This window comes from Paenibacillus sp. 01T431 (assembly GCF_056398625.1).
The window spans coordinates 1-57,671 of sequence record NZ_JBFTPT010000018.1 but is presented as its reverse complement, the minus strand read 5'-3'; the positions used below and the strand labels follow the sequence as shown (position 1 = coordinate 57,671).

Below are 57,671 nucleotides of genomic sequence, written 5' to 3'. Positions count from 1 at the left end.
ACGGAACGCTTATGAGTCTCACTTTTTTGCTCGCCATAAAATCCGTCCTCCCCGTCTTGTTAAGATTCGCTTCCCCAATGCTTCCCAAAGTGAACATCCCCTTCCTTAACCTGTCTCCGTCCGCAAATTCATCCCTTATTCGGATTGAAGCACAAGCGCAATCCTTTCTATCGCCCAATCGATCTCTTCTTTCGTTATAATGAGCGGCGGCGCGAACCGAATGGTCGTGTCATGTGTTTCTTTGCACAATAGCCCTTTCGCCATCAGACGTTCACAGTATGGCCTAGCTGCTGTATCAAGCTCCAAACCGATAAACAAGCCCTTACCGCGAATTTCCACAATATGCGGTGAACTAATTTCAGCTAATTGTTCTCGAAAATATTTCCCCAGTTCATCCGAACGCTCTGCCAGCTTCTCCTCCTCAATGACATCAATTGCTGCTGCAGAGACGGCACAAGCCAGCGGGTTGCCGCCAAACGTAGATCCATGCGATCCAGGCTCAAACACGTTTAAAATCGTATCGTTTGCGGCGATTGCCGAAATGGGCATTACCCCGCCGCCCAGCGCTTTGCCCATAATATAAACATCTGGCGTTACATTTTCCCAATCACACGCAAAGCGTCTGCCTGTACGTCCAAAACCGGTTTGAATTTCATCCGCCACGAACAGCACATTATTTTGTTTGCACAATGCATAGGCTCCCGACAAATATCCTTCCGGCGGAATAATGATGCCCGCCTCCCCTTGAATCGGCTCAACGAGAAAGGCAGCTGTATTTGGTGTAATCGCCTGTTCAAGAGCAGCCAAATCACCGTAAGGAACTAACTTGAAGCCTGGCGTAAATGGTCCAAAATCCTTTTTGTATTCCTCCGTTGAAGAGAAGGAAGTGACCGTTATCGTCCGACCATGAAAATTGCCCATACAAACGATAATTTCCGCTTGGTCGTGCTCCACACCTTTCTCACGATATGCCCAGCGACGAACCGCCTTAATGGCGGTTTCCACTGCTTCTGCCCCCGTGTTCATTGCCAAAATTTTATTTTTACCCGTGTAATTAACGAGCTTTTCATAAAACTCACCCAGCTTATCATTGTGAAAAGCTCGCGAAGTGAGCGTTACTTTATCCGCTTGATCTTTAAGTGCATGAATAATCTTTGGATGCCTATGACCATGATTAAGAGCGCTGTACGCACTGAGCATATCCATATACCGATTGCCTTCAGGGTCGTTCACCCAGACACCTTCAGCCTCCGAAATAACGATAGGCAGCGGATGGTAATTGTGTGCGCCGTATCGATCCGACTGCTCCATGACAACCGCTGTAGATTTGGTAGATGTCATATCGATGAAATCACTCCCTGCAAATTTGTATACAATATTCAATTACTGTTATAAAAAAACCTGGATTGATTATTAACCACCAGGAATTTACAAACTAAACGACCTTGCTGCTATAAAACCTTTGCCAAAAAATCTTGCGTTCGCGGGTGCTGAGGATTTTGGAATACCTTCAGCGGCACTCCCTCTTCAACAATGCAGCCGCCATCCATAAACAGCAGCCTATCGCCAACCTCGCGGGCAAAACCCATTTCATGCGTTACAATAACCATCGTCATTCCGTTTTGAGCAAGCTTCCGCATGACTTCAAGCACCTCGCCAACCATCTCAGGATCGAGTGCTGACGTTGGTTCATCAAACAGCATTACGCTAGGCTGCATGGCAAGCGCTCTCGCTATCGCAACACGCTGCTTTTGTCCGCCTGAGAGACGATCTGGATAGGCATCTTTCTTGTCTTCGAGCCCCACTAAGCGCAGCAGCTCCACAGCTTCTACATTTGCCTGCTCTTTGCTCAGCTTCTTTAGCTTACGCGGAGCAAGGGTTAAATTTTCCAAGACGGTCATATGCGGAAATAAATTAAAATGCTGAAACACCATGCCCATTTCTTGACGAATCCGATTTAACTCCGACTGTTTATTTATAATTTCACAATCATTCAGCTGAATATGACCAGCCGACGGCTCCTCCAATCGATTCAAACAACGAAGAAAGGTGCTTTTCCCTGATCCGCTTGGTCCGATAACAACAACAACCTCGCCTTTGCGAATTACCGTGTCTATCCCCTTCAATATTTCGTTTTTTCCATAAGATTTGCGCAGCCCTTTTACGACTATCATCAGCTTCTCAACTTCCTCTCTAGCACAGCAAGCAGCCTGGATAATGTAAACGTCATGATAAAATATAATGCACAAGCGACTAACAGCGGCTCCATCGGCGAGAAGGTGACGCTCTGAACCGTCCGAGCATTGTACATTAGCTCCGCAATACTAATGACGGATATAAGCGAGGAGTCTTTAATAATAATAATGAATTCATTGCCAATGGCCGGCAGCATATTGCGAAAGGCTTGCGGCAGCACGATGTACCGAAGCGCCATACCTCTGCTCAGCCCCAAGGATCGAGCCGCCTCCGTCTGTCCCTTGTCGATCGCTTCGATTCCCGCTCGAAATACCTCAGCCATATAGGCAGAACTATTAATTGTAAGCGCCACCACTCCGGAAATGAAAGGCGGCAGATTTATACCAAATCCAGTCAGTCCATAATGGATAATAAAGATTTGTACGAGCATTGGGGTTCCTCGAATGATCTCAATATAGGTAGAGGCCAAAAACTTAACCGGCCAGAAGCGCGAGATTCGTATTAATGCAACGGCAACCCCAAGCACTGTGCCGAGCGCCACGCCGAAGAAAGACAGCTCCAGCGTGACCAAGGCTCCTCTCAAAAAAAATTGCCAATACTCTGTCAGGAAACCGAAGTTTAAATCCATATTCAACTACTCCGTCCGCTCTTTATTCTCCAACCAGCTCATTGGCCTCAACGACATAACGATCAATTTCACCGCTTTCCTTCAAACGAGCAATCGTTCCATCAATTTTATTAAGCAAATCTTGATTGCCCTTTTTAACAGCTATGGACACACCCGCTTCTTCCACAGGCTGTTCAATTTTCACGTCCGATACCGCGATATCTGTTTGCGCTACTGCATATTGATCCGCAACTGGTTTTTCAAGAATAATGGCATCTACACGACCGCTCTTCAGCTCCAAAATCAGTTCAGGAATTTTAGCCAAAGCCGTTAGCTTCGCATCGGCGATTTCCTGTGCAATGCCTTCTTGAATCGAGCCTTTTTGAATACCGATTTTTTTACCTTTTAAATCATCCAATGACTTGAATTGCTCAGCTTGATCCTTTTTCACCAAAACGCCTTGGCTAGTCAGGTAATAAATTTCAGAGAAATCAACGTTCTTTTTACGTTCTTCCGTAGGCGTCAGACCTGAAATAACCATATCCACTTTTCCTGTATCAAGTGCGAGCAGCAAGCCATCAAAGTCCATATCTTGAATTTTGAGCTCAGCATTCATATCTTTCGCAATCTCTCTAGCAATTTCGATATCAAAACCAACGATCGTATCTTTACCGTCTATCATCTTATGGAACTCAAAGGGTGCATAATCGGCACTTGTACCAAGGGTAAGCGTTGTTTTCTCTACTGCTGGAGGATCTGTTGCCGCGTTATTGTTCGTTGCAGCTGGCGTATTTTCCTTATTGTTTTGACCACATGCCGAAAGGACGACCATAACCGAAATAAGCAGCAATGATAATTTCTTTTTCATTTCCATCTCTCCCAATTCATTATCTGATTTAGTCTAAAATCCCCCGAATTGAATACGGAGTTAAATCTGTATACAATATACATATATGATGGTAGTAATTATAACATCGGTTTCAACTATCTACAATGTTTTTTTATGATTCTATTAAAAATTGTTATTTCTATGTGAGTTATTGTGACACCTTTCGACATATTCATACGCTTGTCTAATATCTGGATCAGATGATAAAATAGTGAAATCATCTACTGTACGAATGCATGTTCATTCAACTAAGCCATTTCTCTAACCCATATAAAAGTTATACAGCAAACAACTTCACCTCATTAAAGTAAGTTAGAACAGGGGAACCTACATGCAATCACCTAAATACCAATCGTTAAAAGACCATGTTTACGAGTATATCGCTCAAAAAATCCAAGATGGCACATTACTTCCGAATCAAAAAGTTAATGAAGCTGAAATTTGCAAAAAACTAGATATAAGCCGTACGCCTACCAGAGAAGCATTATTTCAACTATCCTCCGACAATCTCCTAGATTATTTACCTAGACGCGGCTTCACTGTCAAAGCCTTCGATTCCAAGAAAAAACTCGATTTTTCCCGAATTATTGGAGTGTTGGATGCACTCGCTGCTACCTTATGTATTGATTTACTTCAGCAGCCTGACTTCACCGAAATGGAAAGGCTTGTCGACAAAATTGATCTTGATATTAGCAAGCTGTATTTTTCCGATTATCATATGGACCAATACAACTTCCATGATATTTATATAAAAAAATGCGATAATCCTGTATTAATTGAAACGTTGAATTCATTAAAAAACAGCTTTATTCGTCAATCCTATGCAAGTGAAGACAAACCAAAGCTCGCAAACGTGCTAAAGCAAGTAAATGCGGAGCATCGGAAAATTCTTAACTTATTTCGCGAGAAGGATAAAGAAGCCTTGGAAGCTACACTTAAGCATCACTGGCGCATTATTGATACCGAGATGCTCTAATGACATACCAAAAAAAGGCTGCCAGCTTGAAGCTGGCAGCCTTCGTTTATGTACTTTCGAACCTATCACCTAGCGATTAATAGTTTATTAAACTCTAGCAATGGGAGCGGCTTATGATAGTAATAACCCTGCGCTTTGTCACAGCCAAGCTGCTTTAGCTGTTCATATTGATCCAATGTTTCTACGCCCTCAGCAACCACCTGCTTCTGCAGGTCATGCCCCATCGACACAATCGTCTTCACGATGGATAAGCCACCTTGATAGGCATCCATATCAGTAATAAAGGAGCGGTCAATTTTGATAATAGCAATCGGCAGCTGCCTTAGCACACTTAATGAGGAATAACCTGTACCAAAATCATCAATGGCGATATGTATACCTAAAGCAACAAGCTCATCGAGCATCTTTCTAGCTACATTTAAATTATTAACCACCATGCTCTCCGTAATCTCCAAGCATAACCGATCAGGCTCAAGGCCACTGCTGCGCAAAATCTCCTGAACCTTGTTTACGAAATCCGGCTGCATGAATTGTCTCGACGAAACGTTCACCGACAGCATAAAATCATTCCAGCCTTGCTCCTGCCACAGTTTACCCTGCTGACAAGCTTCCGCAATAACCCATTGTCCGATTTCATTAATTAATCCCGTTTGCTCTGCCAGCGTGATAAATTCTCCTGGGTGCACCATGCCAAGCTCTACCGATTGCCAGCGAATAAGCGCCTCCGCCCCTATCAGCTGTCCGCTTGCCAAATTAATCTGCGGCTGATAATGGAGAACAAATTCCTTGCGTTTCAGTGCTTTGCGAAGATGCTTCTCCAGCTTGACGTCCCGCTGTACTAGAGCAATCATCTCATTCGTATACAAACGATATTGATTGCCTCCGCTATGTTTCGCATTGTACATGGCAATGTCTGCCCTCTTGATAAGCCCATCAGAGCTGTCATCATCAAATGGATGGACACTAATTCCAATGCTGCCGCCTAAGTAAAAATCTTGCCCTTGAAGCGTAATCGGCAGTTGAAAGGCTAAATGAATGTTTTCGGCAAGCGATACGATCTCATCATATTCTTCCGCTTCTTTAATTAAAATAATAAATTCATCTCCGCCCAGGCGGGCCAGCAAATGCCGATGGTCCACATTTTGGCGCAGGCGCTGAGCAACGTCAATTAAAGCCTGATCACCAAACTGATGTCCAAGCGTATCGTTTATCAGCTTAAAGCGATCCAAATCGATAAGCATGACTCCGAGCAGCGCTTTTGATGATTTCACAGCATTCAACGAAGCTTCCAGCTCTCGATTAAAATGATAGCGGTTAGGCAGCTTAGTCAATGTATCGTGATGTGCCAAAAAATGTATGAGACGCGACTCTTCCTGCTGCTGCGTAATATCCCGAATGACCATTAACAAAAACCAATCCTTACCCTCAGCCATCATTTCCGTATCAGCCAAAATCGCACGTTTCTGGCCTTTTCGATTCACTATGGTCAGCTCACGGTTTCTCCATGCATCCTTCGGAAAGGAAGCAGCAAAGGCTTCCTCCATGTCTTTGCGTTCGTTCATAACGATGAATTCAGATAAGGAGCGATTTTCCAGCTCCTCTTCCTTCTCAAATCCAAGTATACGAAGCGCACCTGGATTTACTTCCTTCATGATCATATTTTTGTCGATCATAATGATGGCGGTTGGGGAAAAATGATAAAGCAGCTCATATTTTTTGGATGTAGAAGGCAAGAAATCATTTTTCATATAGACACGAAGTGAAATACTCCATATTATAGTTGTCAAAAAAATGACTGAATCTGAAATATAGACATAGGGCGAGAAAGCAGTATATACAATTAAGACCCCGATCGTTGCCAACTGGTAAAATAGATTGGCTTTAAAAAGCACCATAAATCGTTTCCGATCAACGTTATTATTCGCTTTATAATGGGCTATTAGACAAATAGCTATATTAAGCAATGAATACATGACCAAAAAACCATAAATAACAGTCATGGCCGGAGCAGCTTCGATTTGCTTCCAAAAACCTTCTATACGAACCCCTTCAAGCAAATATTCTCTTCCTCTTATGGCTAGAAGCAGAAAATACATTATAAATGGTATAAAAGCTATGCCTATGGTGCTCCAGCGAGAAAGCCGATGATAACTGTTTGTTGCCGTAAGATGAAGCAAAACGCTCATGCTTACAGCGGCTATAGAAGCTGGGTAAACCATATAAGCAGAAATATTCAGCGCATACTCGGCAGATAACAGCTGCTCGAGGTATTGAAAAAAAATCATACTCGCCAGCAAACAAATGGTAAGAAAGGCAAGACGATTCTCAATATGCTTAGCGTTTCGTCTTATAATAACTAAAGCGGTGTCAATCATATACATGACGGGAAAGATAAAGAAGAGAAGAAGCATTATGGATTGATAGTCACTCATATGATGAAGCCACCTCGCTGAACATTATTCAAAAATACAATTCACATTTTTATCCAAGCAATAGTACCATTATAAAACTTAAATATCGGCAGGACAACGAGAAAAAGACGGTTAAACAGAGAGCTTCCCTGTCTAACCGTCTTTCGTTTCATAAGAGCATCATGGCTCACGCACAGGCTGCTCTTTGTTATTTCTATTTTCTGCCCTTAGCCGCGCTTCCACCTTTAAATGCGGTACTGCCTTTAGTCATGTTAGCGCTTTTAGCATTAGGCGTATTTTTATCGTCCGTTTTACCTTTTTCACCTTCAGCGCCTTTAGCACCTTGGTTTCTGCCAAATACCTTTTTCGCTAACTTCTTCTTTTCCCCTGCTTGCCAGCGATTCCAGCCTTTTTTGTCCGTTCCTCTGCCGGTTCCGCCTTTACCCTTTGTACTACTCATATTATCACTCCATCATGTCTTCTATGCCGAGTTAAACCTCATAAAATGCAGCTAAAGCATCTATCAGAATCTTGTTCCTCGTTATCATTACTTATCAGTATACCATTAATCCTGCACTTGGATTCTTATGATGGCTTTTAAATTTTAAATTTCGTTATGCTCTTCGTTTGTTATTCTTAATAAACATGAACCTTATCGCTCATGATTTTCCGAAGAATATTTTTATGGCGCTCAGCTCTAAGGACCAAAGCCTTTAACGCAGCTAACGCTTCACCAGCTTGTTCGAGGTAATACTCGTCGCCAAAAAGCGTGTATAATCTCATATAATCATTATATTCATCCAGCCATTCATTGAAGTAAGAAGAGATCATTCCCATCACTCCCTTAATTCGATTATAGAGCAAGAACATTAAGATTTTATGAAAAAAATAGGAGGAAAAGCATAAAATCATTCTAGCTGTTTCTGTTCTTATCGTTTATAGTATATTTTAAAGTTTTCTGAATATTCCCAAAAATGTTTACGCACTATTAACAAATGCTGCACCAATCTATTTATCCTTCTCTATACTATTAAATAGGAAATAACAGAAAAGTTAAATAGAAACTTCAGTTATAATTGTTTCTTATTTTATGGAAGAAAAAAACAGCTGCTTATTGACCAGAGAATGGAATCCTTTGTATTATGAATTTGCCGACAAATAGAAAGCGCTCACAGCTATCCCGCTGCAAGACATGTTTTATCTTATGAAGACTAGTATTTGAACTCATTGGAGGTCTAAAAAATGACATTAATCGATCAAAACGCAATTGTTCTATTTCAAGGCGACAGCATCACGGATGCTGGCCGCAACCGAAATGACTGGGCAAATCTAGGATCGGGTTATGCAAATCTCGTAACGTCTTTGTTTACGAGTAAATATCCTGAGAAACAAGCTACGTTTCTGAACCGCGGGATATCGGGTGACCGTGTCATTGATTTGGAGCGGAGATGGGAAGTGGATTGCCTTGATTTGAAACCAAGCCTGTTGTCTGTTTATGTAGGCATTAATGATACTTGGCGCCGCTATGACAATAATGATCCACTTAGCACGGAGGAATACTATACCACTTACCGCCGCTTGCTGAGCAGAGCAAAGGAGCAGTTGAACGCTAAGCTTGTTCTAGTCGAACCTTTTGTGCTTCCAGTAAATGATAGCCAGAAGCAATGGCGTGAAGATCTTGATCCAAAAATTCAAGCTGTCCGCGAGCTCGCTGGAGAATTTAAAGCCATTTATGTTCCGCTTGATGGTTTGTTCGCACAGGCTGCAACGCAGACAGGACCGGCTTATTGGGCTCCCGACGGTGTTCACCCGTCTCCTGCTGGTGCCGCACTCATTGCTGAAGCATGGCTTCAAGCGGTAAAAGCATAAGCGATTTAGAAGGCTTCTGCTTAGAGGCAGCGATACTGATAAAAAAAGGAGTAGGCGAATACGCAGCCTACTCCTTTCTTTTAGTAATTATTCATCAGCAGGGTAACGAAGACCCCACTGCTTCCTGATCGTATCCAGCGTCTCCATGATTGCTAGCGTCTCATCCAGCGGAATGATTGAACTTTCGAGCCTTCCCTCACGGAGCGCATTCATCGCTTCCTCAGCTTCAAATGAATAACCCTCTGCTTCACGGTCGTCCTCGATCGACTCTGCAGCACCCTGTTTCGGGTGCAAATATGCTGATTTACCGAACAAGAAGTTTGGCACATGAATATGCCCCTTCGTTCCATAAATATAAGCATCATTAACCATTTCAAGCTGTACCGCTCCATTCAGCGATGCAGTACGTCCATCTTCATATTCAAACAACAATGAAAACTGCTCGTCTACTCCCGTCTCGCCAAGACGAGCACTGCTCGTAATTTTGGATGGCGCCCCGCCGAAAATTAATGATGCGAAGGAAACGGGATAAATACCAGCATCCAGCAGCGCACCTCCGCCAAGCGCAGGATCAAGCAAACGGCTTTCCGGCGCCCAGCCGATATCAAAGCCAAAGTCAGCTTTAAGCATTCGCACTTCTCCGATTTTACCATCCGCAATCCATTCCATAACCTTAAGGATTGGCGGTAAAAACCGTGTCCACATCGCTTCCATAAGAAATACTCGTTTTTCTCTGGCTAATGTTATGATTTCTCTTGCTTCCGCCGCATTCATTGTGAATGGCTTCTCGCAAATGACAGCTTTGCCAGCACGCAATAGGGCGAGCACATTTTCTTTATGGATGGGATGCAGCGTGCCCACATAAACAATATCGATCTCGGAATCTTGCGTCAGCTCTTCAATGCTGCCATAAGCGCGTGGGATATTATACTCTTTGGCAAAACGCTCTGCCTTCTCTAGGTTTCTACCACCAACTGCGACTAGCTCTGCGCCCTTTGCAAATGCTAAATCTTTAACAAACTTTGAGGAAATCCAGCCCGGACCCAAGATGCCCCATTTCATTGTTTGTACCGACATATCCTTATTCACTCCTCTGAATAAAAAATGTACATTTGTTGATAGCTCCCTATTATCGGTCGCTTCCACCGCACCATTTCAAAGCCTGTTTTATCGTTGCTTGATACTCTTCCATCTGCAGCACGGATAAGAGATGCCCTGGTGTAAGCACGCAAACTCTTCCTTCACCTTGCTCCCTTATCCAGCCTGCTGGCTGCGTGCCGTGCTCTGACTCCGAAGTCATCAACACTTGAATGCGATCGTCGATAACCTCCATAAAATAATGCTCGTCATGAACCGTAAAGTCCTGTGCATGCGCCTTGTCCCATGGCGTTTCGTCCTTATAAACGATCGTAACGGAACATGCGGCTGGATGATGCTGGAATACCCCGCCTACTAGCTCAAAGAAAACAGGCTCATCACGATAGCCCACCGTTCCTGCATGCAGCACCAGCAATCCTTTTCCTTGCTCGACATAGCTCTGGAATTGCAGCTGAATCTCCTCAGTGAGCCAAGGCGTTGTATCTGTTGCCGACACTTGGTTCGACTTGGCAAGCACAACCACATCCTGCTGATCCATCCATGCGCGCGACCATTCTGATGCATGCTGGGTATAATCGAGCTGAAAACCTTGCTTGCCGAGCGGCTCCAAGCCTTCCTTGATCAGCTTGCCCGAGTGCCAATAATCGTCGCAAATGATGCCGATTTTCATCTCTATCATCCTCTCGCTTCTATATTAGCATTACTCCTATAGAAATTGTTTTAAATTGTTAAAGCTAATAGCCAAGCTCTCAAACGGATCACGTCTGCATACATCCTGCTCGACTACATACCACTCTACTCCAATCTCTCTGCATGCTTCAATAATCGCTTTGAAATTTAAGTTTCCTTCGCCAATTTCGGCGAATACTTGCTTATAATCAACGATTTCCAAATCTTTGAGATGAACAACACCCATACGGCCTTTAACCTGATGAATCGCATCTACCGGATTTACACCGCCAACATGTACCCAATAGGTGTCGAGCTCGAATCCAACTGCAGCCGGGTCACTTTCTTGCTGCAAAATATCCATCCCTGTTCTGCCTGCAAACTTCTGGTACTCAAACTGATGATTATGATAAATAAACTGCAAGTCATGCTCCTGCAGCTTTCTTCCAATTTCTGTCGCTTGCTTCGCAAAGGTGGAATAGCCCTCCCCGCTAGTGCGGTATTCATCCGGAATAGAGCCTAACCCAACATACTTACAGTTCCACAGCTTATGCATTTGCACGGTATTGTCAAAGTCATTGACCATAGAATCAAGACTTACATGCGTTGCACAAATACGAAGCCCTTCGGCATCTGCTAATTGCTTCACTCTTTCTGGAGCAATAGGGCCTATTCCCGATACTTGAACCGCTTCATAACCGATTTCCCTTACCTTGCGCAGCGTCTGCTCCAAATCCGCTTCATTCTGGCAATAGTCACGCAACGTGTACAACTGTACTGCAATATTTGATAAGTTCATTTCTTCGCCGCCTTTATCATAAATTTGGGTTAGCTTACATGGTTATAGATTCATTGTAGCATTATTAATGAAAGCGCTACTTTACTGAGGTTAACCAAGCATACCCCGCCAATTGATTATAATTGACCAAAAGGACGCTTTTCTCTTAAAGGTGTTGAAAAAAGCGCAACAGGAGCCCCGCACTTTCGTGCTTGGAAACCCCTATTGCGCTTCGCAAACTATCTATTCGTTAACCTTCGATCAGCTTCTTGTATGCATCCATTTGGCGCTGCAATTCTGCAAGCACCTTGTCGTAACCAGCTGTTTTCAGCTTGCTGCGGAATTGCTCTACGGCTTGAGCCGGGTCTCCTGCTTTACCATACGTAATCGCAGGCCCCATCTCGCCCGAAACCTGTGTAATCGCCGTTAATTCAGCTTCTACCGGCGTTTTATCAAATACAAATTGGCCATAAGGGTAAGGTTTTTTGATTTTGTCATATTCCGCGTACAATGTTTCTTCGAGCTGATCCCAAGTTGTTACGCTCGGAATTTCGAATTTGTCGACACGTCCACCCCAGAAATCCGAATAAAAGGAATCCTTAGCCTCGTTATAAGCTGCTGGCTGTTGGCGTTTGCCGTCTTTCACTTCGTATTGAACGCCTTCCAAACCGTAGTTGATCAAATGATAAATTTGCTCGTCATTGCGAATTAAATCATAAGCCATTAGAGCGCGCTCAGGGTTTTTGCTGTGCGCTCCAAGCGATGTTCCTCCGTGCGTGATGGAGAGCTCCGTCAAGTTATTGCCGCCTGTACGAGCAAATGGGAACATTTGCAGCTCAGAGCCTGGTTGATCCTTATCCATATTAACGCGCAGCCCGCCAAACGTTTGTGTATGATGCTGATCCAGTCCCGACAATCCAGCGCGCAGCGCGGAGCGATTGTCGTTTTTGTTGTTCAGCACATCCTCGCGCCAGTAGCCTTTATCTGCCCATTCCTTCATTAACGTTGCGAAATTAAGGAATGTGTCTTCGAATACAGGGCTCACTACCGTATATTTCTCTTCAAATGATTTGGTCGTGTACACTGGCAAATAGCCCGTTGAAATTGGAAGCTCTAATTGATCCGTATAGGACGCTGCATACCCGCCAAATGTGCTTGTTGCTGCAACAGCATCCCAAGGAATAACGCCTTCTTTGTTATCTTTAATATATTGAAGGTATTTGCCAATGCCTTCCCAGTCTTTAATTGGATCCGTTATGCCTGCTTCCTTCGCCCAATCTCCACGGTAGAAGAAGCCATGGTTAACCCACTGTGTGTAATCATTTTCTGGAATCAAAACGATATTTCCTTTATATTTGCTCTCCGACCAGTCCTCTTCAGGAATTGAATTCCAGGTTTGCGGCGCATATTGCGGCAATAAATCATTCAAATTCATAAAAGCACCACGCTGTGCATTGCCCCATGTATCAAGCCAGTCCGTACCAATCGTAATCAAATCCACCGCTTCGCCGGATGCCAGCAGCAAATTGTATTTCGTCTGCCAATCTGCCCACTCGACCCATTTCCACTCCAGCTCCGCGTTGATTTTTTCCTTCATCAGTTTATTAACCTCAGCCAGCACCTTCTCGAACTGGCCGTTTTTCGGCTTATCGCCAAGTACGACATAGCTGATTTTTACGAATTTGGACGTATCAGCTGCTTTATTGCCATCATCCGTGTTCGTGCTCCCCTTATTGCCGTTTTCCGTGTTCGTACTCCCTTTATTGCCGCTTTCCTTTTTATCTCCGTTGCTGCCGGAACAGGCCGCAAGGCTGATGATCATCATTACAGCGATTAGCAGAGCGGAAATCTTCTTGAAGTTCGACATCTCACTTCTCCCCTTTGTTTTCATGATTCGGGCTTCGCCCTTTATGTGAAGAGACCCTTGCAGGCCTGCGGCACATCAGCCTTTTACAGCACCTACTGTAATTCCCTTAATGAAATACCTTTGCACGAATGGGTAGAACAAAATGACAGGGCCAGTCGCAACCACCGCGGTAGCCATCTTCATCGATTCCAGAGGCATATCACGAAGCTGCACATTGGATGCAGCGGACGAATTGCGGATAAAGTCAGCGCTGGTTACGACATTGTACAAAAACAGTTGAAGCGGCCTATACTTCATATCCGCCGAAAGGAACAGCATCGAGTTGTACCACTCATTCCAGTAGCCAAGAGCGATAAACAGCCCGATAGTTGCTAACGCCGGCGTAGTCATTGGCAAAATCAGCTTTAGAAAAATGGTAAAGTCGCCTGCTCCATCGATCTTTGCTGATTCGGTAATGGCATGCGGGATCGAGCGAACGAAGCTTTTCATCATGATGATGAGAAATGGACTGAGCAGTCCTGGAAGAAGGATAGCAAGATAATTGTCCTTCAGCGTCAAATATTGCGTCATCAGCAAGTAAAAGGGCACAAGGCCGCCGGAGAACAGCGTCGTGAAATAAATGAAAAACGAAATGCCATTTCGATAGCCAAAGTCAGGGCGCTGAAGCGCATAGCCCGTCATCGCCACGAGGAAGAGACCAAAGACCGTTCCAACAATGGTGATTCCCATCGTGACAAGGTAAGAGCCAATAATGAGATCGGGGTTTTCGAACACGATTTTGTAGGCAAAGGTGCTAAAATCGCGCGGCCACAAGTTGAAGCCGTACTTCTTAATCGTGCCTTCTGCTGTCAGTGAGGTGCCAAGCACGAGCAAGAAGGGCAATAAACAGCATATCGAAAAACATGTAATGAAAAGATAACCAAAACCTTTGACGATGATGCCACTTATGTCTGTCCGAATGCTGCGTGATTCATCCCTATTTTCCATATGTGACACCTCCTAAAATAACGAGTTTTCAGGCGAGGCCTTCTTCACAAGCCAGTTGGCTGTTAAGACGACTACAAAACCGAACAAGGATTGATATAAGCTTACTGCGCTGCCAAGTGAGAAGTTGAAGTTTGTCATCAGGGCACGGAATACGTAAGTCTCGATAATATCCGTTGTTGGATATAAGGCTGTGTTGTTTGCGCCTACTAAGTTGAAAAACAAACCGAAGTTGCCTTTAAGAATGCCGCCGAGCGAGAACAGCATCAAGATGATGAAGGTTGGCTTTAGCCAAGGAAGCACGATGTAAATGATGCGTTGGAAGGCGTTGGCGCCGTCAATTTCGGATGCTTCGATAATTTCGTTGTCCAGCCCCATGATGGCTGCAAAATAAATGATCGAACCGTATCCAGTGGACTGCCATAGGTAGGTGAGTACGATGATAAACGGCCATATTTTCGGATCAGAATAGGTTTTGACAGGCTCCATGCCTAACGATTCCAGCAAGCTGTTCAATAAGCCGTAGTCATAGCTCAAGATGTTGTAGGCGATAAGCCCGATTAGAACGGCAGATATAAAGTGAGGTAAAAACATAAGCGTTTGCGTGATCTTCTTGAACCATTTGCGCCGAATCTCATTCAGTAGAATAGCTACAAAAATTTGCATGACATTTCCCAGCACGATGAATACCAAATTGTAAGCTACCGTATTAAATGAGAGCCGCCATAGATCACCATTCATGACGAGAAAGCGAAAGTTGTCAAATGCAACAAACGGGCTTTTGAAGATGCCATCGGAGTAGTTGTAGTTAATAAAAGCTAGATACAAGCCGGGCATCGGCAAGTAAGCAAATATAAGAAAGAAAGCGATGGCCGGCAAACACATGATTAATAACGTTTTGTTGTTCCAAAATCGTCTAAGCTTGCCGCTGCTCATTCGCTTCTGCTTCCTTTGGGGAGCCCGCTCGACTATGGTCGTTTCCATCCTTCTTCCCCCTTGTCGTCATTGCTAGACGGATATGAATTGAATTGCTTCCAAACGCCCTTGCTTCTCTTGATCAACCGCTTCCAGCAGTATCGTTAAGCTTCCTTCTCCGCCCTCATACCAAGCTCCCGGCAAGTAAAAGGAATCCGGGCTTCCGCCTGACATGACAGGCCTGCTCGTTTGGCTTGGCAGCCATAGTCGTCCAACGATTCTTCCTTCCAGAAACACTGTCATTTTAAGGCTAGTGCCGGAAACCTTCGCCCTCCACCCTTTGCCTGCTTCTGAATTCACGGTAGTCGCATACAGCCATGCGGTTTCTCCTGGCTCCAATGAGATGGGGAATTCGGTTGTTCCGCTTTGCGACCGCAAGTTTTCCGCATGCTCCCGAAGCGCTTCCTCCTCTGCCGCATAAACTGCAAAGTTGTCGGCCTCTTGGCCTTCATACAAGTAAACCTGCCCGGATGGTAAACCAAGCACTCTCTCAACGAATACAGTAAGCTCTACGGATTGCCCTGCCGTCACATGCTCAGAGATATTAAAGTATGGATCAAACGGATGCACCTCGCCTATTTCCTTTCCGTTTACAAAGAGCCGAGCAAGCGATTGAATGCCTTGGAAATGCAGCGTCCACGAGTCTGCCGCTTCCGATGCACGGAATGTTTTTCGGTAATATTCGAAAGCCGGATGATCAGGAGACATCCAGCCGCCAAAGTTAACGATCGGCCACATGCTGCTATCAGGCGACTCGATCAGCTCCTTGTGCAAAATCCGATCCTTAGCCCGGTAAACACTCCAGTTACGGCTAAGGTCTCTAACCTCTGTAATGGCTGACAGTCCTTTAATCCCCTTCATCGCATGCAATCGAAGCCCGGGAAGCCTTGCATCGTCAAAGTTCGAATGTCCCCATATCTCCACTCTGGCAAGCAGCTTTCCATCTTGTAGGCCATTGCTTAAATGAAGATAAGAACTGCCTCCGCCAGCCACTGCCGTTCCCGCGTATTCTCCTCCCGCATACAGCGACACAACATCACTGCCTGAGCGAATGAGAATACCTTTTACCGCTTTGTCTTCAGGCAGTCGGACCGTCGCTTCATACCAAGCATACCCGCGGTAAATTTCATGCTGTTCTAAGTAATCTGCTTTTCTTGAAGCGGATGGGCCTCTCTTATCCTTTTTATTCATAGGTGATGCCGCATCAAAATGATTTAGGCGCCACTCAGCAGCTGCCATTTCAGTGCGATCCGAGTAATGGAGCGGCTTGCCATGATTAATGATGTCATCAGCATCGTTCAACCCTTCTGAATAAAGCGCTTTCATTCTGTCGGTAATAAATAGCTTCAACGTATGCCCATCCGAATTAATAATCGAACAGATGCTATCTTCTTTACCTTCAAAGGCGATCCTAACCTTGCCTCCCTCTATCGTTTCCACAGTTGCATTCAGAGCTTTCATATCCACCGGCGCTGCATCTAGCAGCAATACAATTTCACCATAACCTTCTGTATGAAAAGCGAGACTTGCACCTGTATCATTTGTTTCTGCCATATATAGCTCCGCTGTCGAGCTCTCTAGTATTCCTTCTACTCCCCAATGCTGTAGAGGTACTTGAGAAGGCAGCGCCAGCGACCTGCCCGATTTGAGCTTAAAGCTGCTCGCAGCTTTTGTATTCGTATCATTCTCCATCACGATGGCTAGTTCTTTATCCTGATCATCTAAATTCGTAACAAATAGGAGTTTTCCGCCGCCCTTTAACTGCAGGGCATAGGGGCCAACAACTCTATCGCTTTGTCCAATCAGCTTCCAATCCGTGCTTAAGCCTTGGCTTGCAGCCTCAGCGAGCGGAGTACCGTAAGCTGCAATCATCCGTCCAAGCAGCCTGCCCTCATACGCTTCCTCGCGGATATGCCCTTCAGGAGAAATCATGCCGCCAAAATCATAATCAGACGTCATAAACGCTAGCGGCTTGCCCCAGTTGTTCGTCGCATTCGTGAAGCCAAAATCCGTTCCCGATACCTGCAAATACGGACCAAGCAGCTTGGCGCCGCAGGAGAGCAATCTACGCAGGAGGTAATGCGCCCGGTTCGTCTCCGTTACGAGCAGCGGATAACCTAGTTTAGCTAAGGTTCCACTGTAGTGAAGCACCTTGTCTTCAAATTCAGCCTCTCGATTATCCGGATAGAAATTACAGGTCGGCACCACATCCTCTGCGAGTCCCGATGCTTGCAGCAAGCCGCCCTGACCGGCACAAGCGAACAGCGGCACGGTTATTCCGTGTTTAAGCACCATATCGCGCAGTGCACTAATATATCCTTTGGGGTCATGACAATCATAGAAATCGAGCTCATTATCCAGTTGAACACCGATTACCGTTCCGCCCTCACCTGCTTGGTTCTGCTTTAGCAAAGGCAGGATGTGATCAAACCATTTGGAAACATAGCCGAGGAATTCAGCATCGTTATCGCGAAGCTTCAGTCCCTTCGTAAGCAGATAAGCCGGAAGTGCTCCACCATCCCACTCCGAGCAAATGTAGGGGCCAGGTCTTGCGACGACGTATAGTCCTACTTCGGCAGCCGTTGTCAGGAATGAGGCAATGTCACGCTCTCCGCTAAAATCCCATTCTCCTTCAGCTGTTTCATGATAGTTCCATGGAAAATACACATCGATGCTGTTATACCCAAATGCCTTCAGCTGCTCCATCCTCTCCTTCCAAAGCGCGCTTGGAATACGGAAGTAAAACAGCGAGGCACACAGCAAAATATGAGGGGTTTCCTGAATCTTCACGGCATCCGCATCAAATCGCACGGCTGCTTTCGCTCCAATGTCCATGACCATGTCAAAACCTCCAACGAATTAGACTAAAAACCCGAAATGTGTAACCCGTTTCATGTAACCCGTTACATTTTTAGATAAAAATAAATACACGTCATGACCGGGATAAACAGAACGCAATTCTGTACGGTTCGCTGATGTGTATTTATGTGTTAGCTTCTGGAAAGAAGCGATCTCGCTGTAAATGTAACGGGTTACATTATTGTAGGTGACACCTTATTATCTTTTCACATTTTGATTGTATTCAACATTGTAAGCGTTGTCAATAATTATTTGAAAACGCAATTTTAAGCATTATTTTGCTTTGAAGGTGGAGCTGTAGACTCTCTTACAACGAGCTCCGGCCTTAATTTGGTGCTCTTATTCACTTTGTTTTTCGTAATCATTAGGTGGAGCAGCTCCGCTGCGTTCCGGCCTACCTCATAACATTTTAGAGAAATCGTCGTTAATTCCGGAATGCTGTTCGAGGCATAAGGAATATCGTCAAACCCAATCAGCGATAGGTCCTGCGGCACGCGAAGCCCTGCTTTGTGAGCAACTTTCATAACGCCGATAGCTACTAAATCGTTCGCGCAAAATATAGCGGTTGGACGCTCGGGCAGCTCCAGCAGTTGATGCATTAGCTTCTTACCCGCTTCGACGGAAAAACCGCCATCGCGTATCCATTCCTTGCGAGTTTGGACTCCGTTTTTCTCCATCGTTTTCACAAAACCGCGAGTACGCTGAATCGTATTGGACATATTTTTGTACCCGCCAACAAATGCAATATCCGTGTGCCCTAAGTCAATCAAATGCTGTGTCGCAAGCTCTGCGCCCTCCAGCTCATCGGCATATACACGAGTCATCCCTTCACCGGGGAGATTGCCGTTAATGAGCAGCAGCGGCACGCGTTTACTAGCTTCAACCACTTCGCTTACAAGATCTTTGCTTGGCTTAGCAAGGTTAATTCGTCCGCCTATCATCACAATGCCGTCTACTTGCTTCTCCATCAGAATACTCAAATATTGCGACTCCCGCACATATTGCTCTGCTGAATCTCCGTTCGTTGATACCGTATCGCATAGAAAAAAAGTGTAGCCTTTGCTGCGCGCTTCTTGATCCAAGCCTGACAAAACCTCTGGAAAAAAAGGATTCGTAATATCTGGCAAAATAACGCCTATCATTCCCGTTTCCTTCTTAAACAGGCTTCTTGCAATGGCATTCGGCTGAAACTGATGTTTCGCAATTAACTCCATAACTCTCTCTCTGGTTGACTTTTTTACCGGAGCCGTATTATTAATGACGCGCGACACAGTGGCTACTGAGACGTTCGCTTCCCTAGCAATATCATATACAGTAACCGGCTTGATAGCAGCTCACTCCTCAGTCCAAAGTTCTATTCTTCAGTAGAATAACAGACTTTTGTTTAAATAGAAACGAACATTTCCTATTATTTACAACGAAAGCCAAGAGGAACTAGAGCGCTTTCCCCTAGACTCCGCCTGGCTTGTGCTGCCTATTTATTCACTTTTCTCCGAGTTAAGCTCGAAAGGCTGTCTTCGTTTTCACCATCTCATGTCTCCGCTTTATCCATACGCTCACGCCAGCTGCTGCCATAATCATCCCCGTGGCGACAAATATCCAGTGGATGCCTAAGGCTAGGCCTAACAAACCTCCGATGAGTGGACCTAGCATCGCACCGAACTGATTCGCGCTTGTCGTTAACCCAAATGATCTGCCTCTGAACTGCTCATCTGTGCTTTGGACAACCAGCGTATTGACGATAGGCGCTATGCCAGCCATAAATAAACCGAATATGAATTGCACGATAGCGAAAAGCCATAATTGTTGTACAAAAAACTGCATGCTAATGATCGATCCCGCGCAGAACAGGCATATGACGAGAATCCGGTAGAAGCCCTTCTTCTCACCAAGCCTTCCCCAAACTGGCGATGCCAAAATGCCTGCTATTCCGATAAGCGAGAGCACAAAACCAGCTGACAGCTCCGCTCCTTGCAGCCCCCCTTGCAGCTTGGCAATATGAAGGGTAATTAGCGGCTGTATCATATTAATCGATAGCTGAACGATAACGAGCAGCAGCAGCATACTCATGAGTGCACGATTGCGAAAAGCCATCCGATAAGTGATTGGCTTTTCTTTTTTCGTTCCGGCCCCTGCCCCTTCAGATGTGTCCGCTTTCCCTTCCCTCACCCATACAATAACCGCCACTGTCGCAGCTAAAATAATAAACGCAGCGACAACAAAGGATCTGCGAAGTCCAAATGCTTCAGCCAACAGCCCGCCGAATAATGGTCCGAGAATACCGCCAGTCATCGTACCCGCTTGCATCATGCCAAGGCTCCAGCCAAGCTTCTCCTTCGGTGCAACTGATGCTACGATCGACATCGATGCTGGAACAAATCCACCCACAAAGCCATGCAGCATTCTCACGCCGACGAGCTGCCATGGCGTTTGCACAAAAGCGATCAGCGCATAAATAATAGCTAAGCTGAGTCCTGCTCGGATAACCATTTTCCGCTTCCCATACTTGTCTGCAAGCATCCCCCATAAGGGAGCCATCACTGCTCCGACGAGGAAAGCTGAGGAATGCACAATTCCAGCCCATAGGTTGACGGAGCTTTCCGGCACCCCCAAATCGAACAGAAATAGCGGCAGGAACGGTACGGACATCGTATAGCTTGAGCTGCAAAAAAGAACGCCGAACCATAAAATCCACATGGTACGCTTCCATGGTTCCATACTCGGCAACCTCCAGTCTGCCTTGCTTTGCAATTTCCGTGTCATTTACACTATTAACCACTATACGCCTCCTTTACCATTTGTTCAAAAACCACTATAAGGTGCAAAAACAAGAAAACCCGAGACAAACCACGTCAAATGATGGTTAACGAGGTTATTTGCGCTTAGAGGGGCAGTCTGGAAAATGGCATCTAAATACCTAGAGGGCAGCCTCTCTATAATCAGCTGCCGCCATTTCATCCCCAAATAACAGAAGGGGCTGTCCCAAAAGTTAGAACCTATGCGTGCTTACAGCTCCATTTCCACCTCGAACAAACGCTGCCGCAACTCTGTAAGCACATATTTGTTCTTACAGATAACAAACCTAGCCTTTTCTCTCGCTGTAAGAACCTATACGTGCTTACTGCTCAATTTCCCACCTAAAGCAGACGCTGCCGTAACTCTGTAAGCGCATATTTGTTCTTACAGACAACAAACCTATCCTTTTCTCTCGCTTTAAGAACCTATACGTGCTTACAGCTCTATTTCCACCTCGAACAGACGCTGCCGCAACTCTGTAAGCGCATATTTGTTCTTACAGACAACAAACCTAGCCTTTTCTCTCGCTGTAAGAACCTATGCGTGCTTACTGCTCCATTTCCACCTCGAACAAACGCTGCCGCAACTCTGTAAGCACATATTTGTTCTTACAGACAACAAACCTAGACTTTTCTCTCGCTGTAAGAACCAATGTGTGCTTACTGCTCCATTTCCACCTCGAACAAACGCTGCCGCAACTCTGTAAGCGCATATTTGTTCTTACAGACAACAAACCTAGCCTTTTCTCTCGCTGTAATAACCTATGCGTGCTTACAGCGAGATTTCCACCTCGAACAAACGCTGCCGTAACTCTGTAAGCACATATTTGTTCTTACAGACTACAAACCTAGCCTTTTCTCTCGCTGTAAGAACCTATGYGTGCTTACTGCTCCATTTCCACCTCGAACAAACGCTGCCGCAACTCTGTAAGCGCATATTTGTTCTTACAGACAACAAACCAAGCCTTTTCTTTCTCCTTAAGAACCTATGCGTGCTTACAGCTCCATTTCCACCTCGAACAAACGCTGCCGCAACTCTGTAAGCACATATTTGTTCTTACAGACAACAAACCTAGCGCCTTTTCTCTCGCTGTAAGAACCTATGCGTGCTTACAGCTCCATTTCCCGCTCGAACAAACGCTGCCGCTGCTCTGTAAGCACATATTTGTTCCTACAGACAACAAACCTAGCCTTTTCTCTCGCTGTAAGAACCTATGCGTGCTTACAGCTCCATTTCCACCCCGAACAAACGCTGCCGTAACTCTATAAGCACATATTTGTTTTTACAGACAACAAACCTAGCCTTTTCTCTCGCTGTAAGAACCTATGCGTGCTTACTGCTCCATTTCCACCTCGAACAAACGCTGCCGTAACTCTGTAAGCCCATATTTGTTCTTACAGACAACAAACCTAGCCTTTTCTTTCTCCTTAAGAACCTATACGTGCTTACAGCTCCATTTCCATCTCGAACAACCGCCGCCTCAACTCTGTAAGCGCATATTTGTTCTTACAGACAACAAACCTAGCCTTTTCTCTCGCTGTAAGAACCTATGTGTGCTTACAGCTCCTTCATAGACCAAAATAGAAAAATGACGGCACTGGAATAAGTTCCTGTGACGCCATTTTTTAATATTTTTATGGTTTTTAATTAAATCGAAATATCTCTTCAGCGAGTTTAACTCTTTTTGGACACCCTCTCTCTGCTACTTAACCGACGCCGCTAAAATATCGCTATAAGCCCAGTGCTTGCTGGAAACATCTTTCCATGGGGATGAGGTTACGCCGACTAGATTGCCTCTGCCGAGTACTTTGTTGATCATGCTGACTGCTTCAGCACGCGTCAGCGCGTTATTTGGCTTAAAGCTTCCATCCGCATAGCCATTAGTGATTCCAGCAGCTTGCACATTTAGAATAGCTGCCTTCGCCCAATGAGTCGAAATATCGGTAAAACCTGCTCCAGCCTTTGGTGCAGCACCGATAAGCGTGGATATAAGCTTCGCCATTTCAGCGCGTGTCATTGCTTTTTCAGCACCAAACGTTCCATCTTCATATCCTTGCATTAAGCCCATTTTTGTTACTTTCGAAATCGCATCCTTCGCCCAGTTGCCTGCGAGAACATCATGATAAGAAATGTCCGCCGCAGTTGCTTCCTGCTTCACGATTCTTAACAGAATAACCGCCATCTCAGCACGAGTAATCTTGTTTTCCGGTCTAAATGTACTATCCTCATAACCATTCATATAAGCGGCACCCAAGCTAGAATCGGCTAAACCCTCCACATGGACGAGTGAAAAAAGACTGAATTTGTCGACTGTGAATTGAAGGCCCATCTCGCCCTTGTCGTTAAACGGTACGATAATGCCCTTCAGCAGCTGCTTCGTTCCGTCGCTGTGCTCGATATATACAGCCAGGTCCTTCCGGTCTGCTTCGCTCAGCTTCACATCCTTCAAAGGCAAAATGAGGGTTACATTGCCTTTTGGCATATTCGTTTCAATGCTCATCGGACGGCCTATTATAGATGCCTCTTTATTTCCTGCAACGATCCTTAACATCGCTTCTTTATTCGCTCGACCCGCAATTTCCTGCTTCTTCGCTTCCTCCTTAACCGGTGTAAAACGAATGAATAGATCCTCCAGTGATGACTGAAGCAAGCCGCTAGCCACCATTATCTTAACGTTTTCTGTCGATATGCCTAAATCAATTTTTTCATCTGCGAACACTTTATTTGCTTCCTTCGGCAGAGTGACAGAAGTTAGCGTTACTTCATCCTTCGTATCAGGAATCGTGATATTAACCAATTTGTGTCCTGCTACTGTGACGCTGTTTACAGCTTTTTGCGCTTGATCAACAGTAATCGGCACATCATCCGTTTTCTTGCCATCCGCTTGTGTCGTACGCGTGATTACAACCTTAGCGGCATTTTCAACTTCAATCGTGATGAGCTCCTTAGCTGGAGCACTCGTGGTTATAGGTGCCGATGTTGGTGTTATCGATGGCGTTGCCGACGGCGTCGGCGCTATTGTTTCTTCCGGTGTTGCTGTTGGCGTTGCTGACGGTGATGCTGTTGCCGTTGGTGTTGCCGATGGCGCTGTTGTTGCCGTTACCGTTGCTGTTGCTGTTGGCGCTGTTGTTGGCGTTGCCGTTGGCAACGTCGCCGTATTCACCTCAAACTTCACACCATCCACCAACATATATTCGCCGGATTTTTTAACCGCCTTAATCGTATGAGCGCCATTTGCTAGCCCAGATATGCTGTATACCGCTTGCTGGGTCAGTCTGCTCGCATGATGCGCGCTTACTGTTTCCTTAAATACATCGTCAACGTAGACGTCTATGTCACCTTGAGAAGCTGACTTCGGCGCAATTAATGTTATGCCGGTTCCAGTGAATGAATATTCAACATAATCGCCATCCGTCTCCGTAGCGTGCAGGTCATTTTGATAATCGCCTTTATAGGAAATGGCTAAGCTCACCGTTCCATCCGGCTGTGCGGCAAGATATTCTTTTTTAACTGTAATCACACTACCCGATATCGTGTAATCACTGCCCGCCGCAAGCGTTATAGCGCCATTCGTAACACCAAGCAGATTGCTGCCATCAATACTAAGCGTTGTCGTTACATCGGCTTGTGCCGTCTTGTCAAAGCTTGCAGCATCCGGACTAATCATATCTGCAACTCTAAACTGTAATTGGTCTAACAGCATATAATACCCGGATTTCTTAACGACCTTAATTTTATGTGTTCCTTCAGACAATCCCTCAATACTATAAACCGTCTGCCTAATTTGCCGGCTAGTATTGTACGTGCTGATCGTTTGCTTAAACACGTCATCCACATAAACATCGATATCCCCTTGCGAGGAATCTTTCTCCGTTACGATCTCAATGCCTGTTCCCTCAAACCCATATTCAAAATAATCATTGTTCGCCTCCGTGTAATGGACATCATCCTTGTAATCGCCTAATCCACGGTTTCTTCCATGCTGCCATGCACCCTTATAAGAGATTCCGCTATCATCATTATTAATAGATACATAGCGGCCTCTAGACGTATCGCTTACTGCGATAGCCAGTATTTGCGCAGCTCCACCGCTAAAAGACAACGTCAGATTGGTCATTCCATTTGGCTTGGCCGCAAGGAATTCCTTCTTAATCGTAAGCTGGTCGCCCGACAACTGATAATCGACGCCTGCCTGCAAAGCCGCCGCACCATCAGCAATACCGCTCAAGCTGTTCCCGTTAAAAGTGAGCTTCGTCCAAATATCTGCTTGTGCATTCGCTCTCTTGTCGAAGCTTAATGCGCTTGGGACCATTGTGCTGTTCTGACCTGTCGTATCACTTACGACAATCGATAGGTTCTGTACCATTCCGTGATCAAAGCTAAAACTCAAATTCGCCATGCCGAGCGGCAATGATGCCAGATACGCTTTATTAATTGTGACTGTACCGTCCAAAACGATATAATCGCTGCCTGCCGTCAACGTCGTTGTGCCATTCGAAATACCGACAAGCGTATTTCCATTCAGCGTTAACGTTGTTGCGATATCTGCCTGCATATCTGCCTTCTTATTGAAGCTAGCTGTGACGGGGTTAATTGTGCTGTTAGCAGCAGATGAATCACTTACAGCAATCGCCAGCGTCTGCGTCGCTCCGCCATTAAAGGCAAAGATCAAGCTCGCAGTCCCAAGAGGCTGTGCCGCCAAATATTCCTTTTTAAGCGTCACCACATTGCCATCAACCGTATAATCCGCGCCCGCTATCAAGGCTCCTGAACCACCTGCAATACTGCTTAGGCTGTTTCCATCGACTGTTGTCGAAAGAGTAAAATCAGCCTGCTGCCCATCAGCCTTATCAAACAATCCACTACTCGCGCTAATTAAATCCGGCACACTAATTCTCAGCTTATCGAGCAGCAGGAAGTAACCAGACTTCTTCACCGCTTTAAGCGTGTGGGTTTCGTTAGTGAGTCCTGTTATGTTGAATACTGGCTGCTGTGCCAGCCTTCCGATGTTGTAGGTGCTGATCGTTCGCTGGAATTCGTTGTCCACATAGATGTCTATTTCACCTTGTGAAGGGTCCAGCTCGGTAATGAATTCAACGCCCGTTCCCGTAAACGTATACTCAAAATAATCGTTGTTGTTCGCCTCCGCATAATGCACATCATCCATATAATCGCCAAGCCCGCGGTTATAGCTGCGGTTCCAGCCGCCTGTATAGACAATAGACGGATGATCATCATTGATGGAAACCGACCCGCCTACAGATGTATCCCTTACGACTAAGGAAACATGCTGCTCCGCACCTGCACTGAATGAGAAGGTTAAAGCCGTCGTTCCCATAGGAAGCCCCGCTAGATACTCCTTCTTAATCGTCAGCTGGCTTCCCGATACGGTGTAGTCTGTGCCGATTGCCAAAGCGTTTCCTTCATGCGCAGCGCCCGTTAATTCATTGCCGTTTAACGAGGTCGTCAGCGTAATATCAGCTTGAGTGGACAGCTTCTTATCAAAGCTCACTGTTGCAGGAGTAACCCTGCTATCCCTTATTGTCGTGTCGGTTACGGTTATGGCAAAGGTCTGTGATGCCCCGCCGCTAAACGCAAACGTTAAATTCGTGATGCCTGCCTGTCTTGCTGCTAGGTACTCTTTTTTAATCGTTACGGTATCACCTGATACGGTGTAATCCGTACCAGACACCATTACCGTTCCATTGTTAGTGATACTATTCAGTGTATTTCCGTTCAGCGTCATTACCGTCGCAACATCAGCCTGCTCCGAAGCCTTCTTATTGAAGCTTGCCGATGATGGGCTAATACTGCTGTTTTGCGCTGTGTTATCCCTTATATCAATAATGAGATTTTGCTTGTCTCCGACTAGCTCCTGCCCGCCGTTGCGAACCCAATGGCCAGAATATTTCATTCCGGTATCGTCGTCATTAGCAGCTGCTGTTCCATCCTGTGCCACTACCTTGAACAACCTCGAAGCATGCGAGGCCAAATTTTCATCACTGTATCCAGTCGCAAATGAGCCCAAATCCTCATGGCTCCACAGATCACGGACAGTGGCTGGACCGGTGATGCCAATATCACTCCAATTCACGTTAACCGTCGCAGCAGAGCTTCCGAGATTAAAGAATCCAACCGTATAGCTTCCATCACCATTATTCGCATACCACACCTGCTGCTCCGTCGCTGTCGATACAGGATGCCCCGGCCTGCCAGCCTGATTGACCGCGATTACTTCTTCATTCGTCAACAGCTCGATGCCGTAATCGTCCAAATTTGTCATGTCATTGCCGATGTATAATTGTGCCGATGAAATCGCCCAGAGCGACATCGCCGACATCCGCTCGTCCTTCGTGATGCCATCCATTGTTCCATTTCCGATATTCAATGAATCAAAATCATTCCAGCCGCCTGGACCTGCATGACGCCAGAACTGCTCTGCTTTCGGGAATAATCTAGCGATATTAGGCCACGCCGTTAAACCTCCGTTGCCGCAGTAGCATTCGATGTCCCAGTCCACACGCCATCCGTTTGCATACTGCTTCCAGTAATCGATGTATTTGATATCAAGCGCCCAGGAAAGCTCCAGCCAAATTTGGTGGGGAGCCAGCGCCTGCGACCAAGCCTTTACATCGTCACGCGCATCCAGCGATAGGTCAGAAATGCCTGAGCCTGGCGTCACGCTGTCAAATTTCAAAAAGTCGATACCCCATTCTCCGTAAAGATCGGCAATTGAATTTATGTAGCTCTGTGCGCATGGCTGGCTGAAATCTATTTTGTAGCCAAGCCCCCAATAATCCGACTCCTGAATCGGCTGAGCCGCGATGTCCTTCATCGAGCAGCCGGGAGCGCCATAGATCGGCAGATCCTGATCATAAGCTTGCGGCGATAAACCGGGGATGCCATACAAGCCGATCTTTTGCCCATTCGCATGGACGTAATCGATCACCTCTTGAAAGCCATTTGGATATAAAGTTGTACTTGGGATTGGCCGCCCATACTCGTCCATTCCGCCATTCCATGCCGCATCGATATTAATATACTCGTAGCCATAAGGCTGAAGCTTCTCATGCATGGCATCCGATTGTGCCTTAATATTGTCTGCGTTAATCCACTGCCCATTGCCCGTATAAACCTGCAAGCTGTAGCTGCTCCAGCCCATATATGGCTTCGCAGCTAATCCATTATTCGCCGCCTCCGCAACATCTGTTTTTGGTATCACGATTCCCAGCTGCGCTGTAATCATCACAACGATTAGCAGCCACAAACGTGATTTCTTCATTATTTGCGTCATTATTTAGCTCCTTTGTTTATGAAATAGGATCAGGCTTTTATCTCGCAATAAAGAACCTGATCCTTTGAAATCACTATTATTTAAATGATTGGTCGTATGCTTTTTGCAAAATTTCGAGATAACGATCGATTTTCAGATCCTTGAGTCCCTTCACATAACCGTCCCAATCCTTCTCAAGCGATTTATTTCCGGTAATGAATTGAAGCGCATTTTGCTCAATAAACGACTTAATGTTTGTTTGCAAAATGCTTGCCTCATCGATTTCCGCTGAATCAATCCAAATCGCCCACAATGGGAAAAGCTCCTTCGGCTCATGGCCTTGGTACAGTAGCGTCGCTTGGTACAATCTGCGCTCATAGTTGGCGGAATCATAAATATCCGTACCTTGAACCCAGCTGTCTCGGTATTCCCTTGGCATGTAGAAGTGAGCCGTTCCGCTCCAACCTGCATTACGAGGCGCTTCGCCTTCAACCGCAGGAATCGTTGCTACCTTCGGTGTAACGCCTTCTCCAAGCGCTACTTCGCCTTCCTTCGGCTTTCTCCAGTCGATGCCTTCCATGCCGGAAGCGCCGTTCGTTTGTCCTTCTTCTGTAAACATGTAATCCACCAATTTAATAAGCGCAATTTTTTGTTCTTCAGATGCTTTATTTGTGATTACAAATTTTGCTCCCGGCGCAACGCCGCCACCATCATGAGTCGCGAACGAGCCATGTGGTCCTGTAAGCGGAGGTACGGGGTTGTAATCAGCTGAGTTTTTGTTGCCTACATCGATATTTACGAAGATAGCAGGATGCATGCCGGCGCCAGCGCCCAAAATTTGAGCATCGCCATTTTCGCCAATCTTTTTGAAAGCTTCCGCGTTTTGTGCAAAGGCACCCGGATCGATTAAGCCTTCATCGTATAACGATTTAATATACGTTAAGCCTTCTCTCCATTCCGGCTTAAGCGCAGCCGACTCTACTTTGCCATTGGTTAGATTCAAGTAATTGCGGTCATCGTCATAAACAAAACCATTCATGAGGAATGGAATGACGCGTACGCCAAAATCCTCGATTGAACCGCTGAGCGGCACTTCATCAGCAATGCCATTGCCGTTTGGATCTTGTGTTTTGAATGCTTTCAATACTGCCTTAAACTCTTCAGGCGTTTTGGGCATTTCCAGCTGCAATTTATCCAGCCATTTCGTATTCAACCACATTTTGTTCGGATACGAGCAGTGGAAGCACTGGCTATAAGCGACAAGTCCGTAAATATTGCCGTCCGGCGCCGTGTTGAACGCTCTTAAGTCAGAGTTATTTTCCATAGCTGCTTTAATGTTTGGCGCATATTGCTCGATCAGATCGTTCAGAGGCACCAGCACCCCTTGTTTTCCATACTTCACAACATCAGCCTGCGTGAATTGATCAATATAGCCAGGAAGCATATACGCATCCGGGTAATCTCCGCTTGCTAATGAGATTTGACGTTTTTCCTTCGCGCCATCCGGTGGAGTCGTTTCAAATTTAAGTTTTATGTTGAATTTCTCTTCTACAAATTTGGTGAATTTATTCGTTGCCATATCGATATTCGGTTCTTGTACCGCAAAAATCGTAATTTCAACCGGTGCGGTTGCTCCCGTCTCTTCCGATTGCGCTTTAGGCGTATTTGTTGCCTTATTAGTGTTGGAAGTTCCTTTATTATTCGAGCACGCGGCAAGCACCAAGCTGATCATCAGCATGATTGCGAGCAAACTTACGAGTCTCTTTTTCAAATGTATCGCTCCCTTTTTCGATTTGTGCCATACTTTTGCATTGCAATCACACTACAAATGAACCACCTCCTCTCATGCAAACCAGCTCAGTTTCTGCCTCTTTCCGGTTAGCCTTTGACTGAGCCAACAAGCATCCCTTGTACGAAATAACGCTGTACGAAAGGATAAATAATAAGAACTGGCAGCGTAGCTACTACGATCAGTGAATATTTAAGCAGCTCTGACAGCTGCTGCCTTTCCACTTGCTTCAAGGCATCCGTTACGCTTGCGCTGTTGTTCATAATGATGATGCTCCTCAGAACGAGCTGAAGCGGAAACAACTTCGCTGATTTGAGATAGATTAAGGCATCGAAGTAGGCATTCCATTGACCTACGCCGTACATTAGGAAAAGCACCGCAAGAATGGGCTTGGATAACGGAATAACCACGCTTCGCATAAATCTGATGTCGCTGCAGCCATCGATCTCGCTTGCTTCAAACAATTCGTCTGGAATGGACGACTGGAAGAAGGAGCGTGCAATAATCACCTGCCATACCCAAACCGCATTCGGAATGAGCAGCGCCCACCGCGAATCGATCATGCCAAACTCCTTCACCACCATGTACGTCGGAATCAAACCGCCGCTGAAGAGCATGGTGAACGTAATGAGCATCATAATGACGCTGCGGCCAAAAAAGGATTTGCGCGACATCGGATACGCAATCATGACCGTAAGGGCTACACTGATCAACGTTCCTGCTGCGGTATAAAATAGCGAGTTCCCGTACCCTCTCATAATTTCCGGCGTATCGAACAGAACCTTAAAGCCCTTAAAGGAAATATCAACGGGCCACAGCCAAACACGGCCGGAAGTAACGGCTGCCGGGCTGCTGATCGAGCTGCTGATAATATAAATGAGCGGATAAATAACCGCGATCAACACAACCGCCAATATGGCATAAATAATGAACAAAAAAATCTTATCGCCTGTTGAATCCTTAATCGTTTGTCTGATTGGTGCCTGCGATGCTATCTTCGTTGATGCCATAGGCGCACTCCCCTTTTACCAAATGCTTGATTTCATAAACCGTTTGGCCAAACCGTTAACCGTGAACAGCAGCAAGAGATTGATGAATGAATTAAACAAGCCTACCGCTGTGGCGAAGCTGTAATTGGCATTTAAGAGCCCAATTTTGTACACGTATGTGGCGATTATTTCGGAATTAACGATATTGAGCTGATTTTGCAGCAAATAAATTTTCTCAAAGCCAATCGCCATTACGCTGCCTACATTTAAAATGAGAATGATCGTAATGGTCGGCAAAATACCCGGCAAATCAACGTGGACGATTTTCTGAAATCGCGATGCGCCATCCACTTTGGCAGCCTCATAAAGCGTAGGATCGATGCCCGCAAGCGCCGCCAAATAAATGACCGCGGAATAACCAGCCGTCTGCCAAATATCCGACCAGACAAAGATCGATCGGAACATGCTGGCTTCACCAAGGAAGTTGACTGAATCCATGCCGAAGTAGTGGAGCGCCACATTCACAAAGCCAAGCCGCGGCGCTAGAAACATCATAATGATCGAAACCATAACGACCGTAGATATGAAATAAGGAGCGAAGGTGACCAGCTGTACAAGCCGTTTGAAACGGCCATTTCGCACTTCATTAAGCATCAATGCCAAAATAATTGGAATCGGAAACCCCGCGAGCAATAAATAACCGCTGACGTATATGGTGTTCTTGACCAGCGTCCAGAACATCGGATTTTCAAAGAAAAGCCTGAAGTTTTTGAGCCCGACCCATTCGCTGCCCCAAATGCCTTTGATGACGTTGTAATCCTTAAAGGCAAGCACCGCATTCAGCATCGGGTAATATTTAAAAATAAGAAAAAACAATACAGGCGGTATAATGATAAGGTACAGCTGCCAATGCTTCTTGAAGCTTCTGCTCGCTTCATCCGCAAGGCTGCGCTTGCTCTTTTGCTTCAACAGCTTGTTATTCAATACAATCTCTTTTTCCAGAACAATCCCCCCTAGGTAGCTAATGGCCGATGAAATGACAGCGCTTTCTATACGATGATCATAGTAGAAATCCACATTATCCAAACAGGTACATTTGCGTCTTTTAACGTACAATAACCCCTGTTTTCAGGGGGCAAATCGCCGCAGCGGCGTACAATTTTCAGGATTGCTGCTTAGAAACGCCAAAAAAACCCGACTGCTCGGGCAGTCGGGTTCTTTCTTATGCATTTCTAGTGCATAGGTTTGTTTTGGTCATATGCTTTTTGCATGATTTCAATAAAACGATCGACCTGCATATTCTCCAGTCCGCTCACGTAGGTATCCCAATCCCTATCCAAATCCAAGTTGCCGGTAATAAATTGAAGCATGCTTTGATCGATGTAATTCATCAAGTTTGTGCTCAGCATCCCCACTTCATCTGCTTGTGCCGAATCAAGCCAAATGTTCCACACCGGAAACATTTCGTCAGGCTCATGTCCCTCATACAACAGTGTCGCTTCAATAAGCCTTCGCTCATAGCCGTCGGGCGCGTATATGTCTTTGCTTGCGACCCAGCTGTCTCGATAATCTCTTGGCATGTAGAAATGCGCCATCCCGCTCCAGCCGGTGTTCTTTTGCTCAGTGCTTTCGATAGGGATCAGTGTCGCAAATTTGGGCTCCAGCCCTTCACCAAGCGCCACCTCACCAGCTACCGGCTTTCGCCAGCCTACGCCTTCAAGACCTGACTGCGCTAGCGTTTGTCCTTCCGGCGTGTACATGTAGTCAACCATTCGAATTAAGGCAATTTGCGCTTCCTTGCTCGCCTTATTCGTAATGACAAATTTAGCACCCGGTGATATTCCTCCGCTGGCAAAGGTAGCATAGGAAGCATACGGCCCCGCAAGCGGCGGCAGCGGTGCATAATCCTTCGTTCGCTCACTCACGAAGATAGCAGGATGCATGGCTGCAGCTGCGCCGAGAATGTCAGCATTTGCATTGTCTCCAGCTTTTTTTAGCGCCTCAGCATTTTGAATAAAGGCTCCCGGATCAATTAAGCCCTCGTCATAAAGTGACTTAATATAAGCAATCCCTTCCTTCCATTGCGGCTTATTGGCCGCTGTATCCACCTTCCCATTATTCATATACAAATAATTGCGGTCGTCATCATAAATGAAGCCATTCATCAAATAAGGAACAATATGAACGCCAAAATCTTCCGTCGAGCCGCTCAGCGGAACTTCATCCAATAAACCATTTCCGTTCGGGTCGTTTTGCTTGAACGCTCTCAGCATCTCTTTGAATTCGTCTGTCGTTTTGGGCATATCAAGCCCTAATCGCTGAAGCCACTTCGTGTTTACCCACATTTTGTTTGGATAGGAGCAGTGGAAGCATTCACTATAAGCAACAAGCCCATAAATATTGCCATCAGGAGCCGTATTCAAAGCTTTAAGCTTCGGATCTTTCTCCATCGCGGCTTTAATGTTCGGCGCATATTGCTCTATGAGCTCATTTAACGGCAGAAATACGCTTTGCTTGCCATACTTCAACAAGTCGGATTGTGTGAACTGGTCAATGTAGGCCGTTAAAATATAAGCATCAGGAAAATCGCCGCTTGCAAGTGAAATTTGCCGTTTCTCCTTCGCGCCGTCCATCGAAATAATGTCCCAATTAAATTTGACATTAAATTTATGTTCAAGCAGCATCGTAAAATCATTTGTTTTTAAATCGATGCTGGTATCCTGCTGGGCGAAAACATTAATCTCGACCGGCTTGTCTATGGAAGCAAGCGAAGCTGCATCCGTATGAGCTGGCTCATTGCTTTGCGAGCACGCGGCAAGCAGTAAAACTACAAGAAGTATAAGCGCAGATAGGCCTGCGATTCTTTTCTTCATTCAAACCCTCTCCTTATCGGTAACTGCGCTGAACGCTTACACTTCGATCGATTGTCGATATGAGCTTGGCGCAACGCCCATGACTCGCTTAAAGGCTCTTCGGAACGAATGAGAGCTGTTGTACCCGACGCGAGCAGCGATTTCATCAACAGTATAAGCGTTCGTCCGTAATAAGGAGGAAGCCTGCTCTATACGAATCATCTCCAAATAGTCAGAGACATTAATATCCGTAACCTCTTTGAACAATTGCGAAATATATTTCTCCGGCCGCTCCACCCGCTCTGCGATACGGTATAAGGTCATCTCGGAGTCGCCATAAGCCTCAGCAATAAACTGTTTAATTTCCTCAACGGTTTGAATATGAACATGATTTTTTTTGCTGTTGATGACGCTGCATAATGCTTCTACAATTTCGATGATCTCCTCCTGTATAGCCGCCATTGGATTAGAAGCTTGAATGCCGATGATTTGATTTTTCAACGCATGCAGCAAATCGGATTCCATGAATGTTTTCTGGTCCAGCAGCTTAAGCAGCGTACCCTTCAGCTCGCCGATCAGCTGCTGCTTCATCTCGATAGAAAGCTGCTTATTTTCCATATTAATATTCATAACCGAATGAACCATCCGCCTTGCCTCATCCGAATCTCCCGCACGAATGGTGCTAATCAAGCGCTGCTCAATGTCCATTGGATAATAATATGTCGCTGTTTCAAGCCTAGAGTCCGTAAACCATACGAAGCTCTTTTTGCTGTTAAACTCGGCATACTCGATCGTTTGTTTCGCTTGCTCATAGGAATGGCTAACGTCAAGAATAGTCGTGAATGCATCTCCGAATGCTGCAGTGACCGAAATCTTATACTCCCTATAGGCGATATCGGACAGCTTCTCAAGAATATGACTCATTCGCAGCTTAGCTGCTTCGACTCCATACTCCCCTTCCATGGACGTTATAATCGTCACAATTCGATCCGAGCCAAGGTCCGTCATATGCAGCTGGCTGTCCAGATCGATTAACGCCTTTTTCAAAATGAGTCTTGCTGCATACAGCTCGTTCAGTATTTCTACGTTGTCCATGCCGGAGTATCCATTAATCTGCAAAATACCGACATATCCCTCATTCGTATCAAACCTCGTATCCGCCTGTACAGCCGCTGCCGTAATTTCCTCAGTGGTGTGAAACTCCCCAGCAATTAACCGTTTCAAGAAACCATCTCTAACTAAAGGAAGCTGACGTTTTAATTCCGTCTCCAGGTGGCGATTGCTCGTAATGATGCTCGATATGTTACCCTGCAAAAAATCATATTCGTTTCGGCCCGTAATGCCATCCTTGCCAAACTGCTCCTTCATTACCGTAAGCAGCCTATTCATTGGTGCGCTGTTTCGGTAGGACAGGAGCAGACCAGCCAGCAGGCCGAGAAGTAAAGCGATACCTGTCACTAGCCAAGTAATATGTTTAATTTGATTTGCGTTTTCCATCAGCACCTGCTTTGGAATTCCCGCTCGATAGGTCCAACCATTTTTTTCAGAATGAATCGTAATGACGAGATCGTTATTATAAAATTGGCTAACTTTGTCTTGGATGAGGCGTGAATCCGAAGACAGCAGCTTGGCATTTTCCTCGCTTATTCCGCGCAGTCCAACTGTATTCCCTTGCGCATCGCTAATATGAGCCCAGCCGCCGTAACGATCCTCTACTCCCGCGAGCAGGCTAGATATGTTTTCTTCATCAATCATGACGACCACAGTGGCAGGTGATGAACCGCTAAAGCTGTCCAAAGGGAGCGACTGCATATACGTAACGACGGAGGATTGTTTGGCATTGCTAGTAAAGGAGCTGAGAGGCATAATTTCACTTCGATGAGTTTTGTCCAGTACTGTTTCCTTCCATTCCGCGAGCGTAAGATCGTTATAATGAAAGTTTTGATAATAATGTTCTGGACGGAAATAGGCGGAGCCCTGTGTAAAGATCACATCATAGTTATTTAAGTAGATAAAATAGTTTTGCAAAAAATCATTTGTCTGGCTAAACGGCGTTACCTGTCTCACCATGCTCCAAATGCCATAAACGTTGACGATGTCGCCTTTTTTCTGCTCATTCATTAATTTATTTAAATCAGGATTCAAAGCGAGCTGCCTTGTGAAGCCCTCAACCTCAACCATCCTTCTCTCCAAAATATCCTGGCTCCGCTGCAGCAATGTGACGCTATTCTCAATGGAAATGGATTGTGTCACCGAGATTGAAGTACGATAGGAAACGTAACCCGCTATGCTTGGAATGACCAAAATAATAAGATATGATATGAGAAATTTACGAAAAATGGTTGAATACTTTGGCACGGTCAACCCACCTCCCTTGATTGTTAGCGCTTTCATAACATAGGCAGTACAGAAGCCTAGAAGCAACGAAAGAGCTTCGCTCATTTATAATAACTTACTGACGCGAAAAGACAACTACTATTAAAAACAAGTAGTTGTCTTATTCACTAACTAGGCACTTTCCGCTTAAGCTTCTTGCTGTACTAGAGCTTTCAAGTCTTTATCGAATCGATAGACGCGGCCAGGCATCAAAGAGACTTGCACTTCTTGCTCACCGAATCTTACGACCGTTTCCCCTGCAGAGTAAGCTTGAATCGTTGCTTCAGTCAGCACGCCATTTTCCCATGAGACGTCAACCTCTACATTTCCTTTGGCACGCAGTCCTTTGTATGATCCTTTGTTCCAGACAGCCGGAAGCGCTGGAAGCAAGTGAATTTCGCCCGGCTGGCTCTGAAGGAGCAGATCCGCTACCGCCGCGGTTCCGCCATAATTGCCGTCGATGACAAAAATATTCGTCTCCGCTCCGGCTACACCCGCCTTGGAATAGGTCAGCATATTATCGAAGCACAGCTCTCCAATTAAATGAGTGATATGCTTTAGCGCACGATCTCCTTCGTACAATCTGGAGAAGCCGGTGGCGAACAGTACCGCTGTAAATTCAATATCCTCCAGCTCATCGGTCTGCATCCGGCCAATCAACGTTTGCTTAGCAGCAGCACTCAGCTCTGGCGTCTTCCGCGGCGTTATTTGATTGCTCGGGTATAAGCCAAATAGATGAGCAAGGTGGCGATGCTCCGGCTGCGCCTCCTCATAATCCTCGAGCCACTCCTGCAGCTGTCCTTTTTTTCCGATCATGAGAGGCGGCATCAGCAATAACGCTTGCTCCAGCTTCTCTTGGAACTCAGAATCCATTTGCAGCAGCTTCGCCGACGCTAGGCAAAAAGTGAACAAATCCCATATCAGCTGCTGGTCCATCGTCGAGCCCATCGACAGCTGTTGAGCTTCATCCTTACTGCCGCTCGGATAAAAGCTGTTCTCAGGCGAATTGGATGGTCCGGTTACGAGCCAGCCATAAGTAGGGTGCACAGTCATATAATCGAGGAAAAAGACCGCCGATTCCTTCATTACGGGATACGCCTGCTTCATTAGGAAATCGCGGTCCAGCCCATACTCATAATGCTCCTTCAAATGCATCGCAATCCATAATCCGCCTGTTACATTCAGTCCCCAGCCCGTCTCCCAGCCCGGAGCCGAGAAGCCCCAAGCATTCGAGAACACATGCGCCACCCAGCCCTCGCTTCCGTAGAAATCCTGAGCCGCTTGCCTGCCTGCGACAGATAAACGTTCAATATAATTCATCAAAGGCACATGGCATTCCGCCAAATTGCTTATTTCCGTCGGGTAATAGTTCATTTCCGTGTTGATATCCAAGTGGTAGTCGCAGCTCCAAGCCATGCGATTCGCTTCGCCATCGTTCCACACGCCTTGCAAATGCAGCGGCAGCGGCGAATCCTCGCGCGAGCCAGCAATCGTTAGATAACGGCCGTATTGGAAAAATAAAGCGACTAAATCCGGATCATCATGCTGCCCATTCCGAAGCTGCTTCATCCGCTCGTCTGTTGGCAGCTTCGCACTCGCCGTATCGCCTAAATCAAGGGTCACACGAGCGTACAAGTCGCGATAATCTACAATATGATCCGCTCTTAGTCGCTCATAACCTTTGGCAATAGCATCGTTAATTTGCGCATGGCATTCCGAAGCCCAATTCTCATCCGTCCTGCCATAATCCGTATTCACCGCGAAATATATAAACGCCTCATCCGCTTGCGATACCTTGATTTCATTACCACTAGCTTCGATAATGCCGCCCACGGCAACGACCTTCACCTTGCCCTCGCAAAACACACCACATTTTCCGTTGCTGTGCACATCTTCCGTCGCTTGGCCGCGGAATCCAATTGTATCGTTATCCGCAGCTGTCGTTGCAAAATCTCCGGTTCTCCCTTGAATGCTCAGCCAGAAGGATATTGCTCCTTTTAGCTCACTCTTTATGCGCGATACGACAATACCATCGGCATGCGTTGCGAACGTCTCACGTGTTATTTTGCCGCCAGAGCTTGTATAGGAAGTTTGTACGATTGCCTTTTCCAAGCTTAACTCACGTACCAGATCTTCCCCTTGCTGCTCGAAGCGCAGTTTGATATCACACACAGAAAGGTTTGTGCCAAAGTTTTGCTTCTTCGGCTGCAGCCCTTGCTTAGCAAGCCGGTCTCCCTCGCTATAATTGCCCTTGAAAAACTGCTCTCTCATCTGCTCCAGATTGGCTTTCGGGTTTCCGTTTCCTTGAATGCGCTCCACTTGACCCGACCAGTAAGTAATTTCTGTCATGCTCCACGTTTCGCTTTCTATTCCACCGTGAATGACCGCGCCTATTCTTCCATTCCCTATCGGCAGTCCTTGCTTCCAATCCGTTGCTGGCCCTGAATACCAAAGCTTTGAATGATTCATGCAGTCCCCATCCTTTAGTTATAAGATTCGTGTAACAATTGAATTGTCAATTTCCCTGCTATCTATCGAATACGGAATTCATTAAAATATTTAGGAATGATTTCAGTGGAAGCGCCCGGCAGCTCAGGCAGCACATATTGTCCATTCTTGACGGTTGCTGGTTCAACAAAGATCGTTCTGATCCAAGGGATATACTCAAGCATCATTGCCCCCGGCGTAGCCGCCACCAAATGCTGGTGAATTTGTCCCATATCGCCGACATGCGGGCAGATTGGTATGTCGTACGAAGCGGCCAGCCCCGCGACCTGCAGCCACTCCGTAATACCCGCTACCCGCGTAACATCAACCTGACAATATTCGATAGCGCCTTGATGAATATAATCACGGAACGCATATTTCGAGTACACATGCTCACCGAGTGCAATCGGAACATTTAGTGCATCAGCCAGCTTCTTGTGACCTAAAATATCATCAGGATTTAGCGGCTCCTCCAGCCAAAATAAATCAAATTCCTCCAGCTTCTTGCCCCAGGTCATCGCCGTATTAATATTCCATTGCTGATTAACGTCGATCATAAAGATCACCTGATCGCCAATCGCTTTGCGCACCGCCTTCACTCGGTCATAATCTTCATGTGGATCGGACTTGCCAACTTTAATTTTCACCCCTGTAAACCCCTGCTCGACAATGTCCGTGACATCCTTCAGCAAACGCTCCTTCGACCAGTTCAACCAGCCGCCGTTCGTGTTATAGGCTTTAATGCCTTTTGATTTATGTCCGCCAAGGTACTGCCATAACGGCTTGTTGGACGCCTTCGACATAATGTCCCATAACGCAATATCCACAGCAGCAAGCGCCATATGCGTAATGCCTGCCCGTCCGATCCAGTGCATTTTGCCATACCGCAGCGTCTCCCAAATCTCCTTTACCATAAAAGGGTCCTTGCCGATCAGCTCCGGAGCGTAATAACGTTCAATCGTGTCGACGATCATATCATCGCCATGGGCGCAGGTTCCTGTGTAGCCGTATCCGACGTAACCTTCATCTGTAAAGATCCGAACGCCTGACAGTCCCCAATGCGTCGCCACATTAATCGCATCCGTTATTGGCGGGTCGATGGGCACATGAAGTACGAATGTTTCCACTTTTGTGATTTTCATCGTTTGTACTCCCTTCCTTTTGTTTAATAGCCTAGCGAAGCCCCACCCTCAACCGGAAGAGCTACACCCGTTATGAAAGACGCCTGCTGGGAAGCCAAATACAGTACCGACTGCGCGATCTCCTCCGAGGTTGCCGATCGGCCAAGCGGATGCATCGTATTCAGCGCATCCAGCGCTGCTGCTTGATCAGGCTGCTGTCTCAGCCAATCTTCCAATAAAGGCGTCATCACACCGGCCGGACACACACAGTTGACTCTTACACCATCCGCTGCAAAATCGAGCGCCAATGACTTCGTCAGCGCAATAACCGCTCCTTTGGAAGCAGCATAAATCGGATTATTCCGCTGCCCGATAAGACCGTTCAGCGAAGCCATATTCACAATCGCGCCTTTGGTCTGCCGCAATAGCGGAATCGCATGCTTGATCATCAGATACACGCCCTTCAAATTTACCGCAAGAACATGGTCAAATGACTGCTCATCGATTTCCTCAAGCGGCTTTGGCAGAATAACCGCTGCATTGTTATACAGAACATCGAGCTTGCCGAATGTCTGAACCGTTTCTTTCATAAGCGCTTCAACCGCACTCTCACGCGATACATCCGTCTGAATTGCCCGCGCACTTCTATATGGAAGCCCTTTCAAAAATCCTTGTTGTTTATTGATTTCATCAGCCACGCGCTGCCCTTCATGCTCATTCCAATCTGCTATGACGACTTGTGCGCCTTCTGCCGCGAACAACCGTGCGCTTTCCTCGCCGATACCAGAACCGCCGCCGGTTATAAGCACAACCTTATCTTTAAATCTCAAAGGCATTCCTCCATGTACATGCAAAAGTTAAGCTAGCTAAAGAAAAGATTTATGTTGTTAATTGATCCACATCAGCTATTGCTGTTCATTCCCTAATATTTTTGTTATTGTATCATCTATACAGGAACGTGTATTTGATCAGACATCCATTAAGTTGACAATTCATCCGCTAAATTTTATATGAATATACCAAAGAAAAGGGTGTTCGCTTGAAGAAGCTGAACGAGATCACGCCTCATGTCGGAGATTCCATGTATTACCTTTATGATGGCAGCTCCAATGAGAAGCTGCGCATTTGCAGTGTTTATGCTTTTCATTTATTTACAGATGGTCCCGGGGAAATGGAGATTGACGGCAAGAAATACCCCATCAACAATCGAACGCTGATCTTTCTTAGGCCAGAGCAGCCTCACGCCTTCCATATTTCATCCGACCATCCGCTGTCCTCCTACAATTTGTATTGTGATCTCTGGAATCAGAGTGATCCCGTCTCTGCCAATCGAACGTTCATCTACGCCCCGGAGCCGTTCGAGCTGAATACCGTCGCCCCTTCCATGGCATGTGATGAACTCGACAGCCTGCCATGCGTATTTTCCTTGCAGCCTTATCCAGAGCTGTACGATTCCTTCTTAATGCTCGCTAAGCTGTATAACGATTCGCAATTTTACCGAACAGAGATGATGAACAGCTTGCTCTATGCTTGGATTCTGAACTGGTACAATACAATTCATACGCACCAGCCTACCGATTATCGCATCGTCCGCTTGCTCACGCATCTAAATGCTCATCCTGAGAAACGCGAGTCCGTCGAGACATGGTGGGAATTTTGCGGGCTGAAGCGAACCTACTTTCATGCTTTGTTTTTACGAGAAACCGGACTCACGCCAAAAGCCTACCATCACAAGCTGCTCATGAGACGCGCTTCCCATCTCTTGCTCGAAAGCGAGTTGAGCGTTACCGCCATTGCCGAGAAGCTTGGTTATGCCTCTATCCATCCTTTTACACGCCATTTCAGTGCCTTCTATGGCACCAGCCCAAAGCATTACCGCATGCAGCCTCAGTCAGAGAAATGACCACTACCAATATGCAGCAACGAAAAAAGCTGGAAGCACGTATATGTGCTTCCAGCCATAAAACAGGATATGTTGCTCGTCCTTGAGCACACATATGATTATTACATCCATCTGACGTCCGCGGTACAACGAAAAATGGCTGTAAGCACTCATTTCCGCTTACAGCCTCAAAATAGCCTATGTGGCTCGTCCGTAAGCACACATACGTGCTTATTACGCCAATTCGACGTGTGCGGATCAACGAAAAATGGCTGTAAGCACACATTTGCGCTTACAGCCTCAAAATACCCTATGTAGCTGGTACGTAAGCACACATACGTGCTTATTACACCAATTCGACGTGTACACAACAACGAAAAATGGCTGTAAGCACATATTTGCGCTTACAGCCTCAAAATAGCCTATGTAGCTCGTCCGTAAGCACACATACGTGCTTATTACACCAATTCGACGTGCGCGGAACATTGAAAAAGGCTGCTCCTCCTCCTATTTGAAGGCGGTTAACAACGACTTCGCTTCCTCATGCTCTGGCTCCATCGCCAAAACTTGATGCGCATATTGTAATGCTTCTGGCTCTTCGCCCTCTTCATAGCAGCAAATCGCCAGCTTGTAGAGTGCATCCACAGTCGTCTTGCCAGCCTCCATCAAACGCTCCAAATATAGCCTTGCATCCGCATACAGCTCCAGCTCATAAAGCAGACTTCCGCATGCCAAAGCCAAATGGTGCTGTTCATTCATCGGATAATAGCCCGCCCACATCATTTGCATGCCCTGCCGAAGATCATCGGCTTCTTCGTCGCTGCTATCTGGCAGCAGCGACTGTATGCGCTCAGCGCTTTGAATGAACAATTGCGCATCGTAGCGGCTCAGTCGCCAGAAAGCTAAAATGGCGTACATCTCTAGCGATTCCAAATGCTCGTCAAACCATAGCTTCAAGCTAAAGTAATCATCCGGTCCAAAACGTTCGACAAAACGACGATAAGCTAAGCGTGTATTTGCATAGCTTGCTGGCTTCTCCAGCATGATGATGCAGCCGACATTCAAATTTTTATAATGATGGTTAGTAAAATAGGACAATGCGCCTTTTTGTTCAAAAACATGCTGTATCGCATGATAGTTGGCCGTGAGCGAAAAGCTGCCGTGATGAATCAGTTCGGGCGGCTCAGCAAATGCCCAGTTCTCCATTCGGTGATCGCCTTTATCGGCTGTAAGCAGCACAAATCCCGCTTGTGATAACCGTCCAAGCCGTTCAAGACAATCCATCCCAATCTCCGGGAAGAGGATATGCGAATCCTCAAGCTGCTGCTTATACAGCTCGATCACATTCCGATAAGGGTACGATTGCTCTTCATACTCGGCTGCTCTTCGGTAATGATACTCGGGCTCTATGCTCACCAGCATGTCCGATACATCTATGCCATCCGCCTCAGCAGCAGGTACCGCGAAGGACACCTTACATTCAAAAATATGACCTTCATCCACATAAATGAGCTCTTGCGGAATGCTGTCAAAAAAATAATTGGCGACAAGCAGCAGCGGCTCCTTCAGGTCTGCCTGCTTTATCGTGACACCCGATTCCGTCAGTTGAAGCTCTGTATCACGTACCGCGTCAAACTTAGCGAAATCGAGTATGCCTTGCTGGACAAATGGCTGTAAGCGTTCATGCTGCTGCCAATAGGCAATATTTTTGACTGGCAAATCACTCATGATGTAACGAAACGGCGGAAGCTCCATACCTGCAAAATCTATCAGCTCACATAATGCCGTAAGCACTTGATAGGCTAGTCGACCCGAGCCTGCTCCAAGCTCAAGGATCGTAATCGGTTCCTCCGATATGCCACCTAACCTTGCTCTATCCTGTAAAAATCCGAATATGATCTCTGCATAAGCAGACGCGATCACAGGATTGTTCGTAATGTACTGCGGCACTTCATCATTTTGCCACGCCTCGATGCCCTGCTCTTCAAAATAAGCGCGCTGCAGCTCCCAAATAGGCGCTTCACTGAATCGATAAATCGGCTGATCGCTATTATTCATTCTTTTAAACCTACTTTGCTTAATGTAATAAAAGAATTAAACTGGCCTTACCCAAATATCCTAGGTCAAATCCATCAGCTTTAAACCTAGCATCTGTATGCAGCCTTGTCTACTCTTGCCTTAATGAACCAACGAAAAGGTTTCACCTGCCATACGCAAAAAAGGAGACGCGCCTGCAGGCTCGTCTCCTATTTCTGACTATATTAGACGATTTAAAATACCTTCGTCGTCCAAGATTCACAGTTCCATGTATCGGTTACAACATCGCGGTAAAATTCTGGTTCGTGAGAGATAAGCAAAATGCTGCCTTTGTACGCCTTAAGCGCACGTTTCAGCTCGTCCTTCGCATCGACATCCAAGTGATTGGTCGGCTCATCCAGTACTAACAGGTTTGTTTCGCTGTTGATCAGCTTGCAAAGGCGAACCTTCGCCTTCTCGCCGCCGCTAAGCACCGCAATTTTGCTTTCAATATGCTTGGTCGTCAGCCCGCATTTCGCGAGTGCCGCACGTACTTCGAATTGGGAGAGTGAAGGGAACTCCTTCCACACTTCCTCAATACACGTATTGTAGTTTGCATCCTTAATTTCCTGTTGGAAATATCCGATTTGCTGATGCTCCCCGCGTTGTACCGTACCCGATATAGCTGGAATTTCGCCTAAAATACTGCGAAGCAGCGTCGTTTTACCAATACCGTTCGCCCCTACGAGAGCAATCTTCTGACCGCGTTCCATACGAAGATCAAGCGGTCTCGACAACGGACTGTCATATCCGATAACAAGCTCCTTCGTCTCGAATATGAGCTTGCCGGAGGTTCTTCCGTCCTTGAAGTTGAACTGCGGCTTCGGCTTTTCCTTCGCAATTTCAATGACATCCATCTTATCGAGCTTCTTCTGTCTCGACATCGCCATGTTCCGCGTCGCTACGCTCGCTTTGTTGCGTGCTACGAAGTCCTTCAGATCAGCTATTTCCTGCTGCTGACGCTTATATGCCGATTCAAGCTGCTGCTTTTTCATTTCATGAACCTGTTGGAAGTATTCATAGTCGCCAACATAGCGGTTCAGCTCTTGATTCTCCATATGATAAATGAGGTTAATTACACTGTTAAGGAACGGAATATCATGTGAAATGAGAATAAATGCATTCTCGTACTCTTGCAAGTAACGCTTCAGCCATTCGATATGCTGCTCATCGAGATAGTTCGTCGGCTCATCGAGAAGCAGAATGTCCGGCTTCTCCAGCAGCAGCTTCGCTAGAAGCACCTTCGTCCGCTGCCCTCCGCTCAAATCATTAACGTCCTTATCAAGACCAATATCCGTAAGGCCAAGACCACGAGCCGTTTCGTCAATTTTCGCATCGATCAAATAGAAATCCTGATTCGTCAGCGTATCCTGAATCGTTCCAACATCCTCAAGCATTTGCTCGAGTTCCTCTGGCGTTACATCGCCCATTCTGCCGTACATATCGTTCATTTCTTGTTCCATATCGAGCAGGTACTGAAAAGCTCCCTTCAGCACGTCCCGCATCGTCATTCCTTTGCTGAGAACCGCATGCTGATCGAGATAACCTACGCGCATGCGCTTCGACCATTCAACCTTGCCGTCGTCAGGCTGCAGCTTACCTGTAATAATGTTCATAAAAGTGGACTTGCCCTCGCCGTTAGCGCCGATCAGTCCAATATGCTCGCCTTTAAGCAGGCGGAAGGATACGTCGTTGAAGATCGCGCGATCTCCAAAGCCGTGGCTTAGTCGTTCTACGTTTAATATGCTCATGAATGACACCTTTTCTTTTGGAATATTATCGTTTTATTATAAACGTTATAGGCCCTACAACTCAATGTGGGATTAAATTGTTCATGAACTTCGACACGATTCGATAATTTTGATATAATTAACATGAAATTTTTAACATATTTCGGGTTAGGCGGTGCCATCATGAGTTGTCAAAATTGTGAGCTTGTCCCCCCTATTCAAGACCAAGGTAAGATAAAACTCGTTACCCCGCAGAAATCCGAACAGATACAATACACATCCAAAGAACAGCTTTTGGAGTATTTGAACAAGCTGTTGCAGCAATTGAGTCCGGAGGAGCAATCAGCTGTTCAAATCGAATTTGGGAACGTAGGAGAGACAAGCTCTGCTTTGACTCCCAATCGTCTCCCTCTCAACCTATTTGCCGCACGCATTCATCACCATCACCTCGTCCATATGATAGCTGATAATCATTTTACAAGTTTTATGCAGCCCATTATGGATATCGATAGCCAAAACATTTTCGCCTATGAGTTTCTCATGCGCCCTGCCGAAGGGCAACCTGCCTTCCAACCTTATGAACTCTTTCAGGTTGCACAGCAAACTGGCCTGCATTCTTTTCTTGATCGCTCTGCTCGTATTTCAGCAATTCAAGTCAGTGCCATGCACCTCAAAAAGGGAACAAAACGGTTCATAAACTTTTTACCTTCATCCATTTATAATCCTAATTATTGCTTAAGTCATACCTTTGAGGCGATTGAGCAATATGAGCAGGACCCGCAGGATTTTGTTTTTGAAGTCGTAGAAACGGAAAAGATTTCGGATGTGTTGCATTTAAAAAACATTTTTAATGTATACAAAGAGCACGGTATTCAAGTTGCACTGGATGATGTTGGATCTGGATTTTCTACGTTAGACGTTTTGGAAGAGCTCAAGCCCCATTTTGTAAAAATAGATCGTGAATTGGTAAGCCACTGCGATAGCAACGATAAGAAACAGAAGCTCATTGCAGACATCGTGCGAAGTGCGAGATCGTTTGGTGCTACGGTTTTAGCAGAAGGAGTGGAACGGAAAGAAGAGCTCGATTTCTGTAAAACGCAGCAGATCACTCTTGCTCAGGGTTATTTAATAGGCAAGCCTGCCCCGCTGCCATTATCTAATCAACCAATTTTGATTTAATTAACTTCATCTGAACCCATCTTTGCCACGGTATCCTCCATGTGATTATCGTGGCCTTTTTTTATACATGTTCAACACATTCCCTCTTTCTCTTAAACTCCAATAATCAAATGCAGCTCTCCAAAGCGCAGTTCGCGATTGACAATAGCAAGGCAAGTGGTTAATATTGTCGTATAAAACTATTATAGTTTTTTTAGTTTTCTCAAGTCTAAAAGTTTTCTCTCAGGGGGTCTGTTCTTGATAGATCGAATTATGAAAGCATTTATCGAAGAGATTCATGATAAAGGAATCAAATTTACAATGGACGATTTGGCCTCTCGGCTAGGGATTAGCAAACGGACATTGTACGAGCATTTCCCTTCTAAAGTAAGTATTTTGGAAGCACTCATTGCGCAAACTTTAGGTGAATTCGATGAGAAAACAGCTCTGATCACGCAAGACGCAAGCTTATCCATTATTGAGAAAATCAGAGGTATTGTAACCCTTCTAACAAAACATTATGAATTATATGATATACGGATATTGGAGCAAATGAAGCGTTACTATCCAGAGCAATGGAAAAAAATCGATAATGCGCTGACCGATGACTGGGATGCATTGCGCAGCGTCATTGAACAAGGCATTCACGAAGGCATTATAGTGAACAAAAATATATCAGTCATTATGAAGCTAATGATCGACGCAGCAAACTCAACACTCGATCAACGCTTTTATCAAAAAAATGATATTACGCTTTCCGAAGCTTTATCCACCATTGTCGATATTATTCTATTTGGACTAGTGCCTAGAGCTGCAAAGGGAGAATAAAAGCCAACGCTTTTATTCTTTTTTTAAACAGCTAGAAAACTATAAAAACAAAAATAGTTTCATGAGTATTGAAATTTACTGCAAAAGAAAGCGAGTGAACAGAATGAGTCTTCATTTTTGTGAAGTAACAACAGAAAACTGGCGCGCTGTAGCCGCATTATCGGTGTCCAAGGAGCAGCAACCATTTATCGAAAGCAACGCCTTTTCTTTAGCCGAATGTTTATTTGAGAAAAACGCAACTTCCCTTGCATTATATGATGGCGAAACTTTAGTCGGCTATGCGATGTACGGCTGGCAAAACAACGTGAACAAGAGTGTGTGGCTTGACCGCTTTATGATTGATTACCGATTCCAAGGAAACGGATATGCCAAGCGCTTTATTCCTATACTTCTCGAATATTTACAGCACTTATATGAAAGCCGAACCATTTATTTGAGCCTCCATCAACATAATTCGCGTGCTCAACGGCTATATGAACATTTTGGATTCCGCTTAAACGGTGAGATTGATGCAGACGGGCCGGTTGTCGGAATGGTCATGGAATTAAATTTATAGAAACATAATAGGTGAAACCATATGAAAACATTATTTAGTAATCGCGTTTATTTATTAGTTACCGCTTCTGATTTATTGCAAAATATAGGTACATGGATACGAAATATTGCTTTGCTCTTTTTTGTATTGGAAAAATCAAATAATGACCCGGTCGCTGTGTCGATGCTGACGGTTATCGAATATTTCCCTATCTTTGCTGTTGCCCTTGTAGGCGGGGCGCTCGTTGATCGGTGGAATCCCAAAAAAACGATGATTATAGCTGACTTATTAAGTATCGTATCTATTTTGCTCATCATTGGCGTTTTGGATCTAGGCTTCTGGCCAGCTATTTATATAGCCACTTTCGTATCAACTATTATTACACAGTTCTCTCAGCCATCATCCATTAAGCTCATTAAACGTTATGTCGAACCGCAGCATGTTGGAGCAGCTGTTGGTTTAACGCAAAGCATGAACTCGATTTTCATGATTGTTGGGCCTGTCATCGGTACCGCTATTTACGTTAATTTTGGACTTAAGGTATCCTTATACAGCTTATTGATCCTATTCGCCCTTTCTGCCTCCTTTCTTTCGTTTCTTCCTAAACAGACCCGTGAAGAGAAAAAAGAAAACAGCTCTGTTCTGAAAGAAATTAAAGAGGGCATGATCTACCTCCGACAAAATAGAATATTGGTTGTTATAGCCGTATGGTTTGCTATTGATGGTCTGTCTTGGGGACTTATTCAACCACTTGATGTATTTATATTGACGGAAAGACTGCAATTGCCGAAAGAGAATTTGCAATGGTTCAGTATGTTATACGGAGTCGGGATGCTAGCTGGGGGATTAATAGCTGCTTCTATTGGCAATCGTTTTGAAACTCGGAAAATATTTACCGTTGTTATTATTGTAACGGCGACGGGAGTGCTCGTTCAGGCGCTTTCCACTTACGTTTGGTTAACCGCATCATTCCATCTGCTGGTCGGTTTATTTTATACCGTGCTGCAAGTACTGCTGAATATGCTATTTATCAAATCCGTACAGGATGAATACGTTGGGCGAGTTAACGGTGTGATGGTTCCTGTATTTATCGGATTTATGTTAATCGGTACGTTTTGCTCAGGGTTTCTGAAAGAAGCGACCTCTTTAATTTTCGTGTACGGGACTTCCAGCTTCGTACTGCTGCTGACGCTGCCTATCATCGCTAGATTAAAGCCAAAGCATTTGAGCAAAATGAAGCACTAGCAGTGCGTCAGGGATTAAATCAAAGAAAACACCCAACTATTCTCGCGAAAAAGCGAACTCGCAAGTTAGATGGGAGATTAGATTAAATCGCTATGATTAACCTTTTTTATGGCTTTTAATAAAAGGATTGCTCTACGTTACTCTATCTGTTTTTTGTAGTGCGACGCGAAGTTGCGGCTGTCCGTGACTTTGCGTCGTATTTTTTATTTTTTATTCTTGCTGGTTTTCTGGATAGATTGCTGACGGTTGCCTTTGGTCCAAAAAACGAACCAACTACTTTGAAAGTAGGAGGGATCTGTTGAACGAAGCCAAACAACTGCTGCATTCTTCCCATCATAGACATGATTCCATCAATACCGCCAATTCGACTAAACATAGACCCTGCTCTTTCAAAACCAGGCTCAAAAGTAGAATCAACCGGTTGACTAAAGTCATTAAATGGTTCATCTACAGTAGGAAGAATTGCGCTTATACGAGCTCTTTTTCTTCTTTCCACTTCGAATCACATTCCTTTTCTTAGTAATGTTGAAATAGGTCTACTTCAAACTATGCAAGTACACCTCTATCGGTATAGTTAGTCATCTATAAAGCTCAAATTTTACCTTATCTTTTTAAAATATGTTCCCAGTTTGGCGGTAAATCACCCTTCTGCGGGCCTTTGATATGCTTCCAGCCTACTAGCTTTACATTATCAGGATTCATCGGCGATATATCATACGTCAATCGGTCCTCTCCGACTGAAATGTGTGGGCCAACAACAGGAATGGCTGCCTCTCAGCTTAAACGTGAATAAAACAGAATTAACATGAATAAAACCGATTGACAAAACTGAATAAAACAGAATAATATGGAATTGTAACTGGTTATAAAATCCAGAGGAGGCGATTCGATATGTTTACCGATGAGCGTCGTGACAAGATTATTGAGCTGCTACAAAAAAACGGCAGAGTACTCGCCAAGGAACTAGCGGATATGTTTGAATTGTCGATTGATTCCATCCGAAGGGATCTATCGATTATGGAGGAGAAAGGGCTGCTCAAACGTACGCATGGCGGCGCAATACCAGCTGCTAAAGTCCGCAGCGCCCCGCTCCCGCCAGACCTTCGTTATAAAGAGGCTTCACCGCATCAAGATGCCATATCGAAATTAGCAGCTTCTTTTATACAAGAAAAGGATACTGTATTTATAGGCAGTGCAGGCATCCATTACGGCATGTTAAAGTTTCTTCCTGAGGTACCTTTTACGGTAGTTACGAATGCAATCAGAGTGGCTGATGCGTTGAAGGATCGTGAAGAAATTGATGTTTATTTGATAGGCGGCAAAGTGAAAAGTTCCGGAAACATTTCCGATACACTCGCTAATCAGTTTCTTAGACAATTCACTTTAGATCTGTGCTTCGTTGCTGGGGGCGGAATTTCCAAAAACGGGGTAAGCACCTCTTCTCCAGAAGTAGCTTCATTAGGACGAACGGCGGTCGAAATTTCTAGAAAACGAATTTGTCTAGCTCCTCATGAGAAGCTAGGCGTCGATTTTTTTGCAAAAGAAGGTCCCATTACCGATATGGATCTATTAATTACCGATAGTGAAGCCAGCATAAATGCCATTGAGGATATTGAGAACAAAGGTGTCAAAGTGTTAATTGCTCAGATTCCAGAGGTATCTTAATCATTCTTAATCGGGGCTGCGGCTGCAGCTCCGTCTTGCTATATCGCGGTTGCTTGTATCCGAGCGTTAGCGGAAAACCGCGAATGCTTGCGCCTATACTAGGAGCTAAGACATCAATTAATCGTGATTACCACACTTTTGTTTCGTTTCCCGCTTGTCGCTCTTGACGGTAACGCTGCACCCACTGCTCTGCCACATCATCGGCTAACTTATCGAAAGCTGGAGGAGCAACCTCCACCGACTCGGACTGAATGTTCAGAAAATCCAGCACCCTCAGCACTGTTCCTTCATAATCGAGAATAAAATCTTCATAAACGATCGTAAGTGGAACGATCCCTTCTTCTGTAAAAAAGTCCTCCATCGCCGCTTCCCGAAGCGAGCTTTCGATGAATAAATGGTTGATTACATCAAAATTATACTTATCGGCAATATCATGCTCTTGCGGTTTTTGGCCATGCTGCCGATGCCACTCTCCGGATACGATGGCCCGCCACCAAGATACGGCTAAACGGACTTTATTTCTTCTCGTCATATAGATATGTTTATCGCAATTCGGAAAAGCTGCACGCCAGACACTATCTTTTGTCGCCGTATCAGGCAATTGAAAGATGTTCCGAAATGCAGTGATCCATTCGCTATTCATACTTGTTTTCAAGCCAAAAACACCATTTGACGAAGTACCTTCCCGCCACATCTGCTCCATTTTGTCCACCGTCATTGTCTTGGGATCATTGAAGAGCAGCCACTCCGCAGGATTTCCTGCTACGCCAGTTGATGAAAGAGCTTCGTTCAGCAGGGTACTCCCTGTACGCTGTGAAAACCATATTGTATAACTTTTTTCCGGTCTCATTTATATATCACCCTCTCTATTCTAGATATTGTTCAATCGGGATTCGATGTACGCAACAAGCGCATTTATAGCATCTGCTTCGCCAAACTTCTCCGTGTCTATGATCATATTAGGTTGTATCGGCGTCTCGTAAGGGGAATCAATGCCCGTAAAATCCTTTATTTCTCCTGCTCTCGCTTTGCGATACAAGCCCTTGGGATCACGTTGTTCGCATTCCTCCAGTGAGCATTTCACATACACTTCAGCAAAATCATCCGGACCAAACCGCTGCTTAATCTGCTTTCGGTACGATTCATAAGGGGAAATCATCGGTACAAGGACAACAAAACCTTTCTCTAGAAACATATCCGCAATCTCCATTGCACGGCGCATATTTTCCAGTCGTGCCTCTTCCGTAAACCCAAGATCCCGATTCAAGCCTTGCCGTAATCGATCGCCGTCAATGATGACGCATCTGATCCCACGCCTCAGCAGCTCACTCTCCGCCCCGCAAGCAAGCGTCGTTTTTCCTGAACCGGACAACCCCGTTAACCAGAAAATAGAACCATTATGACCATTCCACTTTTCCCAACTCGTCCTTTGCATAGCCGAGGCCTCCTTTCGATGTGGAGCCGAAGCCCACCACGTCATCTGTTTGTCTTTAGTATAGAGATTTGGGATGGATGCGAGCAAGGTAATGATTTATTATAGCCGTTTGTAGGGGAGCAACGCTTACACCAGCTACAGCTGAATTATGATTCTTTTTCCGTCTCCGCTTCCCACTTGGCAATTTCCTCTCGGACGCGTGGCGCAACCTCTGTTCCTAGCAGCTCAATGGCTCTCATCACTTGATCATGCGGCATAGTACTTAAAGGCACGTACATCATAAAACGCGTAACGCCTACATTTTTCCGAAGATGAATAATTTTTTGGGCAACGGTTTCCGGATCACCCACATAAAGTGCTCCTTCAAAGCTGCGCGCGGCATCAAAGCTGGAACGGTCATAATGCGCCCAGCCTCGCTCTTTCCCCAGTTTATTCATGCCTGCTTGCGTGGAAGGAAAAAAAGTATCTGCTGCTAGATCTGTATTTTCTGCAACAAAACCTATGGAATGAGACCCCACTTTAAGGCGCGAATCATCATGGCCGGCATGCGCAGCCGCTTTCTTATAAAGCTGTACCAGTGGTTCAAATTGCATCGGGCTACCGCCAATGATCGCCAGCATCAATGGCAGGCCGAGCAGTCCAGCACGGATTGCAGAGTCCCGATTGCCTCCGCTGCCTACCCATATCGGCAACGAATTTTGAACAGGCCGAGGATATACGCCTAAATCATGAATGGCAGGCCGATGCCCGCCTTTCCAGGTTACTTTTTCGGACCCTCGTATTTTTAAGAGCAATTCCAAATGTTCCTCGAACAGCTCGTCATAGTCATTCAAATCATAGCCAAACAGTGGAAAAGATTCGATAAAGGAACCCCGACCAGCCATAATTTCCGCACGCCCATTTGAAATACCATCGAGCGTTGCAAAATCCTGAAAAACGCGTACCGGGTCAGATGAAGAAAGTACCGTTACTGCACTCGTTAGCTGAATCCGTTTCGTCTGTGATGCAGCTGCGGCTAGTACAACTGCAGGTGAAGATGCTGCATAATCCTTCCGATGATGCTCACCTACGCCAAATACATCAAGTCCCACCTGATCGGCAAGGACAATTTCCTCGACAACCTCACGCAATCGCTGCGCATGACTTATTACTGCACCCGTTTGAATATCCGGCTTTGTTTCTACAAACGAAGTTATTCCTATTTCCATGGTCAATCTCTCCTGTTTATATTATTTATTTTCATGCGGAAGGGGCAGTACGCCTCGTCATTGCCCAAAACAGAAGAGCGAGTGTACTAACCGATGCTCCAAGCAAACATACTCCGTCCCAGCCGTAATGGGCATAGGTTAGAGTCGATGAGATCGAACCAACGGCACTTCCTATGGAGTAAAAAACCATGTATCCCGCTGCAAGCCGGCTGCGAGCCTCCGCATGCAATGCGAAAATCATGCTTTGATTCGTGACATGTACCGCCTGCACAGCCAAATCAAGAAGAACAATGCCAATGACCAAGGCGAATAGCGACTGATCTGTATAGCTGATTAACAACCATGATAGGAGCAATAGAATCAAAGCTATGCCCGTCGTTCTCTGTCCATAACCTTGATCGGCAAGCTTTCCCGCCCTTGCAGCAGCTAACGCTCCAACAGCTCCCACGAGGCCAAACGCCCCAATGGCAGTGTGAGAAAGAGACCATGGCGGTGCGCTAAGTGGCAGCACTAATGAAGTCCACAATATACTGAAAGCCGTAAAAATCAGCATAGCCAGAACTGCCCGGATACGTAGGATCCTCTCTTGTAAGAACATCATAAACACCGACTTAAGCAGCTGAGGATAGGACAGTGATTTCACTTCCCGCTTCACATTTGGCAAAACTTTAAATAATGCAACAACCATAAGAAGCATCAATGCTGCAGAAAATAAATATACGGAACGCCAACCCGCTATATCTGTTAATACTCCTGCAATCGTTCGTGCAAGAAGGATGCCAATAACAATTCCACTTGTTACCACGCCAACGACACGTCCTCTTTCGGCAGGGGCAGCTATGCTCGTTGCAAATGCTACAAGCGTCTGAGCTACAACCGCAAGCAGTCCCACCAAGGCCATACCTGCGAAAAGCATCAGGCTAGAGGAGGCAAACCCAACGATAACTAGAGCGATCACGGAAAATAACATCTGACCGATAATGAGTCGGCGCTGGTTCAGTAAATCTCCAAGCGGTACCAACAGTAACAATCCCAATCCATAAAAAATTTGGGTGATCGTAATCAGAATGCCAATGGTTGAATAGTCAATGTCAAACGCCATCGACAGATGATCGAGCAGCGGTTGTGCGAAATAGATATTCGCAACAGACATCCCGCAGGCAACCGCAAACAACAGAGTAACCAAGCGAGACATGGAGGAACCCTGGACCGAATCACCATCGTTATTTGTTCCCTGTGATGAATTCATCTTTACCTTGTTATAGACTGCTGCTTTTTCTCTAAGCTCCTCCATTTCAAACACACCTTTTCTTTATTCATTTTAAAAACCGTCTTTTCTATACCGATCGGTACGTTATATTGCTCGGTAAATATAGCGCATAAAAACGATCTCTGTCAACGTAAAAATGTTTGCACATGGTTTTAGGTTAAAAACCAAGTTTATATTGTGATTAACGGATCTTTCATTTGACATTGCAAATCGCAAATTATAAAATAATACTATACCAATTGGTACGTAAATATAGACGATTGACTATTGTATTTGATTAAACACTAGAAAATAAAGAGTACCGAGAGGTTTTGACTATGGGAAGAACCCGCGAATTTGACGAAGAAAAAGCATTGGATGCAGCTATGCAGCTGTTTTGGGAGAAGGGCTATGAGGCTACCTCACTAAGCGATTTAACTTCCAGAATGGGTATTCAACGGCCTAGCCTATACTCAGCTTTTGGTGACAAAAAAGAATTATTCGAAGCTGCACTGCGCAAATATACGATGTCGCGTGCTGCTCTCGTTCGAACCAAGCTTCAGAGCTATTCCTCTGTAAAGGATGCCTTTCGCCATTATTTTGAAGGGGTTGTTGCTGAGGAATACGGAGAAAATCGCAACCGTGGATGCTTTAGCATCAATACGATAGTCGAGCTTGCGCCGCATGATGAAAAATTCGAAATTCTCACAAGAGAACATCAAATGTACCTGTCCGTCATATTTCAAGAAACCATTGAACGAGGTATACAATCGGGTGAGCTCGAAATTTCAGTAAACGCGAAGGCTTTATCGCAGTCGCTAATCGTATCCTTAATTGGGTTAACGGTAATATTGAAAGCACGTCCAGAACAATCATTTATTGATAATACGATAGAAATCATACTTGCACAGCTTAAAGAAGCACCCGTTCACGGTCAGTAATTCAGTAGAAGAATGAATGTTATTGCCATCTATGCACCACATAAAAATAAAGCCCACTGACCTGTTTGGTCAAGCCCCAATATTGTAGACAATGAAAAAAGCCCTATGAAATGAACTGTTAAATGACAAAGCGGCAGACCAAATTCTGGTCTGCCCTTCATTGATTGAACTATCGTACCCGTTAGTTTAATTCTTGATTAGTATTAATTGGTGTCAGATTCATTGTTTTACCAAATAAATGAAATAGTCCTTTCAACACTCTGCCCACCTCATCATGAAAAAACTCTAATTCCCCCGCTGCTCCAACAGTTCTGAAGAGGCTAGTACCACGATTTTGAGATGCCTCTATGGGTCGAAGTTCATATTTGTACCATGGTTCATAAGCTATATATAATTTTGAATTTTCAACTGTTATTGTAGGGGTGAATTTTTTGTTATTACTTAAGTATTTACCAGTAAAACAGTCATAAGTTGAGTGATTAACTATAATATTTTTAGAAGATTGAGGTATAGCTACCTCCTCCCCACATACAATACGAGCCACATCCTTTATGATGACTGCCGGTTGAGACGGATGTACGTTGCTCATAACAATGATCAATAAATCCTCATTTATGAATCTTTGATACTCCGTCATAAAACCATCGACTGCACCGCTGAGTCCAATAACTTTAAGAGTTTGAAGCGAATTTTTCCGTATAACCTCGTTAGAGATATTCAATCCATATCCATAACTAGTAACTCCATTTACTACAACTTGTGGTGTCATCATTAAGTTTCGCGATTTTTCAGACAGTAGCATATCTGAAAAAAATGCAATATCCCACAAATACAAATCTTCAACAGTAGAATACAGCCCCCCTGCCCCCGTCATTATAGACATTTCTAAATAGTCAGCATTCACATAATTTCCCCATACCTTGTAGCCGGAAGCTCGATTAAGCAAGACAGCAACAGAATTGTCAGTCCCAGTATTATACATACCCAAGGGTTTAAAGATTAATTTATCAAGAAAGTTACTAAAGCATTCACCTGCCACAAGCTCCATAATTCGTGCAAGGACTATATATCCGGAATTACTATAAAAAAATCTCTCCCCAGGATTGAAGTCCAGTGGTAAGTGCTTAAAATGTGTTATGGTCGATTCAGGTGGTGAATAAACGCGAGCCATTGATCTATATTCTGGAAAGTTGGTGAAATTAGGTATCCCTGAAGTGTGTGTAAGAAGATGATGAATCGTAATTTTGTCACCATTTGGATAGTCATTAATAAACCTACTTAGCTTATCATTAATTGATAGTTTACCTTGCTCTTGAAGCAACAAGACAGCTGCTGCCGTAAATTGTTTGCTGACCGATCCTATACGAAATTTCGTCTCAATTTGGTTTGGTACTAAATGCTCTCGATTAGCTAATCCCCATCCTTTACTAAGTAAGCGATTACCTGATTGTTCTACGAGAATCGTTCCACAAAAACCATCTACACTTACTTGTCCTTCGATGTAGGCTTCTAATTTATCAACTACCCGTTTCTCCATTTTTGATATGTTCCCTTTCATTAATTGAAGTTAGATTTTACTAGTCCTCCTCATACATTTTCTTTCCCTTAATTTTCTCTTCTTAGTTTGCGTTATCCTGCCCGTTAGTTTAATAAAATGAGCAGACTATCGCAGAACCTGCCCATCGAAGTGTGCTATTAAACTAACGTTTCCCGTCCCTCGGTTTTAAGGGTTTATCTCACATATACTCACTCATTCGCAGGATTTCATCACCTTGGATTAGGTCGATTTTAAGAAACAGCACAGGTGATACCGGTTGAGGTGGTGGGCTGGGCATGCGGAAATAGAGGAACTATTAGG

At 45.3% G+C, this 57,671-nt stretch carries 42 protein-coding genes and 1 pseudogene (1 of these 43 running past the window's edge); 9 read left to right on the top strand and 34 right to left on the bottom strand.

The genetic code is table 11. The features are described 5' to 3' along the window. The 5 genes from rocF to AC1DM9_RS27565 form a co-directional block, all read right to left on the bottom strand. A protein-coding gene (rocF, locus tag AC1DM9_RS27585) for an arginase (protein WP_477510002.1) crosses the window boundary here: on the bottom strand, nt 1-37 show its 5' portion. Its footprint begins 866 nt before the window's first position; only the first 37 of its 903 coding nucleotides appear in the window; its start codon is at nt 35-37; its stop codon lies off the left edge, out of view. A gap of 98 nt (nt 38-135) precedes the next feature. After that, nucleotides 136-1,341 carry an ornithine--oxo-acid transaminase gene (locus AC1DM9_RS27580; protein ID WP_477510001.1) on the bottom strand — a complete coding sequence of 402 codons (1,206 nt, stop codon included), beginning with the start codon at nt 1,339-1,341 and terminating at the stop codon, nt 136-138. A 110-nt stretch (nt 1,342-1,451) separates the two neighbouring features. Continuing rightward, a complete protein-coding gene (locus AC1DM9_RS27575) occupies nt 1,452-2,174 on the bottom strand; it encodes an amino acid ABC transporter ATP-binding protein (RefSeq protein WP_477510000.1) in 723 nt (240 codons plus the stop codon). Next, complete coding sequence (locus AC1DM9_RS27570; RefSeq protein ID WP_477509999.1) at nt 2,174-2,824, bottom strand: amino acid ABC transporter permease; 651 nt, start codon at nt 2,822-2,824, stop codon at nt 2,174-2,176. Before AC1DM9_RS27570 ends, AC1DM9_RS27575 begins: the two co-directional genes overlap by 1 nt. A 22-nt stretch (nt 2,825-2,846) precedes the next feature. After that, nucleotides 2,847-3,671 carry a transporter substrate-binding domain-containing protein gene (locus AC1DM9_RS27565; protein WP_477583269.1) on the bottom strand — a complete coding sequence of 275 codons (825 nt, stop codon included), beginning with the start codon at nt 3,669-3,671 and terminating at the stop codon, nt 2,847-2,849. A 352-nt stretch (nt 3,672-4,023) separates the two neighbouring features. Between AC1DM9_RS27565 and AC1DM9_RS27560 the strand changes: the two genes are divergently transcribed. After that, nucleotides 4,024-4,668, top strand: a complete 645-nt coding sequence (locus tag AC1DM9_RS27560) for a GntR family transcriptional regulator (protein ID WP_477583267.1) — start codon at nt 4,024-4,026, stop codon at nt 4,666-4,668. 65 nt (nt 4,669-4,733) lie between these two features. Here AC1DM9_RS27560 and AC1DM9_RS27555 read toward each other — a convergent pair whose 3' ends face one another. The 3 genes and pseudogenes from AC1DM9_RS27555 to AC1DM9_RS27545 form a co-directional block, all read right to left on the bottom strand. Next, nucleotides 4,734-7,100: a putative bifunctional diguanylate cyclase/phosphodiesterase gene (locus AC1DM9_RS27555; RefSeq protein WP_477583265.1), complete on the bottom strand. Its 2,367-nt coding sequence runs from the start codon at nt 7,098-7,100 to the stop codon at nt 4,734-4,736. Nucleotides 7,101-7,454: 354 nt separating this feature from the next. Next, nucleotides 7,455-7,539: pseudogene (locus AC1DM9_RS27550) on the bottom strand (DUF3934 family protein); the annotation flags it as partial. Between the two features lie 176 nt (nt 7,540-7,715). Next, entirely contained in the window at nt 7,716-7,919 is a 204-nt protein-coding gene (locus AC1DM9_RS27545; RefSeq protein WP_477583263.1) for a hypothetical protein, read from the bottom strand. A 402-nt stretch (nt 7,920-8,321) separates the two neighbouring features. Between AC1DM9_RS27545 and AC1DM9_RS27540 the strand changes: the two genes are divergently transcribed. Next, nucleotides 8,322-8,948, top strand: a complete 627-nt coding sequence (locus AC1DM9_RS27540) for an SGNH/GDSL hydrolase family protein (RefSeq protein WP_441884424.1) — start codon at nt 8,322-8,324, stop codon at nt 8,946-8,948. 87 nt (nt 8,949-9,035) lie between these two features. Here AC1DM9_RS27540 and AC1DM9_RS27535 read toward each other — a convergent pair whose 3' ends face one another. The 18 genes from AC1DM9_RS27535 to AC1DM9_RS27450 all read right to left on the bottom strand — a co-directional run bounded on the left by AC1DM9_RS27535 (nt 9,036) and on the right by AC1DM9_RS27450 (nt 40,697). Then, nucleotides 9,036-10,025, bottom strand: a complete 990-nt coding sequence (locus AC1DM9_RS27535) for a Gfo/Idh/MocA family protein (protein ID WP_477583261.1) — start codon at nt 10,023-10,025, stop codon at nt 9,036-9,038. Between the two features lie 52 nt (nt 10,026-10,077). Beyond that, on the bottom strand, nt 10,078-10,725 hold the full coding sequence (locus AC1DM9_RS27530) for a ThuA domain-containing protein (protein ID WP_477583259.1): 648 nt from the start codon (nt 10,723-10,725) through the stop codon (nt 10,078-10,080). Between the two features lie 27 nt (nt 10,726-10,752). Then, entirely contained in the window at nt 10,753-11,514 is a 762-nt protein-coding gene (locus AC1DM9_RS27525) for a sugar phosphate isomerase/epimerase family protein (RefSeq protein ID WP_477551755.1), read from the bottom strand. A gap of 229 nt (nt 11,515-11,743) precedes the next feature. After that, entirely contained in the window at nt 11,744-13,360 is a 1,617-nt protein-coding gene (locus AC1DM9_RS27520; protein ID WP_477583257.1) for an ABC transporter substrate-binding protein, read from the bottom strand. 75 nt (nt 13,361-13,435) lie between these two features. Further along, nucleotides 13,436-14,347, bottom strand: coding sequence for a carbohydrate ABC transporter permease (locus AC1DM9_RS27515; protein ID WP_076270355.1), 912 nt, complete (start codon nt 14,345-14,347; stop codon nt 13,436-13,438). Between the two features lie 12 nt (nt 14,348-14,359). After that, entirely contained in the window at nt 14,360-15,280 is a 921-nt protein-coding gene (locus AC1DM9_RS27510) for an ABC transporter permease (protein WP_076270425.1), read from the bottom strand. A gap of 72 nt (nt 15,281-15,352) precedes the next feature. After that, on the bottom strand, nt 15,353-18,160 hold the full coding sequence (locus tag AC1DM9_RS27505; protein WP_477583255.1) for a beta-galactosidase: 2,808 nt from the start codon (nt 18,158-18,160) through the stop codon (nt 15,353-15,355). 284 nt (nt 18,161-18,444) lie between these two features. Further along, complete coding sequence (locus tag AC1DM9_RS27500) at nt 18,445-19,506, bottom strand: LacI family DNA-binding transcriptional regulator (RefSeq protein WP_339209769.1); 1,062 nt, start codon at nt 19,504-19,506, stop codon at nt 18,445-18,447. A 169-nt stretch (nt 19,507-19,675) separates the two neighbouring features. Then, nucleotides 19,676-20,896: an MFS transporter gene (locus tag AC1DM9_RS27495; protein WP_477583253.1), complete on the bottom strand. Its 1,221-nt coding sequence runs from the start codon at nt 20,894-20,896 to the stop codon at nt 19,676-19,678. A gap of 1,780 nt (nt 20,897-22,676) precedes the next feature. Further along, on the bottom strand, nt 22,677-28,268 hold the full coding sequence (locus AC1DM9_RS27490; RefSeq protein ID WP_477583252.1) for a X2-like carbohydrate binding domain-containing protein: 5,592 nt from the start codon (nt 28,266-28,268) through the stop codon (nt 22,677-22,679). 76 nt (nt 28,269-28,344) lie between these two features. Further along, nucleotides 28,345-30,018 (bottom strand): extracellular solute-binding protein, encoded by a 1,674-nt coding sequence (locus tag AC1DM9_RS27485; RefSeq protein WP_076270350.1) that lies wholly within the window; start codon nt 30,016-30,018, stop codon nt 28,345-28,347. Nucleotides 30,019-30,125: 107 nt separating this feature from the next. Then, the gene (locus tag AC1DM9_RS27480) at nt 30,126-31,046 is read right to left on the bottom strand and encodes a carbohydrate ABC transporter permease (RefSeq protein ID WP_441913403.1); all 921 of its coding nucleotides are present in this window, start codon (nt 31,044-31,046) and stop codon (nt 30,126-30,128) included. 15 nt (nt 31,047-31,061) lie between these two features. Beyond that, a complete protein-coding gene (locus tag AC1DM9_RS27475; RefSeq protein ID WP_441885576.1) occupies nt 31,062-31,916 on the bottom strand; it encodes an ABC transporter permease in 855 nt (284 codons plus the stop codon). A 341-nt stretch (nt 31,917-32,257) separates the two neighbouring features. Beyond that, on the bottom strand, nt 32,258-33,898 hold the full coding sequence (locus AC1DM9_RS27470; protein ID WP_477583249.1) for an extracellular solute-binding protein: 1,641 nt from the start codon (nt 33,896-33,898) through the stop codon (nt 32,258-32,260). A 36-nt stretch (nt 33,899-33,934) separates the two neighbouring features. Then, nucleotides 33,935-36,235 (bottom strand): AraC family transcriptional regulator, encoded by a 2,301-nt coding sequence (locus tag AC1DM9_RS27465; protein WP_477583247.1) that lies wholly within the window; start codon nt 36,233-36,235, stop codon nt 33,935-33,937. A gap of 165 nt (nt 36,236-36,400) precedes the next feature. Further along, complete coding sequence (locus tag AC1DM9_RS27460) at nt 36,401-38,722, bottom strand: glycoside hydrolase family 95 protein (RefSeq protein WP_477583245.1); 2,322 nt, start codon at nt 38,720-38,722, stop codon at nt 36,401-36,403. Between the two features lie 62 nt (nt 38,723-38,784). Then, a complete protein-coding gene (locus AC1DM9_RS27455; protein WP_441885514.1) occupies nt 38,785-39,882 on the bottom strand; it encodes a mandelate racemase/muconate lactonizing enzyme family protein in 1,098 nt (365 codons plus the stop codon). A gap of 23 nt (nt 39,883-39,905) precedes the next feature. Beyond that, a complete protein-coding gene (locus AC1DM9_RS27450) occupies nt 39,906-40,697 on the bottom strand; it encodes an SDR family NAD(P)-dependent oxidoreductase (protein WP_477509985.1) in 792 nt (263 codons plus the stop codon). Nucleotides 40,698-40,900: 203 nt separating this feature from the next. Here AC1DM9_RS27450 and AC1DM9_RS27445 point away from each other — a divergent pair, with 203 nt between their 5' ends. Continuing rightward, nucleotides 40,901-41,764: an AraC family transcriptional regulator gene (locus AC1DM9_RS27445; RefSeq protein WP_339205222.1), complete on the top strand. Its 864-nt coding sequence runs from the start codon at nt 40,901-40,903 to the stop codon at nt 41,762-41,764. Nucleotides 41,765-42,250: 486 nt separating this feature from the next. Here AC1DM9_RS27445 and AC1DM9_RS27440 read toward each other — a convergent pair whose 3' ends face one another. Both AC1DM9_RS27440 and AC1DM9_RS27435 read right to left on the bottom strand, forming a co-directional pair. Then, entirely contained in the window at nt 42,251-43,801 is a 1,551-nt protein-coding gene (locus tag AC1DM9_RS27440; protein WP_477583242.1) for an SAM-dependent methyltransferase, read from the bottom strand. Between the two features lie 212 nt (nt 43,802-44,013). Beyond that, nucleotides 44,014-45,570 carry an ABC-F family ATP-binding cassette domain-containing protein gene (locus AC1DM9_RS27435; protein WP_441885522.1) on the bottom strand — a complete coding sequence of 519 codons (1,557 nt, stop codon included), beginning with the start codon at nt 45,568-45,570 and terminating at the stop codon, nt 44,014-44,016. A gap of 123 nt (nt 45,571-45,693) precedes the next feature. Here AC1DM9_RS27435 and AC1DM9_RS27430 point away from each other — a divergent pair, with 123 nt between their 5' ends. The 4 genes from AC1DM9_RS27430 to AC1DM9_RS27415 all read left to right on the top strand — a co-directional run bounded on the left by AC1DM9_RS27430 (nt 45,694) and on the right by AC1DM9_RS27415 (nt 49,315). After that, a complete protein-coding gene (locus AC1DM9_RS27430; protein ID WP_441885524.1) occupies nt 45,694-46,728 on the top strand; it encodes an EAL domain-containing protein in 1,035 nt (344 codons plus the stop codon). 252 nt (nt 46,729-46,980) lie between these two features. Beyond that, the gene (locus tag AC1DM9_RS27425) at nt 46,981-47,535 is read left to right on the top strand and encodes a TetR/AcrR family transcriptional regulator (protein ID WP_477583343.1); all 555 of its coding nucleotides are present in this window, start codon (nt 46,981-46,983) and stop codon (nt 47,533-47,535) included. 103 nt (nt 47,536-47,638) lie between these two features. Beyond that, the gene (locus AC1DM9_RS27420; protein ID WP_477583240.1) at nt 47,639-48,091 is read left to right on the top strand and encodes a GNAT family N-acetyltransferase; all 453 of its coding nucleotides are present in this window, start codon (nt 47,639-47,641) and stop codon (nt 48,089-48,091) included. A 21-nt stretch (nt 48,092-48,112) separates the two neighbouring features. After that, on the top strand, nt 48,113-49,315 hold the full coding sequence (locus tag AC1DM9_RS27415; RefSeq protein WP_477551766.1) for an MFS transporter: 1,203 nt from the start codon (nt 48,113-48,115) through the stop codon (nt 49,313-49,315). A 142-nt stretch (nt 49,316-49,457) separates the two neighbouring features. On the opposite strand, the gene AC1DM9_RS27410 is transcribed toward AC1DM9_RS27415, so the two are convergent. Further along, the gene (locus AC1DM9_RS27410) at nt 49,458-49,811 is read right to left on the bottom strand and encodes a hypothetical protein (RefSeq protein WP_076270337.1); all 354 of its coding nucleotides are present in this window, start codon (nt 49,809-49,811) and stop codon (nt 49,458-49,460) included. Nucleotides 49,812-50,206: 395 nt separating this feature from the next. Between AC1DM9_RS27410 and AC1DM9_RS27405 the strand changes: the two genes are divergently transcribed. Further along, on the top strand, nt 50,207-50,980 hold the full coding sequence (locus AC1DM9_RS27405; RefSeq protein WP_477583238.1) for a DeoR/GlpR family DNA-binding transcription regulator: 774 nt from the start codon (nt 50,207-50,209) through the stop codon (nt 50,978-50,980). Between the two features lie 127 nt (nt 50,981-51,107). Here the strand turns inward: AC1DM9_RS27405 and AC1DM9_RS27400 are convergent, their stop codons facing one another. The 4 genes from AC1DM9_RS27400 to AC1DM9_RS27385 all read right to left on the bottom strand — a co-directional run bounded on the left by AC1DM9_RS27400 (nt 51,108) and on the right by AC1DM9_RS27385 (nt 54,872). Next, a complete protein-coding gene (locus AC1DM9_RS27400; protein WP_477583236.1) occupies nt 51,108-51,830 on the bottom strand; it encodes a Stf0 family sulfotransferase in 723 nt (240 codons plus the stop codon). Nucleotides 51,831-51,851: 21 nt separating this feature from the next. Next, complete coding sequence (gene cysC, locus AC1DM9_RS27395; protein WP_477583234.1) at nt 51,852-52,415, bottom strand: adenylyl-sulfate kinase; 564 nt, start codon at nt 52,413-52,415, stop codon at nt 51,852-51,854. Between the two features lie 146 nt (nt 52,416-52,561). Continuing rightward, entirely contained in the window at nt 52,562-53,623 is a 1,062-nt protein-coding gene (locus tag AC1DM9_RS27390) for an LLM class flavin-dependent oxidoreductase (protein ID WP_477509978.1), read from the bottom strand. 31 nt (nt 53,624-53,654) lie between these two features. Beyond that, nucleotides 53,655-54,872, bottom strand: coding sequence for an MFS transporter (locus tag AC1DM9_RS27385; RefSeq protein ID WP_477583341.1), 1,218 nt, complete (start codon nt 54,870-54,872; stop codon nt 53,655-53,657). A gap of 338 nt (nt 54,873-55,210) precedes the next feature. On the opposite strand from AC1DM9_RS27385, the gene AC1DM9_RS27380 reads away from it, so the two are divergent. Further along, nucleotides 55,211-55,813 (top strand): TetR/AcrR family transcriptional regulator, encoded by a 603-nt coding sequence (locus tag AC1DM9_RS27380; RefSeq protein ID WP_477583232.1) that lies wholly within the window; start codon nt 55,211-55,213, stop codon nt 55,811-55,813. Nucleotides 55,814-55,994: 181 nt separating this feature from the next. Here AC1DM9_RS27380 and AC1DM9_RS27375 read toward each other — a convergent pair whose 3' ends face one another. After that, nucleotides 55,995-57,371, bottom strand: a complete 1,377-nt coding sequence (locus AC1DM9_RS27375) for a serine hydrolase domain-containing protein (protein WP_477583230.1) — start codon at nt 57,369-57,371, stop codon at nt 55,995-55,997. Nucleotides 57,372-57,671: the final 300 nt, after the last annotated feature.

Bases quoted from the DNA above. Each gene is read 5' to 3' on its own strand.
- AC1DM9_RS27580 (WP_477510001.1), bottom strand. From the start codon at position 1,341: ATGACATCTACCAAATCTACAGCGGTTGTCATGGAGCAGTCGGATCGA.
- AC1DM9_RS27575 (WP_477510000.1), bottom strand. From the start codon at position 2,174: ATGATAGTCGTAAAAGGGCTGCGCAAATCTTATGGAAAAAACGAAATA.
- AC1DM9_RS27570 (WP_477509999.1), bottom strand. From the start codon at position 2,824: ATGGATTTAAACTTCGGTTTCCTGACAGAGTATTGGCAATTTTTTTTG.
- AC1DM9_RS27565 (WP_477583269.1), bottom strand. From the start codon at position 3,671: ATGAAAAAGAAATTATCATTGCTGCTTATTTCGGTTATGGTCGTCCTT.
- AC1DM9_RS27560 (WP_477583267.1), top strand. From the start codon at position 4,024: ATGCAATCACCTAAATACCAATCGTTAAAAGACCATGTTTACGAGTAT.
- AC1DM9_RS27555 (WP_477583265.1), bottom strand. From the start codon at position 7,100: ATGAGTGACTATCAATCCATAATGCTTCTTCTCTTCTTTATCTTTCCC.
- AC1DM9_RS27540 (WP_441884424.1), top strand. From the start codon at position 8,322: ATGACATTAATCGATCAAAACGCAATTGTTCTATTTCAAGGCGACAGC.
- AC1DM9_RS27535 (WP_477583261.1), bottom strand. From the start codon at position 10,025: ATGTCGGTACAAACAATGAAATGGGGCATCTTGGGTCCGGGCTGGATT.
- AC1DM9_RS27530 (WP_477583259.1), bottom strand. From the start codon at position 10,725: ATGATAGAGATGAAAATCGGCATCATTTGCGACGATTATTGGCACTCG.
- AC1DM9_RS27525 (WP_477551755.1), bottom strand. From the start codon at position 11,514: ATGAACTTATCAAATATTGCAGTACAGTTGTACACGTTGCGTGACTAT.
- AC1DM9_RS27520 (WP_477583257.1), bottom strand. From the start codon at position 13,360: ATGTCGAACTTCAAGAAGATTTCCGCTCTGCTAATCGCTGTAATGATG.
- AC1DM9_RS27515 (WP_076270355.1), bottom strand. From the start codon at position 14,347: ATGGAAAATAGGGATGAATCACGCAGCATTCGGACAGACATAAGTGGC.
- AC1DM9_RS27510 (WP_076270425.1), bottom strand. From the start codon at position 15,280: ATGAGCAGCGGCAAGCTTAGACGATTTTGGAACAACAAAACGTTATTA.
- AC1DM9_RS27505 (WP_477583255.1), bottom strand. From the start codon at position 18,160: ATGGTCATGGACATTGGAGCGAAAGCAGCCGTGCGATTTGATGCGGAT.
- AC1DM9_RS27495 (WP_477583253.1), bottom strand. From the start codon at position 20,896: ATGGAACCATGGAAGCGTACCATGTGGATTTTATGGTTCGGCGTTCTT.
- AC1DM9_RS27490 (WP_477583252.1), bottom strand. From the start codon at position 28,268: ATGACGCAAATAATGAAGAAATCACGTTTGTGGCTGCTAATCGTTGTG.
- AC1DM9_RS27480 (WP_441913403.1), bottom strand. From the start codon at position 31,046: ATGGCATCAACGAAGATAGCATCGCAGGCACCAATCAGACAAACGATT.
- AC1DM9_RS27470 (WP_477583249.1), bottom strand. From the start codon at position 33,898: ATGAAGAAAAGAATCGCAGGCCTATCTGCGCTTATACTTCTTGTAGTT.
- AC1DM9_RS27460 (WP_477583245.1), bottom strand. From the start codon at position 38,722: ATGAATCATTCAAAGCTTTGGTATTCAGGGCCAGCAACGGATTGGAAG.
- AC1DM9_RS27455 (WP_441885514.1), bottom strand. From the start codon at position 39,882: ATGAAAATCACAAAAGTGGAAACATTCGTACTTCATGTGCCCATCGAC.
- AC1DM9_RS27450 (WP_477509985.1), bottom strand. From the start codon at position 40,697: ATGCCTTTGAGATTTAAAGATAAGGTTGTGCTTATAACCGGCGGCGGT.
- AC1DM9_RS27440 (WP_477583242.1), bottom strand. From the start codon at position 43,801: ATGAATAATAGCGATCAGCCGATTTATCGATTCAGTGAAGCGCCTATT.
- AC1DM9_RS27435 (WP_441885522.1), bottom strand. From the start codon at position 45,570: ATGAGCATATTAAACGTAGAACGACTAAGCCACGGCTTTGGAGATCGC.
- AC1DM9_RS27430 (WP_441885524.1), top strand. From the start codon at position 45,694: ATGAAATTTTTAACATATTTCGGGTTAGGCGGTGCCATCATGAGTTGT.
- AC1DM9_RS27425 (WP_477583343.1), top strand. From the start codon at position 46,981: ATGAAAGCATTTATCGAAGAGATTCATGATAAAGGAATCAAATTTACA.
- AC1DM9_RS27420 (WP_477583240.1), top strand. From the start codon at position 47,639: ATGAGTCTTCATTTTTGTGAAGTAACAACAGAAAACTGGCGCGCTGTA.
- AC1DM9_RS27415 (WP_477551766.1), top strand. From the start codon at position 48,113: ATGAAAACATTATTTAGTAATCGCGTTTATTTATTAGTTACCGCTTCT.
- AC1DM9_RS27405 (WP_477583238.1), top strand. From the start codon at position 50,207: ATGTTTACCGATGAGCGTCGTGACAAGATTATTGAGCTGCTACAAAAA.
- AC1DM9_RS27400 (WP_477583236.1), bottom strand. From the start codon at position 51,830: ATGAGACCGGAAAAAAGTTATACAATATGGTTTTCACAGCGTACAGGG.
- cysC (WP_477583234.1), bottom strand. From the start codon at position 52,415: ATGCAAAGGACGAGTTGGGAAAAGTGGAATGGTCATAATGGTTCTATT.
- AC1DM9_RS27390 (WP_477509978.1), bottom strand. From the start codon at position 53,623: ATGGAAATAGGAATAACTTCGTTTGTAGAAACAAAGCCGGATATTCAA.
- AC1DM9_RS27385 (WP_477583341.1), bottom strand. From the start codon at position 54,872: ATGAATTCATCACAGGGAACAAATAACGATGGTGATTCGGTCCAGGGT.
- AC1DM9_RS27380 (WP_477583232.1), top strand. From the start codon at position 55,211: ATGGGAAGAACCCGCGAATTTGACGAAGAAAAAGCATTGGATGCAGCT.
- AC1DM9_RS27375 (WP_477583230.1), bottom strand. From the start codon at position 57,371: ATGAAAGGGAACATATCAAAAATGGAGAAACGGGTAGTTGATAAATTA.